Source organism: Janthinobacterium sp. NKUCC08_JDC (assembly GCF_019345575.1).
Classification (GTDB): domain Bacteria; phylum Pseudomonadota; class Gammaproteobacteria; order Burkholderiales; family Burkholderiaceae_D; genus Janthinobacterium; species Janthinobacterium aestuarii.
The window spans coordinates 1-43,257 of sequence record NZ_JAHKQW010000023.1 but is presented as its reverse complement, the minus strand read 5'-3'; the positions used below and the strand labels follow the sequence as shown (position 1 = coordinate 43,257).

Below are 43,257 nucleotides of genomic sequence, written 5' to 3'. Positions count from 1 at the left end.
GATCCATTCGGCTGGCTGCATGATCTGCTCCCTGCGTGGTGAGTATGCAGAGTCAGACAACACAAGCAAGGGAAGATTCCGGCATTTCCCCTATTTGCCGATGACAGAGCCTTTTTTGCCCCGGCGTTTGTCAGTGTTCCCCATTACCGGTAAACCGCCGCACGGCCACCTCCCACTGCTGCATCAGGCTGGCCGCTTGGTCGCGTCCGATGGTGGGCAAGAACGTCCGGTCGGCGCGCCAGTGCGACGCCAGTTCGTCGGTGCCTTGATACAGGCCGATGGCCAGGCCCGCCAGGTAGGCCGCGCCCAATGCCGTCGTTTCGATCACTTGCGGGCGCACGACGGGGATGCCCAGCAAGTCGGCCTGGAATTGCAGCAGCAGGTTGTTGGCGCAGGCGCCGCCGTCCACGCGCAGTTCCGTGATCGGCGCTTGCGCGTCGCGCGTCATGGCGCCCAGCAGGGCGGCGCTCTGGAAGGCGATCGCTTCCAATGCCGCGCGGGCGATGTGGCCCACCGTGCTGCCGCGGCTCAGGCCCAGGATGGCGCCTTTCGCCGACGGCACCCAGTACGGCGCACCGAGTCCCGTAAACGATGGTACGAAGACGACGCCGCCCGAATCGGGCACGGAGGCGGCCAAGCCTTCCGCTTCGCCCGCGTGGCCGATGGCACCGAGGCCGTCGCGCAGCCATTGCACCACGGCGCCGCCGATGAAGACGCTGCCTTCGAGCGCATATGTCGGCTGCGCGCCCACCTGGCAGGCGGCTGTGCTGATCAGGCCATGCTGCGATTGCGCGCACTGTTCGCCGGTATTCAGCAACAGGAAGCAGCCCGTGCCATAGGTATTCTTGGCCATGCCCGGCTTGAAACAGGTCTGGCCGAACAGCGCCGCCTGCTGGTCGCCGGCGATGCCGCCGATGATGACGGGGCTGCCCAGTACGTCCGCATCCGTTTCGCCATATACGTGGCTCGATGGGTGGACGGATGGCAGCAGGCTGGCGGGAATGCCCAGCCAGTCGAGCAGCTGGGCATCCCAGCAGCCTTCATGCAGGTTCCACAGCATGGTGCGCGAAGCGTTGCTGACGTCGCTCACGTGCAGGCGGCCGCCCGTCATTTTCCACGCCAGCCACGTATCGATGGTGCCGAAGGCCAGTTCGCCGCGCATGGCCCGCGCGCGCACGCCGGGTACGGCGTCGAGTATCCAGCGCAGCTTGGTGCCGGAAAAATACGGGTCGAGCACCAGGCCCGTTTTCGCGTGGATGGCGCCGGCCAGGCCGCGCGCGCGCAAATCCTCGCACAGCGCTTCCGTGCGGCGGTCTTGCCAGACGATGGCGTTGTACACGGGTTCGCCCGTGGCGCGGTCCCATACCACCGTCGTTTCGCGCTGGTTGGTGATGCCCAGCGCACCCAGGGCATCGGCCTGCAAGCCTGTCTTGGCCAGCACTTCACGGCAGGTCGCCAACTGGCTATGCCAGATTTCCATCGGGTCGTGTTCGATCCAGCCCGGCTGCGGGAATAACTGGCGAAACTCGCGCTGTGCCACGGCGACGATGGCGCCTGCTTCATCGAACACCATGCTGCGCGAGCTGGAAGTGCCCTGGTCGAGGGCCAGCAAATACGTCATGCCGCCACCTCCTGCGCCAGATGCACCGCCAGCCACTGCTGCAGGCGCGCCACGTCGGCCGGCGTGCAGCGCAATCCCAGCTTGCTGCGCCGCCACAGGATGTCGTCGCTGCTCCTGGCCCATTCCACCTCGATCAGATAGCACGCTTCGGCTTCGTACAGGCCGGGCGCCAGCTGCGCGCCCAGGTCGGCCATCGAGGCGGCGCCCGTCAGCAGGCGCGTGGCGCGGCTGCCGTAGGCGCGCGCATAGCGGCGCGCCAGCGCGGGCGGCAGCCAGGCGTGGTCGCGCTGGAAGCGGGCGAGGAAACCGTCGAAATCATGGCTGTCCACCAGCCGGTTCGGCTGCTCCAGGTCGCCGCCGGGCAGCGGTGCCTCGGCCGTCCATGCCGCGGCGGTATTGTCCAGCAGGGGCGCCAGCAAGCCCAATGCTTCCTCGGCCAGCTTGCGGTAGGTGGTGATCTTGCCGCCCCATATATTGAGCAGCGGCGCGCCCGTCGCGGCCTCGCCGCGCGCCACTTCCAGCAGGTAGTCGCGCGTGACGGCCGACGCGTTCTGCGCGCTGTCGTCGAGCAGCGGGCGCACGCCCGAATACGTCCACACGACATCGGCGGGAGAAATCTCGCGCTTGAAATAGCGGTTCGCGGCCTGGCACAGATAATCGATCTCCGCCTGGCTGATCTTGACCTGGCTGACCTCTCCCTTGTATTCCTCGTCCGTGGTGCCGATCAGGGTGAAGTCATCCTGGTAGGGAATGGCGAAGATGATGCGCTGGTCCGGGTTCTGGAAGATGTAGGCATGCGGATGCTCGAACAGGCGCGGCACGATGATGTGGCTGCCCTTGATCAGCCGCAGCCCCTGCGTCTTGCCGCCGCCGGCCGCACCGGCAAATTGCGCCGTCCACGGTCCCGCCGCGTTGACGATGGCACGCGCGCGCAGGGTCTTGCGCTGGCCATCCTCGGCTTGCAAGGTGGCTTGCCAGTCGCCGCCATCGCGGCGCGCGTCGACGCAAGCCGTGCACGTGAGGATATGCGCGCCGTGTTCCTGCGCATCGAGCGCATTGAGCACCACCAGGCGCGCATCGTCGACCCAGCCGTCGGAGTACACGAAGCCCTTGCGGTAGCCAGCCTTCAGCGGCGCGCCCGCCGCGTGCTTGTCCAGCGCGATGCCTTGCGAGGCGGGCAAAAAGGCCCGTTTGGCCAGGTGGTCGTACAGGAACAGGCCCGCACGTATCATCCAGGCGGGGCGCTGGGCGGCGTCGTGCGGCATGACGAAGCGCATCGGCCACATGATGTGGGGCGCGGCGCGCAGCAGCACTTCGCGTTCCTGCAGCGCCTTGCGCACCAGCTTGAATTCATAGTATTCGAGGTAGCGCAGGCCGCCGTGTATCAGCTTGGTGGAGGCGGACGAGGTGTGCTGCGCCAGGTCGTGCTGTTCGCACAGCACCACGCGCAAGCCGCGGCCGGCCGCGTCACGCGCGATGCCGGCGCCATTGATGCCGCCGCCGACGACCAGCAGGTCGCAGTCGGCGGGCAGGGAGGAAAAGCGGGAAGCGGACATGGAAGACTCGTCTGGTAAAAGTAAAAGAAAATTAAATGCCGTATCAGGCGAGCAGCGACAGCACGGGCGGCAGCACGAGGGCCAGGCCGGCGATCAGCAGCAGCACGAAGACGGCGCGGCGCACGTGTTCGATGGGCAGGCGTGAAGGGTGGCGGCGCGCCAGCCACGTCAAGCCCATCACCAGGGGCAAGGCCTCGAGCGTCAGCCACAGGGCCGTCATGCTGAACTGGCCATGCGTCAGCACGAGGACCAGGCGCAGCACGGCATTCGCGGCGAACAGCACGATCAGCGAATGGCGGATCATGTCGGCCGGCCATGGCTGGCGGTACAGGTGGTACACCATGGGCGGGCCGGCGCTGGCGAACAGGCCGCCCATCACGCCGGACACGCCGCTGAAGAACAGAAACGCGGGCAGGCTTGACTGGCGCGCCCGCGCGCTGGCGCGCAGCACCAGCGTGCACGCGCAGATGACGATGGCGCAGCCGAGCAGGAAGCGCAGCACGCTCACTTGCTGCGCGCTGAACCAGCCCAGCAGGGCCACGCCCGCGCCCACGCCCAGCTGGCTGACGGCCAGCGAGGGGCCGAACACGGGCCAGGCCAGCCGCGGGCGCGTGCGGCCAAACGTGATGGCGGCATTGACCAGCACCAGCACGCTGACCACGTTGGCGACGTCGCCCAGGCTGGCCAGGTGCAGCACGGCCGTCAGGCCCAGCAGGATCAGGCCAAACGCAAAACCCGTCAGGTTCTGCGCGACGCTGGCCAGCGCCACGCAGGCCAGGAACAGCAAGTGCGACGCCACGCTCATGCCAGACTCATTTCGCCAGCGACAGGAAGAAGTCCTGCTGCGCGCAGCCGCGCCGCACGAAGACGGGCGGCTGGCCCAAAGGCGCATCGACTTCCACGCGCTGGCCGCCGTCGAACGCGGCGCCGCTCCACAGGTGGATCCAGGCGTCGCCCTGCGGCAGGTAGGCGCTCCAGCGCGCGGCACCGGCCGCGTGCACGGGCGCCACCAGCAGGTCGGGGCCGAACAGGTACTGGTCCTGGATGGCGTAGGTGGCGCGGTCGTGTTCATAGTGCAGGAACAGCGGGCGTTGCAGCGGCAGGCCGCGCGCCACAGCCTCTTCGGCCAGGGTGCGGATGGTGGGCGCCAGCGCCACGTGCAGCCGCGTCATGCGGGCAAAGTGGCGGAACACGTCTTCATCCTGGTAGAACTGGAAATTCTCGTCCGGGCGGTTGCCTTCGTGCGTGCGCATCATCGACGTGAACACGGCCATCTCGGTCCAGCGCTGGAACAGTTCGGCCGTGCGCAGATTGCCGAACAAGCTTGTATAGCCGCCGATGTCGCTGTGGTGGTAGGCATTTCCCAGGAGGCCCGAGGACAGGGCGCCGCAGATCACCGTCTGCAAACCGTCGTGGCGGCTGAAGTCGACCGACTGGTCGCCCGCCCACAGCAGCGGGCAGTGCGCCTGCACGCCCGTGTAGCCGGCGCGCATGAAGAAGGTGGCGTCGCCCGTCTTGCCGGCCCGTTCGATGGCGCGTGCATTGACTTCGGCCCACAGGGTCGGCCACGCGTTGTGCATCAGGCGCGCGTCGGCGCCATTGTGCAGGCGCAGGTCGATCGGCAGGTATTCGCCGAAATCGGCCATCCAGCCGGACAGGCCGAAATCGAGCATTTCCTGGCGCAGGATGCGTTCCTCGAACCACAGCGCGGCGGCCGGATTGGTGAAGTCGACGACGCCGCAATCGAATTCGCCGAAGTCCACCAGGTAGGCGCCGCCATCGATGGCGGTCGCCAAAAAGCCCTGCTGCAGCGCTTCCTGGTACAAGGTGCCGTCGTTGCACAGGTAGGGATTGACGTAGCCGAGGAAGCGGATGTCCTGCGTGGCCAGGTCGGCGATCCAGTTCTTCAGGTCGGGGTAGCGTTGCGGCTGCCAGCGCCAGTCCCAGAACAAACGCTTGCCGAACGAGGTCTGGCGCAAGCCCACCCAGTCCTCGCACCACAGGGCGCTGACGGGCAAGCCGTGTTCCTGCGCCTGCGCCAGGATGGTGCGTGCGTGCTCTTCGCCGCCTTTCAGGCCCAGCATCGCGCCATTCTGCAGCCAGGCTGGCAGCTGCGGCTGGCGGCCGAAGCGCTGCGAGACGACGCCGATCAGGTCGACGAAGGTGTCGGCCAGCATGAATTCCAGGCGCTCTGGCATGGCCCAGAACTGCAGTTCATGGAAGTCGGGCTGGCGGAAATCGAAGTCCGCATACGCCGTCGTTTCCGCATGCAGGCAATAGCGCTGCGAAGAGATGAAGCTCGGTTGCGGATAATTCGTGTGGTAGTAGTCGCCGCCCGACTTGGACGTCACGTCCGCCTGCCACGTCAAGTGCGTCGACTTGTCGCGGCCCACGCCCGGCTCCGACGTCCACAGGGGGAAGTGGCGTCCGCGCAGGTCGAAGTACGACATCTGCTCGCCGCAGCCCCATACATGCTCGTCCTGTTCCGCGGGCAGGCGCAGCCACAGCCGGTTCCAGCCCGGCGCCGCGTACTGCACCACCAGGTGCACGCCATGCGGCGTCGCTTGCACGGCCAGCACCAGTTGCGGTGCGTCGCCCGCATGGCGCGCAAAGCTCAGCGTGGCGGCGTCGCCATCCTGCGTGACGGCCAGCGCGCGCAGGGCATTGCGCTCCTCGACGTAATCCTCGATCTCGAAGTTACCACGGTACATTTCCATGCTTTCGCGGCCCTGGCCGACGAACACGCATGGCGCATCGGCACTGTGGCGCAGCAGCAAGCGGCCGGCGCAGCGCAGGGCGACGCTGTCATTTTCCTGGTGTAGTGTGTACTGCATGACGATCAACTCCTGTGAAAACCGGCCGCCGCATGGCGGGGCATGCGGGCGGGCCGGCGGTGCATCAACAATTAAGTACTAATTAAAAAACGAGGAACATGCCGGCGGTCAGCTCGACGGGACTGTAGCCGAAGTAGTTATTGTCCCCCCGGAACTGCAATACGCCCAGCTTGGCGTGGCTGTTGTTGGCGATGCGCGTGGCATACGCGTAGAACGACAGGGTAGGCTGGAAGTTGTACAGGTAGCCCAGCGAGTACGCGGTCGACTTCGGCTTGCCCACGCCATCGCCCGTGTTCGCGCCGAACGCGCCCCTGGCGTTGGCGCCGTCATAGCTGATGTGTGCCAGGCTGCCTTCGATGCGGTGCTTGCCAAGGTCATACGCGCCCGACACGCCGAAGGCGTCGGCCGCATAGCCGCCTGCGTTCGACACGCGGTAGGACGTGTAGGAGCCGCCCAAGGTAAAGTCGTTCCACTTGTAGCGCGCGCCGACGATGTCCGTGACTTGGTTGCGCTTGATGAAGTTCGGCGTGCCGGCCGTGCTGATGTCGTTGCTCTGCTGGTAATCCATGTGCGCATAGCCGAGGAACAGATCGCCCTTTTTGTACAGCACGTTGGCGGCCCAGCTGCGGCCATCGTTTTCCAGGTCGGTGGCGGAAGACGCCTGCTGGCCTGCCGAATACGACACCTCGGCCGAGATATTGTTCCAGGTGGGGCTGCGGTAGCGCAGCGCATTGCCGTAGAACAGGGCCGTGCCCGAATTGTTGCCGGCCAAACTCGTCGTCTTGCTGGCGTTGCCCGTCACGGGGTCTTTCAGGTAGCGGCCCAGCGATTCGGGGCGCGTGAGCGAGAACAGGGCGCTGAAGTCATTGGCGCCATAGTTGTGCGCCGAGGCCAGGTCGGCGCCCAGCGAGACCCAGAACGGCGCCATGTACATGGTGCCGCCTTCGATCGAGCCCCAGGTGGTTGAGGCAAAGCCGACGGTGGAACCGCGGTTGAACAGCACGGACGAGGTGGTGTTGTTTTGCGTCCCGCCGCCCGCATTGCCGTTGAACAGGTTCAGACCCGTCTCGACGCCGAAGATGGCCTTGTATTCATCGCTGAAGACCCAGGCGCCCGTGAGGCCCAGGCGGCTGGCCATCTCGCCCTGGTTCAGGCGGTGGTTCGTCAGCTGGCGCCCGCTGGCATCCTTGCCGCGCGAGACCGTGTAGCCGATGTCGCCACGGCCGTACAGCTTCCAGTTGAAGCCGGTGACGGGTTTTATCGGGGCCGCCGCCGATGATGCCGGTGCGGCCGCCATCGCTGCTGCTGGCGCTGCTGGCTGGGCCGCCTTCGCTTCCATCTGCGCTACCCGGTCCTGCAATTGGGCCAGCATGGCTTTCATGTCGCTCAGTTCGTCGGCGCGCGCGTTAGCGCTAACAAATGACGCCGAGAAAAGGGCTCCCGTGATGGCCGCGGCCAATGTGGTCTTGCGTAATGTCGTTTGCATGATCCTGTCTCCTGTGTTTTTATAGGTGTATTGTTGCTGATCCCTGCCTTGCCTACATTAAATAATCAAATCCCTCCCATGCACAAATATTTGATATCGAGGAAGTCGTCCATGCCGTAGTGCGAGCCTTCGCGGCCCATGCCCGAATGCTTGACGCCGCCGAATGGCGCCATTTCATTGGCGATCATGCCCGTGTTGATGCCGACCATGCCCACTTCCAGTTCTTCCGCCACGCGCCAGACTCTGCCCAGGTCGCGGCTGTAGAAATAGCCGGCCAGGCCGAATTGCGTGGCATTGGCCATGGAGACGACTTCGTCTTCGCTGCCGAAGCGGAACAGGGGAGCCAGCGGGGCGAAGGTTTCCTCGGTGGCGACCAGCATGTCGCTGTTCGCTTCCAATACCACGCTGGGCTCGAAAAAGCTGCCGCCCAGCGCGTGGCGCTTGCCGCCGATGGCCAGCTTGCCGCCCTTGGCCAGCGCGTCGGCGATGTGCTGCTCGATCTTGCGCACGGCGTTTTCATCGATCAGCGGACCTTGTGTGACGCCAGCGTCCAGGCCATTGCCCAGTTTCAGCTCGGCTACCTTGGCCACCAGGCGGGCGGCGAAATCGTCGTAGATGCTGTCCTGTACGTAGATGCGGTTGGCGCACACGCAGGTCTGGCCGCTGTTGCGGTATTTCGACATCAGCACGCCTTCGACGGCCGCGTCGATGTCGGCATCGTCGAAGACGATGAAGGGCGCGTTGCCGCCCAGTTCCAGCGACAGCTTCTTGATCGTGCCGGACGCTTCGCGCGACAGCCAGGCGCCCACTTCCGTCGATCCCGTAAACGTGATCTTGCGTACCAGGTCGTTGTGGCACAGTTCCGTGCCGATCGCTTGCGCCGCGCCCGTCACCACATTGAAGACGCCGGGTGGCACGCCGGCGCGCAGCGCCAGTTCGCCCAGGGCCAGGGCCGACAGCGGCGTTTGCGACGCCGGTTTCAAGACCATGGCGCAGCCGGCCGCCAGGGCGGGGCCGGCCTTGCGCGTGATCATGCCGTTCGGGAAATTCCACGGCGTGATGGCCGCGCACACGCCGATCGGCTGCTTGATGACGACGATGCGCTTGTCGTTCGACGGCGGCGCGATGACGTCGCCATACGCGCGCTTGCCTTCCTCGGCAAACCATTCCAGGTAGGCCGCGTTCGAGACGATCTCGCCCTTGGCTTCCGCCAGCGACTTGCCTTGCTCGCTGGTGAGGATCAGCGCCAAGTCGTCCGCGTGCTGCAAAATCAGCGCATGCCAGGCGCGCAGCACCGTGGCGCGCGCCTTCACCGTCTGCTTGCGCCACAACCGGAAGGCCGCATGCGAGGCGGCGATGGCGCGCCGCGTCTCGGCCGCGCCCATGCGCGGCACGGTGGCGATGACTGCGCCCGTGGCCGGGTTGGTCACGGCGATGGTGGCGCCGTCATCGGCGTCGCACCAGACGCCATCGATCAGGCATTGCTGTTTCAATAGGCTTGCGTCTTGCAGGTTCAACATGAGGGTTCTCCTTGGATGGGTGATGCGGCTTAACCCGCTACAGATACTTGCGCGAGGCCGGCGTCGACGATGATGTTCTGGCCCGTGATGCCGTCCGAATCGTCGGCCGCCAGGAACAGGGCCGTGCGCGCCACGTGGCCCGCGTCGAGCCGGTATTTCAGGCATTGCAGTTCGATGAAACGCCGGTCTTCTTCCGGATCGCGCCACAGGGCGGCCTGGCGGTCCGTGGCGATGGCGCCCGGCGCGATGGCGTTGACGCGGATATTCTGTTCGCCCAGTTCGCGCGCCAGGGTGCGCGACAGGCCCGCGATGCCGGCCTTGGAGGTGGTGTAGCCGACCAGGTTGGGGCGCCCGCGCATCCATGAAATGGAGCCGAGGTTGATGATGGAGCCGCCGCCGGCGGCCGCCATGCCGGGCGCCACCTGCTGGATGGCGAACACATGATGCTTGAGGTTCAGGGCGAGGCAGTTGTCCCAGTACTCGGGCGTCAGTTCGGCCAGGCTGTGGCGGTCGTCGCGGCCCGCGTTATTGAGCAGCACGCGGATGGCGCCGAAACGCGCCTCGACGTCGGCCAGGCTGGCCTGGTAGGCGGCGATGTCGCGGATGTCGCTGTACACAAAATAGGGCGCATGGCGCGACAAAGGCGCCAGGCGCGCGGCCAGGGCGGCGCTGGCGTCGCGGTCGATGTCGCAAAAAGCCACTTGCGCGCCTTGCACGGCGAAGTGTTCGACGAGCGCAGCGCCGATGCCGGAGCCGCCGCCGGAGACGAAGACCACGCGGTCCTGCAGGCTGGGGTAGAGAGTGATGTTGGCGTTCATGCTGTCCTCGGGGTGAGATCGGGGTATCAATCCCGGTAAAGGGGTTCGGGCTGGCCGGCCACGTCCAGGCGCACGGCAAAGAGGCCGCCGGCCTGAGGCTGGCGCGCCAGTTCGTCGTCCGCCGCGCCTTCGCGCGCGCTGGTGATGTACAGGGTGCGCAGGTCGGCGCCGCCAAAGGCGATCATGGTGGGGCGCGTGACGGGCACGTGCACGACGCCGATGATTTCGCCCTGCGGCGAAAAGCGCAGCACCCGGCCACCTTCGTATTGCGCGCTCCAGTAGCAGCCTTCGGCGTCCAATGCCGCGCCATCGGGACGGCCGCCATACACGGCTTCTTCTCCTTTGACGGGCAGGCGCGCGAACACCTGGCGCTCGCCGACCTGGCCGCTGGCCGCATCGAACTCAAAACGGTAGATCACGTGATTCGGCGTGTCGGACTGGAACAGGGATTTTGCATCTTCCGCGAAGGCCAGGCCGTTGCTGACCTTGACGCCAAGATCCTGTTGCGGTCCCCAGCCCAGGCGCGTGGCGCCCCGTTCCAGGCAAAACATGGCGGCCAGTTCCGCCGTGCGCGGTTCGTACATGGCGCCGGCCCAGAAACGCCCGGCGCTGTCGCAGCGGCCGTCGTTGAAGCGCATGTCGCGGCTGTCGTACGGTGCATCGGCCAGCTTGTCGAGCAAGCCTTCCTGCGGATAGAAACGGTAGAAACCGTCGCGCAGGGCCGCCACCAGGCCGCCTTTTTCAGCCAGGGCGATGCAGCCCGGCTCGCACGGCACCCACCAGACGCGGTCGAGGTTTGTCGCCGGATCGTAGCGGTGCACACGGCGTCCGGCGATGTCGATCCAATATAAACACTGCTCGGCCACGCTCCACAGCGGGCATTCGCCCAGCTGGGCGCGCGCGTCGAGCACGAGTTCGGCTTGCCATTCACGCATGCTGTTTCTCCTCGATTGCCAGGCGCATGGCGATGTGCAGGCTTTCGCCGGGCGCCAGCAAGCGCATGCCCGTGCCCTGCGCGCCGCGCGCGGCCAGCGCAAACGCGTTATTCGCGTGCGTGACGGGTTCCAGCGCAATGAAGCTGCGCTCGTCGTCGGGCGCGAAGCAGACGAGGTGGCCGCAATTGTCGCTGGCCGACAGGTGCACGGCATAGTCTCCGTAATCGAGGCTGGCGCGGCCCGTCCAGCCGCTGTAGCAATTGTCCGCCTGCCAGCCGGCCACGGGCTGCGGCGTGGCGAATGGCGATGCTTGCGCCACGGGCGCCAGACCGGCCGGCAAGTGGTCGTCGCCCATGCTCCACACGTCATCCCACTGCGTCTGCAGGCGCAGGCCAGGGGCCAGCGGGAAGTAGGGGTGAAAACCCAGGCCGGCGGGCATGGTGCGCGCGTCGTCATTACGCACCGATAATGTCAGGCGCAGGCCGGCTTCGTCGAGCAGCACGGTTTGCTGCACCGTGCAGGCAAATGGCCAGTCCGCGTCGCCGCCATGCACGAGCAGCAGTTCGGCGCTGTGGGCCGTGCGCGCCGCCACATGCCAGACGCGCTGCCAGCCGAAGCCGTGGATGCTGTGCGGCTCGGGCGGGAAGTTGGCGCGCAGCGCATGCGTCTGTTCCGGCGCCTGCAGTACGGCGTTGCCGATGCGGTTCGAATACGGCGCCAGCGGATAGCAGGCCATCTGCCGCACACCGGCGCTGGCCGGCGCGGCGCGCAGGATGTCGCGCCCGCGCCAGCGCAGCGCCGCCAGCGCGCCACCCGTGGCCGGGTGGACGTCGGCGCGGCAGTCGCCATGCGTCAGGGTGAAGGGAGGCTGGTGGTTCATTTTCAGCCTCAGCCCTTCAAGCCGCCCGAGGTCAGGCCGCTGACGACCTTTTCCTGGAAGATCACGATCAGCACGACGATGGGCACGATGGCCACCACCAGCGCCGCCGAAATGATCGGCCACGGGAAGGCGAACTCGCCCTGGTACAGCTGGATGCCGACGGGCAGGGTGCGGTATGCCACGGCCGAATTCATCGACAGCGCCAGCAGGAACTCGTCCCAGGAATTGACGAACGCGAGGATGGCGGCCGTCGCCACGCCAGGCGCGGCCAGCGGCAGCACGATGCGCCACAGGGCGCTCAGGCGGGTGCAGCCGTCGAGCATGGCCGCGTTCTCGATGTCGCGCGGGATATCCTGGAAAAAGCTCACCATCATCAGCGTGCAGATGGGCAGGTTCAGCACCGTGTACGGCAGCACGAGCGCCCAGTAGGAGTTCAGCAAGCCCAGGCTGCGCATGATTTCGAACAGCGGCACCATCAGGGTCACCAGCGGGAACATCGACACGCCGATGATGGCGGTCAGGATCAAGCCACGGAAACGCAGGCGCAAGCGGGCAATCGCATACGCGGCCAGCGCGCTGATGAACAGGCTGAGCAGGGTCGACAGGCCGGCCACGATCAGGCTGTTGGTCAGGAACGTCAGCAGCGGCTGGTCCTGGAAGGCCGAGATGAAATTGCCGATGGTCGGTTCGTGCGGCCAGTAGGTGATCGGCTTTTGCGTCAGTTCGCTCTCGGTCTTCAATGAGGTGAATAAAATCCACAGGGCGGGGAAGACGCCGTTGAGGATGACGATCGCGGCGGCGAACCAGCGCAGGCGCTTCGATGAAAACAGGCCGCTCATTCTTTGTCTCCTCTTACATATTTCAGATACACAAACGTGGTGGCCATCGACAGCAGGAACATGAACACGGCCAGGGTCGAGCCGTAGCCCACGTCCAGGTAGTCGACCGTATTGGACTGGATATACATGGCCAGGGTCTTGGTTTCGTCGCCAGGGCCAGGCATGTTGTACGGAATATCGAAGGACTGGATGGCCGTCAAGGTGCGGAAGATCAGCGCCACCAGCATCGATGGCACCAAGAGCGGCAGGGTCACTTCCGTAAATTGCTTCCACTTGCTGGCGCCGTCCACTTCGGCCGCTTCATACAGCGAGGCGGGGATCGTTTGCAGGCCGGCCAGCAAAATCAGGGCCATGAACGACGAGGTTTTCCAGATGGTCGTGATGCAGATGGCGGCCATCGTCAGCGCGGGCGAGTTGAACCAGATTTGCGGTTCCCAGCCCAGGCCGGGGATCAGCAGGTCGATGCGGCGGATGATGTCGTTCACCAGGCCGTATTCGCTGTGAAAGAACCACGCGAAGATCAGGCCGACGAAGGCCAGCGGCAGCGCCCACGGCAGCAGCAGCGCCAGGCGCACGGGCCAGCGGTATTTGAACGGCATGTTGGCCAGCATGGCCAGGCCCAGGCCCGCCACCAGCGCGCCCGGCACGGTGACGACGGTGATGATGACGGTGTTTTTCAGCGACTTCCAGAACAGGCTGTCTTCCAGCGCCATCTTGTAGTTATCCAGGCCCACGAAACTGGGCAGGCTGCCGCCGGACAGGCGGATGTCGAAAAAGCTGTTGTAGATCAGTTTGCTGACCGGGTAGGCCACGATCAGCAGTAAAAACAGAATCGCCGGCGTCAGCAGGACCCAGGCCAGCGTCGTTTCGCTGGGGTCCGTGATGCGGCTTTTCAGGGTGCGTTGCCTCATGATTTCCTCGTCTGTTGCGGTGTGCGTATGCGTGTGCCGCCCGGGCCGCCGTCGTGGCGGCCCGGGCGCATGCCGGTTAGCGCAGGATGCGCTTGACCCGGTTTTCGATCTCGGCCACGCCGGCCGCCGGCGTTTTCACGCCCGCCATCACGGCATTCGTGTTCACGCGCACGGCTTCGGACACTTCGCTGTAGCGCGGCGTGACGGGGCGCGACCGGGCGCTTTGCACGACCGGCAGCGCATCGGCGAACCAGCCATTGACGGCCAGCACTTCCTTGTCCTGGTAGACGGATGGGTAGACGGGCAGGTTGGAGGCCTTGATGGCCAGCTGCTTCGACACTTCCGGGCTCGACAGCCAACGCACCAGCTTGGCCGACGCTTCCTTGTTCTTCGAGAACGAGGACACGGCCCACTGCCAGCCGCCGATGCACGACGCAGGTTTGCCGCCCGCCATGGCCGGCAGGCTGACGACGCCGACTTTATCCTTCACGCTGCTGTCGGCGCCATCCTGGAAGTGATTCCAGGCATAACCCCAGTTGACGGCAAACAAGACGTTGCCGGCCTGGAATTCCTTTCGCGTATCGTCGGTGGCCACTTCGGCGATGTTCTTTTTTGCCACGCCCTGGTCGACCAGCTTGCGCCACATGGCCAGGCCCGCTTCCGCCTTGGGCTTGTCCAGGGTCAGCTTGCCGTTGGTGACCAGTTCGCCGCCCTGGCTCCAGTACGGCAGCAAGAAGGTGCAAACGGCGCCTTCGATGGCCTTGCCCTGGAAGCTGATGCCTTGCAATTCCGGATTCTTTTCGCCGGCCTGGATGGTGCGCGCCACGGTGGCCAGCTCATCCCAGGTTTTCGGCGCCGCCAGCTTGTACTTGGCCAGCAAGTCCTTGCGGTAGTAGAGGAACATGGCGTCGGCAAAGGCGGGCAGGGCCACGACCTTGTTGTCGACCATATTCGCCTGCTTGTAGGCCGGCAAGTACTGGCCCATGATCTTGTCGCGGTCGGCGCCCAGGTATTTGTCCAGGCTTTCGATCCAGCCGGCCGACGCGTACTGGGCCGGACGGATGATGTCGATCAGGAACACGTCCAGGGTGGTGTCGCCGGCCGACAGCACGGTGTTCAGGTATTTCTGCTGCAATTCCGAGGTGGCGCCGCCCGTTTCCAGGTCGATCTTGACGCCGGGATTGGCGGCCATGAACTTGGCGAACAGTTCGCGCATGACTTCGGGGCGCTCCTGGCCGCCGACAAAGACCTTGACCGTCTGCGCGTGCGCGCCGGTGGCAAGGACGAAGGTGGCGCCGAGCGCCAGGACGAGGGATTTGATACGCATGATGCTTGTCTCCTGTTTTTTGGAATGGGTATGCCGCTTGTGCGCGGCTTATCGGGATGGCAGTACCGCGCCGCCCTGCGGATCGAACAGATGGAATTTCTCCATGTCCAGCTGTACCGTGACTTGCTGCCCTGGCGCCAGCGCAAACGTGGGCGGCAGGCGCGCTGTCAATTCGCCGCCTTCGCACTGGAAGATGACGAGGGTTTCCGCGCCCAGCGGTTCGACCACCACGACGGTGGCGGCCAGGGCGGCGCTGGCGTTGCCGGCCGCTTCCAGGGTGATGTCTTCCGGGCGGATGCCGAATTCCACGGCGCGGCCATCGAGCTTGCCGCAGGCCGTCTGGCGCTCAAGCGGCAGGGCAAGGCGGGCCGCGCCCAGGACAATCTCGGTCTGGCCGGCGCCGTTGCGCGCCACCTTGGCGCCAAGGAAGTTCATCGGCGGCGAGCCCGTGAAGCCCGCGACAAATTTCGACACGGGTTCGTTGTAGATCTGGTCCGGCGTGCCGACCTGCATGATGTTGCCGCCGGACAGCACGACGATGCGTTCGGCCAGGGTCATCGCTTCGACCTGGTCATGCGTGACGTAAATGGTGGTGGCACCGATGCGCTGGTGCAGCTTCTTGATTTCCGTGCGCATTTCCGAGCGCAGCAGGGCGTCCAGGTTCGACAGCGGTTCATCGAACAGGAACAGCTTGGCCTGGCGCACGATGGCGCGGCCCATGGCCACGCGCTGGCGCTGGCCGCCGGACAGGGCGCGCGGCTTGCGGTCGAGCAAGTGGTCGATTTTCAGGATGGTGGCGGCGGCGCGCACGCGCTGTTCGATTTCCGCCTTCGGAAACTTGCGCAGCTTCAAGCCAAAGCCCAGGTTGTCGAACACGGACTTGTGCGGATACAGCGCATAGTCCTGGAACACCATGGCGATGTCGCGCTCGCGCGGCGGCAAGTCGTTGACGACCTGCCCCTCGATGGAGATGGTGCCGCCCGTGATGGATTCGAGCCCAGCGACCATGCGCATCAGGGTGGACTTGCCGCAGCCCGATGGGCCGACGAAGACGACGAACTCGCCTTGCTTGATTTCCAGGTCGATGCCATGAATGACTTCGACGCCGTTGTCGTACTTCTTGACGACCTTTTCCAGTTTTACACCTGACATGCTTGTCTCCAAAAGATGCGAATGACGCGTCTGAGCGCGCTACGTGCGTTGCAACAGAAATAGATTAGTAGGCGCCCGTGTCGAGGGCTTTCGCCAGCGACGGTTTCAGGGCCGTGATAAAGGCGTTGGCCTGGCGCATCATCATGCCCATGTCCGAGGCGATGGCCACATAGTCATAGCCGTAACTAATGAAAGTGTGCACCATTTCCGGCGAGGGGCCGACAATGCCGATCGGTTTGCCGATGGCGCGGGCGCGGCGGGCCGCGTCGGCAATCGCCGCCTGTACTTCGGGGTGGCCGATATTGCCGATGTGGCCCATCGCTGCCGACAGGTCGCCGGGGCCCACGAACAGGGCGTCGACGCCATCGACGGCGGCGATCTCTTCCAGCTGCGCCAGGGCGGCCGGCGTTTCCAGCTGGATGATCGAGAAGACGGCGCCGTTGGCGCGCGTGGCGTAGTCTGGCACGGTGCCGTAGCGGCTGGCGCGGTGCATGGCGGCAAAGCCGCGCGTGCCGGGAATAGCCTGGCCCGGCTGGGGATAACGGGTGGCGGCCACGGCACTGCGTGCTTCAGCGGCGTTTTCCACGAACGGGAACATCAGGGTCTGCGCGCCGATGTCGAGCGCGCGCTTGATTTGCACGAGGTCGTTCCAGGCCAGGCGCACGACGGGGCAGGCCGGTGTGCCGCCCACTGCCTGCAGGATCTGGTAGGCGTCCTGGTAGTCGATGGGCACGTGTTCCATGTCCAGCACCAGCCAGTCGAAGCCGGCGCAGCCCATGGCTTCGGCCGTCACGGGCGTGCCGGCCATCAGCCAGCTGCCCAGCGGTACTGCTTTGTCCGCCAGCAAGGCGCGGAAGCGGTTGTCCAGGATATCCATAGTTGTGCTCTCTCTATATGTGTAGGGAAGACGGCGGCGTCAGAAGATTGGCGGCTCGGGCGTGGCGGCGTTGCCCAGCAAAAAGTCCAGGTCGCAGCCTTGGTCGGCCTGCGTCACGTGCTCCATGTACAGCTTGGTGTAGCCGCGCGCATATTTTTGCGCCGGCACCTGCCATTCGGCGCGGCGGCGCGCCAGTTCCTCGTCCGTCACGTCCATGTTCAGGCTGCGCGCGGCGATGTCGAGTTCGATCATGTCGCCGTTGCGCACCAAAGCCAGCGGGCCGCCGACGGCCGCTTCCGGTGTCACGTGCAATACGCAGGTGCCGTAGTGGGTGCCGCTCATGCGCGCGTCGGAGATGCGCACCATGTCGCGAATGCCTTGCTGCAGCAGCTTTTTCGGCACGGGCAGATTGCCCCATTCCGGCATGCCGGGCGCGCCGATGGGGCCGCCGTTGCGCAGGATCAGGACCGTGTTTTCATCGATGTCCAGGTCGGGCGCGTGGATCTGCGCCAGCATCTCCGCGTTCGAGTCGAACACGAGGGCGCGTCCCCGGTGTTTGGCGAACTTCGGATTGGCGGCCGACGGCTTGATGACGGCGCCGCCAGGACACAGGTTGCCGCGCAGCACGGCCAGCGCCGCGCCGTCGGCCACCGGCTGCGACACCTTGCGGATCACGCTGTCGTCGAGGCAGACGGCGTCGGCGATGTTCTCGCCCAGGCTGCGGCCCGTGACCGTCAAGGCCGTCAAATCCAGCTGCTGCGCGATTTCCTTGAGCAGGGCCGGCATGCCGCCCGCATAGAAGAAATCTTCCATCAGCTTGTCGCCGGACGGGAACAGGTTGGCGATGACCGGCACTTTTTGCGCCATCGCATCCATTTCATCGAGCGACAGGGCCAGGCCGGCGCGCCCGGCGATGGCGACCAGGTGGATGGCCGCATTGGTCGAGCCGCCGAGCGCCATGTAGGCGGCCACGCCATTCGACAGCGCGGCGCGGGTGAAGAAGCGCGACGGCTTCAAGTCTTCCCACACCATGCCGACGATGCGCTCGCCGCATTGCGAGGCCATGCGCACGTGGTTGGCGTCCATGGCGGGAATGCTGGTGGCGCCGGGCAAGGTAAAGCCCATCGCTTCGACGATGGACGTCATGGTGGAAGCCGTGCCCATGGTGTTGCAGGTGCCGGGCGAGCGCGTCATCTTCGCTTCGAGCTTGATCCATTCGGGCTTGGCGATGTCGCCGGCCACGTAATCGTCCCAGAATTTCTTGGTGTGCGTGCCCGCGCCCACGCTCTGGCCGCGGTAGCGGTCGTTGAGCATGGGGCCGGCAGGGCAGAAGATGGCGGGGATATCCATGCTGATGGCGCCCATCAGCATGCCGGGCGTCGTCTTGTCGCAGCCGCCGAGCAGCACGGCGCCGTCGATCGGCAGCGAGCGCAGCAGTTCTTCCGTTTCCATGGCGAGGAAGTTGCGGTAGATCATGGTGGTGGGCTTGACCATCACTTCGCCCAAGGACAGGGCAGGCAGCTCGACGGGGAAGCCGCCGGCCAGCAGGATGCCGCGCTTGACGGCTTCGGCCCGTTCGCGCAGGTGCGAGTGGCACGGCGACAGGTCGCTCCAGGTATTGATGATGGCGATGACGGGGCGGTCGAGGAATTCCTCGCGGCGCAAGCCCATCTGCTGCAGGCGCTGGCGGTGGGCGAACGAGCGCATGTCGTCTGGGGCCAGCCAGCGCTGGCTGCGCAGGGATTCCAGCGTGCGGCGGGAAGTAGCGGAGCTCAATGTGTGTCCTTTTCGGTTGCCTGGCCCGCTGCGGATGGCGTTCCAGTGCTGCTGTCTCGGGTCTTGCTTGCCGCCTTTGTTAGCGCTAACATTGCAAGTACAGCGAAATATAATTTGAATCGCACGGGGCTGTCAACAGATTTAATGCAGGGTGCAGGCGCAAAGCCCTTACACTATCGGCATGATTTCATTGACGCCAATTTCCAGGGTGGAATTTCTGCAGCCCAGCCGGTGAACCGTAGCGCAGCGGCGTTACGCCGGCATCCCCGTGCGGCCGGCCATGGCATGATGCGTGGTGATTACCGATTTTTGAGAAGGCAGTACCCATGAACGACCCAGTACGCAAGCGGCGTGGCCTCGGCCGCAGCACCGTGTTCGATGTGGCCAAATTGGCACAGACCTCGGCCATTTCCGTATCGCGCTATTTCAAGGAACCGGACCGCGTGTCGCAGGAAACGCGCGAGCGCATCAAGCGCGCTATCGACCAGCTCGGCTATATCCGCAACGAGGCGGCCGGTGGCCTGGCCTCGACCCAGGGGCGCATCGTGGGCGCCATCGTGCCCAGCGTGTCGAATTCCATCTTTGCGGAAACCATTCAGGGCTTGTCGACCACCTTGTCGCAGCACAATTACCAGTTGCTGCTGGCCACCCACGATTACTCGATCGAGACGGAAGAGAAGGTCGTGCGCGCGTTTCTCGGCTGGTCGCCGCGCGCGCTCGTGCTGACGGGCGCCGACCATAGCGCCGCCACGGAAACCTTGCTGGCGGGCTTGCAGATTCCCGTCATCGAAACGTGGGATATCCGCCCCGAGCGGCCGTATCCGCAGATCGGTTTTTCGCATATCGCCACGGGGCGCGACATGACCTTGTATTTGCACGGGCAAGGCTACCGGCGCATCGTCTACGTCGACAGCGGCATCGGCAGCGATTTCCGCGCGCGCAAGCGGGCACAGGGGTATGAGGAAACCATGCGGCAGCTGGGCTTGCGTGCGGACATCGTGCAAGCGTCGGTGACGTCGCCGCTCGATGCGGGCGGGCAAGTGTTCAGCGAGCAAATGGCGCGCGCCGAGCGTCCCGACGCCCTGTTTTTTGCCAACGACAACATGGCGGCCGGCGCCATCTATGAAGCGGCGCGCCTCGGCATCCGTATTCCCGAGCAATGCGCGGTGGCGGGCTTCGGCGACTTCCCGTTCTCGGAAAAACTCATGCCGGCGCTGACGACGATACGCGTGCCGCGCTATGACATCGGCCGCCTGGCCGCGCAAGCGATCCTGCAGCGCCTGGGTGAAGTGGACGAGGGCGCCGCGCCGCCGGCATTGGCGCCGCTGGCGTACGAACTGATCGCGCGGGCCAGCGCTTGAGATACCGTGCTTGCCGCAGATATTGATGAATCATATTTCTATCATCACAACATGCAATTGGATAGATATGCTGCGATGCGGCATCATGCACCTGTCTCCTCTACTTCCTCACAGGAATTAGATTCAGCCCGCTCCCGCAGCGGGCTTTTTTTTGCCTGTTTTCATAGCCTTATCTCTTAAGATAAGCTTGTTTAAACATAAACATGCAAGAAGACAAGTTGATGATGCCTTTGTTTCGCGCCGCCGGCACGCTGGCGCTGATGGCGCTCGGCGCCTGTTCGGCGGAGAAGCACCCGTTTGACCGCCATTTGGCCCAATTGCGTCCGGTCACGGTCGCAGCGCTGCCCGATATGGGCTGGCCGCCCGGCACGATGCTGTGCCCGATGGGAATTTATCAGAGCGAACTGAGCGACTCGGCGCCGCATGCAGACCGCGTTAACGCATTCCTGAAGCAAAAGAAATTTCTGGGTGATGAAGGTCTTTGGTCGCTGATCGTCGTCACACCGATGTCCGAAGGGGACGCAGCTATCGAGCAATTGCTTTTCAAGCGCGGCGATTATGACGTGATCAATGATCCGCAACTCATCGCGCGCGATGCGGAAACGGTGCCAGCGGGGTTTGCGCCGCACGCTTGCGTGACCGTAGAGCAAGCCCGCGTGCTGGTGACGCGCGCACAAAGATCACGTCGAAAACTCGTCATTTTGGGAACGAGCTAGGCCCGCTTCCGTCGCGGTTTTTGCCTGCGCCATGCATGATGTGCTACAGCACATTCGCCGCCACGGCCGAACTGTAGTTGCGCGCCAGGGCCGCGATGATGGCGGCCATCGCCTGCGGGTTGTCCGTGCCGCCGAAATGCGCGGCATACAGGCGCTTGGCCGCCTCGACTTGCGCATTCGTCAGTTTCACGGCATAGGCCATGCGCACGGTTTCAGGATTGTTCAGCGTCATTTTTCACCTCGAAGACAGATTTCGCTTGGCTTGCGTCACTTGTACGCGCAAAGGATTGCAACTACAATCGTTGCATTTGCAATCGTATAGGCAATGTCTGCCTTGCGCAAGCATTGTTGCGACAGGAGCTTTCATGCATTCTTCCCCTTTATTCCCTCCACAGCCATTGGACGCTGCGCGCCACGCCGCCCAAGCCTGCTTGGCTGCCTTGGCGGCACCGCCGGCGTTGCCGTTGCGGCAGGTGTCGCCGCGCCGGGCGCTAGGCGCCATGGCGGGCAGCTTGCAGACGGACCCGGGCGCGGAGAATGCCATCCGCGTCGTGCGCGCGGAAGTGACGCAGCGGCCTGACGATGCCTGGAATGTGACGGCGTCCGCGAGTGCCTGGCCGCTGCGCTATGGCGCCGACAAACCGCTGCTGTATCTGTGCCGCCCCACCTCGCTCCAGGCATTGAATGGCGTGCTGGTCGATGCGCGCGAGCGTGGCATCGTTTGCAGCGATGCGGAAACGCAATCTTCTCGCTGGCCGAAAGGCGTGCAGCCCGCGCTGCCCGCCTGGCTGTCCGCGCAGCACAATTGCACGCCGTTCGACCCGGCTACGGGCGAGGAAGTGCGCGCCATCCTGCGCTCGGCACTGGAAACGCTGTATCTGGAACAGCAGACAGGCTATTACTACCTGGCCATACATGATGAAGAGGCGGACGAAGGTGCGGATGAAAATGCGGACGAAGGTGCGGTGGCCACGCCCTTGTCGGACGCCGATGCGGCAGCGGCCAGCCTGGGCATGTACCGCGTGTCGCCGCCGGATCCGGCGCCATGCCGGGTGCGCCTGTGCGGTGCGGGAACGATGCTGGCCGTCGTTGCCGATGCGGCCCGCTTGCTGAAGGACGACTGGGATATCGCCGCGCAAGTGTGGAGTTGCCCCAGCTACACGCGCCTGGCGCGCGATGCGCAGGCGGCGGAGCAGTGGAACCTGCGTCATCCGCGCGCCGTCCCAAGGTTGGCCCATGTGCGGCGCTGCCTCGATGACAGTGCCGCGCCCGTCATTGCCGTCACCGGCTATGGACAGCACATCGCGGGCCAGATCGGCGGCTACGTGCGCGGGCGTTTCATCGCCGTCGGCGCTGACGCCATGATGGAGGTCAGCGCGCCATGGCTGGCCGTCACGGCCTTGAAAGCCCTGGCCGACGACGGCGCGCTGCCCCTGCAGTTCGTCGATTACGCGCTGCGGCGCTACGCCTTGCTCTGAGCTGCGTTGCGTGCCGCCTCGGCGGCGCGCGCGAGGGCGGCGCTGAAGTACTGCTGCTCGCCGCCGTCAAATTGCGTCAGGAACAGGTCGGCCACCGTGGCCTGGTAGACGGCCCACATCTTCTTGCGCAAGACCTTGCCATCTTCCGTGATGGAAACGAAGGCGGCGCGCCCGTCTTCCATCGAGCGTGTGCGCGTCACCAGCCGGTCCGTTTCCAGCTTGTCCACCAGGCGCGTCAGGTTGTAGCGCTCGATGGCCAGAGCGTCGGCCAGTTCATGCATGCGGCGCGAACCGTCCTGTCCGCTTTCGAGTCCCCACAGCACGTCATACCACGCATACACGGGCAGGCCGGCGGCGGCGAGGCGGCGCTCGATTTCGCGGATCATCAAACGGTGCGTGCGCACGAACGAGAACCACAGGTCGGGCACAGTGGCCAGGCCAATTTCAGGCGCAATTTCAGACATCGTATTCCTCCAGATCGATCACAGTTGCAAATGCAATTATAGCGCTATACAATGGCCGCCGTAACGATTGCAAATGCAATGATTGCATCAGCAATTATTCGCATATTGAATTTCCAACTCAGGAGACTGCCATGACCACATCCCTCGCTGTGCCCGATATCGACCCGCAGGAAACCAAAGAATGGCTGGAGGCGATGCAGGCCGTCGTCGCGGTGGAAGGACGCCCGCGCGCCCATTATTTGCTTGACCAACTCGTCGATTCCGATTCCGCGCAGCACGGCGGCATGCATGGCCGCGTCACCACCGCGTATACCAACAGCATCGCCACCGAGCGCCAGGGTGGATATCCGGGCGACCTGGCCATCGAGCGCCGCCTGAACGCGTATATCCGCTGGAATGCGATGGTGATGGTCTTGCGCGCGGCCAAGCATTCGAACGTGGGCGGCCACATCGCCACCTACCAGTCGGCGGCCGTGTTGTACGACGTGGGTTTCGACCACTTTTTCCGTGGCCGCACGGACCAGTTCGCCGGCGACCTGGTCTACATCCAGGGCCATTCCGCGCCCGGCATCTATGGCCGCGCCTATCTGGAAGGGCGCATCACGGAAGCGCAGCTGGACAATTACCGCCGCGAAGCGGGGCGCGAGGGCTTGTCATCGTATCCGCATCCCCGGCTGATGCCCGACTTCTGGCAATTTCCCACCGTCTCCATGGGCCTGGGCCCGCTGACGGCCGCCTACCAGGCCCGTTTCATGCGCTACCTCGAGTACCGCGGCTTGAAGGAACACCAGGGCCGCAAGGTATGGGCCTTCCTCGGCGATGGCGAGATGGACCAGCCCGAATCCCTGGCCGCCATTTCATTGGGCGGACGCGAGCGCCTCGATAACCTGATCTTTGTCGTCAACTGCAACTTGCAGCGCCTCGACGGCCCGGTGCGCGGCAACAGCAAGGTCATCCAGGAGCTGGAGGGCACGTTCCGCGCGGCGGGCTGGCATGTGATCAAGGTCATCTGGGGCAGCGGCTGGGATGCCTTGCTGGCGCGCGATACGAGCGGCTTGTTGCGCCAGCGCATGATGGAATGCGTGGACGGCGATTACCAGACCTTCAAGTCGCAGAATGGCGCCTACGTGCGCGAGCATTTCTTTGGCAAGTATCCGGAACTGCTGGCGCTGGTGGCGCACATGTCGGACGATGACATCTGGAAGCTGACGCGCGGCGGCCACGACCCGGAAAAAGTGCACGCCGCGTATGCCGAGGCCATGCGCACGCCGGGCCGTCCCACCGTGATCCTGGCCAAGACCGTCAAGGGCTTCGGCATGGGCGAGGCGGGCGAAGGGCAGAACATCAACCATCAGCTGAAAAAGATGAGCGCCGACGCCGTGCGCGCGTTTCGCGACCGCTTCGCGCTGCCCGTCAGCGATGCCCAGCTGGAAGAGATGCCGTATCTGAAACCGGCGCCGGACAGCGAGGAAGGCCGCTACTTCGCCGCGCGCCGGGCGCAGCTGGGCGGCTACATTCCCGCCCGCATCAGCAAGGTGGCGCCCTTGCCAATCCCGCCACTGTCCACGTTCGCCACCCAGCTCAAGGATAGCGGCGAGCGGGGCGCGTCCACCACCATGGCCTTCGTGCGCATCCTCGGCACTCTGCTGAAAGATCCCGCTTTGAGCAAGATCATCGTGCCCATCGTGCCGGACGAATCGCGCACGTTTGGCATGGAAGGCCTGTTCCGCCAGATCGGCATCCATTCCTACCTGGGCCAGCTGTACACGCCGCAGGATGCGGGCCAGCTCAGCTATTACAAGGAAGCCAAGGATGGGCAGATATTGCAGGAAGGGATCAACGAATCGGGCGCCATTTCTTCCTGGCTCGCCGCCGGCACGTCGTACAGCAACCATGGCCTGGCTACCATTCCGTTCTACATCTTCTATTCGATGTTCGGCTTGCAGCGTGTGGGCGACCTGGCGTGGGCGGCGGCCGATGCCCGCACGCGCGGCTTTTTGCTGGGCGCCACGTCGGGACGCACGACACTGATGGGGGAAGGCCTTCAGCACGACGATGGCCACAGCCACGTGCTGTCGTCCGTGATTCCCAACTGCATCTCGTACGACCCCACGTTCGCGTATGAGCTGGCCGTGATCATCCATGACGGCATGCGCCGCATGTTTGCCGAGCAAGAGGATATTTTCTATTACATCACCTTGCTCAACGAAAACTATCCGCACCCGGCCATGCCGGCAGGAGCAGAGGCGGGCATCTTGCAGGGCCTGTATCTGCTGCAGGAAAGCCCTGAAGCCCTCACGGCAACCACGCCGCGCGTGCAGCTGATGGGCAGCGGTTCCATCCTGCGCGAGGTGCTGGCCGCCAGCGTGCTGTTGCAGCAGGATTTCTGCGTGGCGGCCGACGTGTGGAGCGCCACCAGCTTGACGCAAGTGCGGCGCGACGGCCTGGCCGTGCAGCGCTGGAACATGCTGCACCCGGACAGCGAACCGCGCGTGCCGTATATCGAGCAATGCCTGGCTGGCCGGCAAGGCCCCGTGGTGGTAGCCACCGACTACATGAAAATCGTCGGCGACCAGGTGCGCCCGTTTGTGCACGACCGGCGCTTCATCACCCTGGGCACGGATGGCTTCGGCCGCTCCGATACGCGCGAATCCTTGCGCACTTTCTTTGAAGTGGACCGCCATTTTATCGTGCTGGCCGCGCTGACGGCGCTGGCCGATGGGGGCCAGCTGCCGCGCAGCAAGATTGGCGTAGCCATCGCCAAATACGGCATCGACGTGGAAAAACTGGATCCCGCGTCCGTGTAACTTTTTTCAAGGAGGGCATCATGAAACTGTATTACGCAACGGGAACGTGTTCTTTGTCGCCGCACATCGTGGCCATCGAGGCGGGCATTGCGCTGGAACTGGAACGTGTCGATATCCGGAAGATCCCGCGCATCACGGAAACTGGCGCCGACTATGCGCGCATCAATCCGAATCTGTACGTGCCGGCGCTGGCGCTGGACGATGGTGCGATCTTGCTGGAAGGCACGGCCATCGTGCAATACCTGGCCGACCTGACACCGGCCAGCGGTCTGGCGCCGCCGGCAGGCACCATGGCGCGCGTACAGCTGCAGTCGTGGCTGGGTTTTATTGCCACCGAGCTGCACAAGGTGTTCAGCCCCTGGCTGTTCCATCCGGAATACGGTGCGCAGGCACAGGACGTGGCCCGCTCGCGCCTGGCCGCACGCCTCGATTATGTGGAGCGGCAACTGGGCGATGGTCGGCAGTACTTGTTGGGGAACACGTTTACGGTGGCCGATGCGTATTTGTATACCGTCCTCAGCTGGTCGGAGGTCGCCAAAGTCGACCTCGGTGCTTTCCCGCAGGTGAGGGCGCTGCTGGCCAGCATAGGCGATAGGCCAGCCGTGCGCGAAGCGATTCGTTGCGAGGCGCAGCGGCAGTCCCAATGAGATATTGATAAATCGAATTTCTATCATCACAACATAGAATTGGATGAATATGCTGCGATGCGGCATCATGCACCTGTCTCCTCTACTTCCTCACAGGAATTAGATTCAGCCCGCTCCCGCAGCGGGCTTTTTTTTGCCCGTTTTTATGGCATAAAGCTGCGCACGCTTGCTTGTCATCATCGCCATCGTGTTGCTTTTGTGCATGCTAAACTGGGCCATCCCCAGACCAAGGTTCCTGATGCTTCAATTATTTCGCCACACGCTGGAGTCCACGCCGATCCTTGCCCTGTTCCTCGTCATCGGCGCCGGTTATGCGCTGGGGCGCATCAGCGTGTTCGGTTTTTCGCTGGGCGTGGGCGGCGTGCTGTTCGCGGGGCTGGCGCTGGGCGCCTTTGCTCCCGGTTCCGTGCCGCCGCCGATGGTCGGCTCCATCGGCTTGCTGCTGTTCCTGTATGGCATTGGCGTGCAGTACGGCGTGCAGTTTTTCGCCGGCTTGCGCGGCGCAGGGCAGAAACATAACCTGATCGCGTTTGCCGCCGTCATGGGCGGCCTGGCCGTGTCCATCTGGGGCGGGCAGTGGATCGATATCTCGCTGCGCATGGCCAGCGGTGTGTTTGCCGGCGCCATGACCAGCACGGCCGCCTTGCAGGCGGCGCTGGAAGCGTCGCACGGCAATGGCGATGCGGCCGTCGGCTATGCCGTCGCGTATCCGTTCGGCGTCGTCGGCCCCATGCTGGGCCTGTACCTGGCCGGGCGCATCTTGAAACCCGTGCTGACGCCGCCGCCGGCGCCCATCGTCGTATCCGAAATCACCATCGATGCAGCCAAACTGGCGGGCGCGGCCCTGTCCGAATTGGCCGATGGCCCGCTGGCTGGCGTGCAAGTGATCGGTGTGCGCCAGGGCCACCAGAATCGCTTGCCTGATCCTGGCCTCGTGCTTGGCGTGGGCGACGCGCTGATGGTGTCGGGCACGGTGGCGGGTGTGGAAGCGGCGCGCACGGCGCTGGGCCATTTGGACCCGGGCCGCTTGATGAAGGACCGCAGCGATTTCGACGGTACGGAAGTGTTCGTGTCGGATGCGGAAATCGTCGGCGTGCCCTTGGGCGAACTGAATCTGGCGAAGGATTTTCCGCTGCAGATCGCCTTCATCCGCCGCGGCGACGCCATGATTTTGCCGCACCCCTTCCTGACCCTGGAATTTGGCGACAGGGTGATGGCCATCGCGCCGGCCAAACATGCGGCCGACGTGCGCAAGCTGTTCGGCAACTCCATCACGGCCACGGCCGAGTTCAGCTATGTCTCGCTGGGCATGGGCATGGTGCTGGGCGTGCTGCTGGGTCTGGTGCCGATTCCGTTGCCGTGGATAGGCTCGTTCAGCCTGGGCCTGGCCGGCGGGCCGCTGGTGATGGCGCTGATTTTGGGGCGCCTGGGCCGAGTCGGCAAGATCAGCTGGCGCTTGCCGCTGTCGGCCAACCTGGTGATGCGCAACTATGGCTTGACGATTTTCCTCGCTTCCGTCGGCATGGCCTCCGGCTTGCCCTTCGTGCAGCAAGTGGGCGCCGACGGCTTGCCCATGCTGGCGCTCGGCGCCGTGACGGTGCTGGTGGTGGTGGCGCTCGTCGTGATCCTGGGCAAGGTCTTCCTGCGCCTGCCGTTTCCTGAACTGCTGGGCATCGCGGCCGGCGCCACGGGCAACCCGGCCGTGCTGGTGTTTGCCAACCGCCTGGCCAAGTCGGACCGCCCGAACCTCGGCTACGCGATGATTTTCCCCAGCATGACCATCGTCAAGATCGTGGCCGTGCAGGTGTTGCTGCACTTGTATGGCTGATGGCGGACACCGTCAATCCCTTGCAGCGCCAGACTGCTTGTTTGCATCAATAAAGCTGATGCCAAACGACAGCAGCAAGGCGGCAGCGGCAAAGCCTGCGGCAAGCCACAGGTTGGCGGAGAGGCCCAGCCTGTCGACGGCTTGGCCACCGGTCCACGCCCCGAGCGCAATGCCGATATTGAAGACGCCCACGTACAGCGCGGCAACGATCTCCACGGCCCCGGGCGCCGCCTTCATCATCAAGGTCATCAGGCCGACCGATACGCCACCGTAGGCCAGTCCCCAGGCCAGCAATACCACGCCGCCGCCGATGCCGGAGCCGCCGACAGCCAGGAACAGCAGCGGCGTGAGCAGCAGGCCGCCCGAGATGGCGATGATGGTGGTCGCCGTGCGCCGCGCCGCAGCGACACCGGCCAGGAAGTTTCCAATGATGCCCGCGAAGCCATAGCAAAACAGCAGTGCGCCCAGCCATTGCGCATCGAACCCCGACACGGACAGCAGTAGCGGGCGCACGAAGGTAAAGGCCATGAAATGGCTGGTCACCAGCAGCAGGGTCAGAAGCAGTCCCGCTTGCAACTGCCTGTTGCGCAGCTGTTTGCCGAATTGGCGCAAGGTCGTCGAAGCGGCAGCGGGCAGGGCGGGAATGACGGCCAGGTGCAGCGCCAGTACCAGGCCGCTGAACAGCGCCATGACGCCGAAGGCCCAGCGCCATCCTGCAAGGTCGCCGATGTGTGCGCCAAGCGGCACGCCCAGCACGGAAGCGGCCGCCACGCCGCCGAAGATGAGCGACGTTGCCAGGCCAACCGAACGGGCAGGAACCAGCCGGGAAGCGAGGCCTCCGGCGATGGCCCAGATGCCGCCCATGCAGAAACCGACGAGAATACGCGCCGCCAGCATCCACGCCATGTTCTGCGCCAGGGCCGAGGCAATGTTCGCGATCACCAGGAGCGTCAGCAAACCACAGAGAATGTTGCGCCTGTCCAGGCTTCCCGATGCGAGCACGACCAGCGGCGCGAACAAGGCCGCCAGCAATGCGGGCAGCGAGATCATCAGGCCGGCCGTTCCCGTGGAGGTACCCAGGGTGTCGGCAATCGGCGTCAACAGGCCGACCGGCAGCATTTCCGTCGTCACGACCGAAAAGGTGGCCATGCCGACAGCGGTGACCGCCAGCCATGGGTGGCGGGCAGAAGTTTCTGCGGCAGCGCAGTAAGACGTACTCATGGTGCATATCCTTATGTGATCAGGCGATAAACGGGTATGCCCCGCTTGCAACGGAAACACGCCGCAGCGATAATACATACATCGCGTATGAATAAGTATATATACATACGCACTGTATGTAAACAATCATGCGCCACGTATGTAAGGAGAAAGTCATGGTTCGCCGCACCCGTGTGGAAATGGAAGAAACCCGCGCCTCGTTGCTGGCCACGGCCCGCAAAGTGTTTAGCGAGCGCGGTTATGCCGACACGTCGATGGACGACCTCACCGCCCAGGCAGGGCTGACGCGGGGTGCGCTGTACCATCACTTCGGCGACAAGAAGGGCTTGCTGCTGGCGGTGGTCGAGCAGATCGACGCGGAAATGGATGGCCGCCTGCAAGCCATCTCCGACGGCGCCGCAGACTTGTGGGAAGGCTTTCGCAGCCGCTGCCGTGCCTATCTGGAGATGGCCCTGGAACCGGAAATTCAGCGCATCGTCTTGCGCGACGCGAGGGCGGTCCTGGGTGGCGCTTCGCCGGATTCGCAGCGCCATTGCCTCGAGTCGATGCAAGGGCTGATCCAGCAGCTGATTCAGCAGGGCATCGTGGCCGATGCTTGCCCACAGGCACTGGCTGCGCTGATCTACGGTAGCCTGGCGGAAGCGGCGTTCTGGATCGCAGACGGCGACGAAGGCAATGCGCGCCTGATAAAAGCTGTGGCGGCATTGGAATTGCTGTTGCGGGGGCTATTAGTTCAAAGGTAATGGCGAAAAGTGGCATGGCTTCGCGATGAACCTTGAGCCTGTGTAAAACCGCTGGTGCCGCTCCCAATCTGTTGTACAATCCTTGAGAACGGTCGTGCTTTTTTGTGCGCTGAGCTTCCTTGCGTGCAGTCATCACGGCAACCGACAAGAACAAGGAGACAGACATGGACCTGCATTACACGGCCGAGGAGATGGCCTTCCGCGACACGGTGCGCGCCTTCCTCGACACCCATTTGCCGGCGGATTTGCAGCGCAAGGTGCGCCAGCATTTGCGCTTGAACCGCGACGATTACGTGCGCTGGCACAAGATTGTCGCGCAGCAGGGCTGGGCCGCGCCAGCCTGGCCCGTCGAATATGGCGGCACGGGCTGGACGTCCGTACAGCGCCACATCTGGGAAGACGAGTGCGCGCGCGCCGCCACGCCGCCGATACTGCCATTCGGCGTGAACATGGTGGCGCCCGTCATCATGGCTTTCGCCAACGCCGAGCAAAAAGCATACTACTTGCCGCGCATTCTGAACTGTGACGACTGGTGGTGCCAGGGCTATTCCGAGCCGGGCGCCGGTTCCGACCTGGCCTCGCTGAAAACCACGGCCGAGCGCGACGGCGACCATTACATCGTCAATGGCCAGAAAACCTGGACGACCCTGGGCCAGCACGCGGACATGATCTTTTGCCTAGTGCGCACGGACAGCACGGTGCGCAAGCAGGAAGGCATCAGTTTCTTGCTGATCGACATGAAAACGCCGGGCATCACCGTGCGCCCCATCATCATGCTCGATGAAGAACATGAAGTGAACGAAGTCTTCTTCGACAATGTGCGCGTACCGGTCAGCAATCTGGTTGGCCAGGAAAACAAGGGCTGGACGTACGCCAAATACCTGTTGGGCCATGAGCGCACGGGCATCGCCGCCGTCGGCCGCTCGAAGCGCGAGCTGACTTTCCTCAAGCAGCTGGCCATGCAGCAAACCAAGCGCGGCGCGCCGCTGCTGCACGATCCCGCTTTTGCCGCCAAGGTGGCCACCCTGGAAATCGAATTGATGGCGCTGGAAATGACGGTCTTGCGCGTCATCAGCGAAGAAGGCAAGGGGCCGGGGCCGCAGGCGTCGATGCTGAAGGTGCGCGGCTCGGAACTGCAGCAGCAGCTGACGGAACTGATGCTTGAAGCCATCGGCCCGCAAGCCTTGCCGTTCGATCCTGACTTCCTCGACGGCAGCGCGCAACACAGTGCTGGCGGCGACGACCTGGCCGCGCCGCTGGCCGCGTACTACTTCAATTACCGCAAGACATCGATCTATGGCGGCTCGAATGAAATCCAGAAAAACATCATCACGCAGATGATCCTGGGCCTGTAAGCCAGAAGGAGACGACATGGACTTCCAATTTAATCAGGAACAGCAACAATTCGCCGACGCACTCAGGCGCTGGGTGGACAAAGATTACCCGTTTGAAACGCGCAAGCAGATCGTCCACTCGGCAACGGGTACGTCTGACGCGGCCTGGGCCACCCTGGCCGAGCTGGGCATGACGGCCTTGCCGCTGCCGGCCGGCGCGGGGGGCTTCGACGGCACGGCCGTCGACATGCTGCTGGTGATGCAGGAACTGGGCCGCGGCCTGGTGGTCGAGCCCTACCTGGCTACCGTGCTGGGCGCGCGCTTCCTGAGCCTGGCCGGCGGCCACGATGCTGTGCTGGAACAGGTCGCCAGCGGCAGCCTGAAGCTCGCTTGCGCGCTGGGCGAGCGGCAGTCGCGCCACGATATGCACGATATCGCCACCACGGCCACCGCCAGCGGCGACGGCTTTGTGCTCGATGGCGAGAAAACCGTCGTCATCCATGGCGCGCAGGCGGGTGCGCTGATCGTCTCGGCGCGCAGCAGCGGCGGCCAGAGCGATACGGACGGCATTTCGCTATTCCTCGTGCCTGTCGACGCGCCCGGCGTCACCGTGCGCGACTACCGCACCATCGACGGCCAGCGCGCTGCCACCGTGACTCTCGTGCAAGTGGTGCTGGGCCATGAGGCCCTGATCGGCCAGGCGGGGCAGGGCTGGCCCGTGCTCGACGCGGCCGTGGATTACGGCGCCGCCTTGCTGTGCGCGGAAGCCGTGGGCGCCATGGACGCCATCTTTGCCGCCACCCTCGAGTACCTGAAGACGCGCCAGCAGTTCGGCGCGCCGATCGGCAAATTCCAGGCCTTGCAGCACCGCATGGCCGACATGTTCATCCACCTGGAGCAGGCGCGTTCGATGGCCATGCTGGCCGCCGCCAAGGCCGACAGCGACGATGCGGTTGAACGGCGCCGTACCGTCTCGGCCGCCAAGGCGAGGGTGGGACTGGCCGCCACTTTTGTCGGCCAGCAAGCCGTGCAATTGCATGGCGGCATGGGAGTCACGGACGAATTGCCTGCCGCCCACCATTTCAAGCGCCTCTCCATGATCGCCCTGACCTTGGGCGACGTGGACCATCATATCGAGCGCTTTATCGCCCAGCCGGGCTTCTTGCCGACGGAGACCGCATGACCGCATCGCCTGCCACCACCCCGAAACACTGGTATTTCGAAGACTTTACGCAAGGCCTGGAAATCGACCTGGGCCAGCGCCATGTGACGGAAAAGGAAATCATCGCCTTCGCCACGGATTTCGATCCGCAGCCATTCCACGTCGACCATGACGCCGCCGAAAAGACCATTTTCAAGGGCGTCATCGCCAGCGGCTGGCATACCTGCGGCATGATGATGCGCCTGGTGGTCGATAACCTGCTCAAGCATTCGTCCAGCATGGGTTCGCCCGGCCTGGACAGCATCCGCTGGCTCAAACCCGTGCGCGCGGGCGACACCTTGCAGCTGACCTACAAGGTCAAGGAAGTGCGCCCGTCCACGTCGAAACCGGACCGCGGCATCGTCATTTCCGTGTGGAGCGTGCGAAACCAGCATGGCGAAGTGGTGACCACCGTCGAAGGCATGGGCATGTTCGGCCGCCGTCCTGCCGGAGAGCAGCATGCGTGATATCGCCGGCATCGCCGGTTTTCAGGCCTTGGCGGGACAGCACGTGGCCGTCTCCGACTGGCTGACCATCACCCAGCAGCGCATCGACACCTTTGCCGACGCCACGGACGACCATCAGTGGATCCACGTCGATACGGAGCGCTGCGCGCGCGAGTCGCCCTATGGCTGCACCGTGGCGCACGGCTTTTTGACGTTATCCCTGCTGCCCGCCATGTTGCAGGGCGCATTGCACATGGCCGGCATCCGCATGGCCATCAACTACGGTTTAAACAAGGTGCGCTTTCCCGCGCCCGTGCCCGTCGGCAGCCGCCTGCGCGCGCGGCTCGACATCCTTTCCGTCGACGACTTGCCGGAAGGCGCGCAAGTGAACTGGGCCGTCACCATGGAGCGCGAAGGCGACACGAAACCCGTGTGCGTGGCGGAATTCCTGATGCGCTGCTATCCCTGAGCGGCAAGCTGAGCCCACATTGTAGGTCGGCGTAGGTCGGCTTAGCCCGCAGGGCGTAAGCCGACGCAGGCAGGCAGGCATGCAGCAGGCGCGCGCCTCCTCCTCACTCCCCCTCCGACGCACAATACCTGTCCCGCCCCGTATGCTTGGCGCGGTACAGCAGGGCGTCGGCGGCGCGGATCAGGGCGCTCGGGTCCATGCCTTCGGTGGGCATGACGCTGGCCATGCCCAGGCTGACGGTGACGTGCGAGCCGACGCTCGATTTGGCGTGGGGAATCTGCAGCGCGCGCACTTCGTCGAGGATGCGCTGGGCCACCACTTCGGCGCCGTCGCGCGTTTCCTGTGGCAGCAGGATGATGAATTCCTCGCCGCCGTAGCGCGCCAGCAGGTCGGGCGGGCGCACGGCGCAGCGGCGCAGGGCGGCGCTCACCTGTTGCAGGCACAGGTCGCCCGCCTGGTGGCCATACGTGTCGTTGTAATCCTTGAAGTGGTCGATATCGGCCATGATGAGGGCCATCGGCACGCCGTCGCGCGCGCAGCGCCGCCATTCGCTGTCCATCGTGTCGTTGAAGCTGCGCCGGTTGGCCACGCCCGTCAGCGAATCCGTCAGCGACAGTTCGCGCATGGCATCGGCTTGCCGCTTGATGGTCAGCTGGCTGCGCACGCGGGCGCGCACGACGGCCGCGTTGAACGGCTTCGTGATGAAATCGACGGCGCCCGCTTCCAGTGCCCGCGTTTCGTCTTCGGGCTGGTTCAGGGCCGTGACGAAGATGACGGGAATGGCGCTGAGGATGGCCGACTCGCGCAACGCATTGCAGACGGCATAGCCATCCATGCCGGGCATGACGGCGTCGAGCAGGATCAGGTCAGGCAGTTGATTGTGCGCAATTTCCAGCGCCTTCTCGCCGCTCAGGGCGAACAGCACGTCGTGTTCCTCGCGCAGCAGCTGGTGCAGGATCTGGATGTTTTCCATGGCGTCATCGACGATGAGGATGCGCCCGTTCATGGCAAGGTTGGTCCAGCTCACTTGTTTTCCTCTCGTTTCAGCTGATCGAGCACGAGTTTTTCCGCAGCGGAAAAATTCAGGGTCTCGATCGCGTTGGCCAGCGCCAGGGCCGCTTCCCGGTCTGATTGTTGTAGGGCGGGGTGCAGGACGTGGAACTGGGCCAGCGCCTTCAGGTTATTGTTGCGGATCAAGACCAGCAGCTCGGCCAGGCCGGCGTGCAGGTCGACCGGTGCGCTGCCGGACGCGGCCTGTGCCGGCTGCCCGCGCCGCAGGGGCGAGGGCAGGGTGCGCGCCGCATCGATGACTTCGGCCATCGCCAATGCCAGCTGTTCCAGCAAGGCGGCCGTGGTGTGCGATTGCCCTGTCTTCAGCGCTTTTTCAGTCTCGGCGGCCAGGCTGGCGACATGGGCTGCGCCCAGGTTGGCGGCCACGCCGCACACGCGGTGCAGCAGCTGCGCCGCCTGCGGCGTCTGGCCGGCGGCCAGCAGGCGCCGTGCTTCCTCGACGGCGTCGCCCTGCGAATTTTCAAAGCGCTTGAGCAGCGCCAGGAAAGCGCCATAGTCGCCGCCGAAGCGGTGCAGGGCCGCCGCCAGGTCGATGCCGGGTATCGAGGCCGGCATTTCCAGCACCTCCGTGGCGGCGCCGCCTGGCTGCGCGGCGCTGCTGCCGCCAGCCTGGTGCGCCGGCACCAGCCGCGTCAGGGTCTCGATCATGTCGTCGACATCGATGGGCTTGGCCACGTGCGCATTCATGCCGCTGGCAATGGCGCGCAGGCGGTCTTCGTCCATGGCATTGGCCGTCATGGCGACGATGGGCAAGTCCGGCAAGCCCAGCGCGCGGATCGCCAGGGTGGCGTCGTAGCCGTTCATGACGGGCATCTGCAAATCCATCAGCACCACGTCCCACGCTTGCGGGCTGTGCGCCAGCATGTCGACGGCCAGCCTGCCGTTGGTGGCCACGGCCACGCGCGCGCCCGAGTGCAGCAGGATGTACTGCGCCACTTCCTGGTTGATTTCATTGTCTTCCACCAGCAGCACGCGCATGCCTTCCAGCAAGCCCGACAGGGGCGAGGACACGGGCAGCATGGATGGCGCGCTGCGGGCATTGCGTCCATCCCGCACGGCGGTGACGGCCGCCAGCAGGCGCGCTGGCGTCGCCGGTTTCGAGACGATGCCGGCCAGCATCAGGCTGTCGGCCAGCCGTTCGAGGTTTTCGCTGTCCTGGTCGGCCACCAGCATGATCAAGGGCGGCAGCGCCAGGTGTTCGTCGGTGCGCGCCTCGGTGAGCATGGAAATGCCATCCATGCCCGGCATGGCCGCGTCCAGCAGCACAAGATCGGCCGCCGCTTCGCCGCTGGCCTGGGCGCGCAGCAGGGCCAGGCCGGCCGCGCCGCTGTCGGCGCTGCGGCTGCGCCAGCCCTGCGCCGCGCACCAGTCTTCCAGCATGGCGCGCACGCTGGCGTTGTCGTCGATGATCAGCAGCGACAGCGCCCTGGACGCGCCCTTGCCGTGCGGCTCGGGCGGCGGCGCCACCTTGTCGAAGCGGCAGCGGAAGCGGAAGTCGGAACCCTGGCCCAGCGTGCTTTTCACGCTGAGTTGGCCGCCCATCAATTCCACCATGCGCCGGCAGATGGCCAGCCCCAGCCCCGTGCCGCCGTATTTGCGGCTGGTGCCGCTGTCGCCCTGGGAAAACGCGTCGAAGATGTGTTCCTGCTCGGCCGCGCCGATGCCGATGCCCGTGTCGCGCACGGAAAACTCGAGGGTGGCGCTGGCCGCATCCTCGGCCACCATGGCGATGGCCAGCACCACTTCGCCATGCGAGGTGAACTTGACGGCGTTGCCCATCAGGTTGATCAGGATCTGTTCCACGCGCAGGGCGTCGCCGATCAGTTCGTCCGGCACGCCCGGATCGAGCACGAACACGGGCTCCACGCCGCGCGCCCAGGCGCTGCTGGCCAGCAGTACGCCGACGCTGCCCAGCATGCGTTCGAGCTGGAAGCGGCGCTGTTCCAGCACCATTTGTCCCGCCTCGATCTTGGAAAAATCGAGCACGTCGTTGACGATATGGAGCAGCGACTGCGTGGCCATCTGGATCTTGCCGACATAGCTGCGCTCGCGCCGCTCCAGCGGCGACTCTTCCAGCAGGCGCGCCAGGCCGATGATGGCGTTCATCGGCGTGCGGATTTCATGGCTCATGTTGGCGACGAATTCGCTCTTCGCCGTGCTGGCCGCCTCGGCCTTGTCGCGCGCGCGTACCATTTGCTCGTTGAGTTCGTGCAGGCGCAATTCCGTGCGCTTGAGTTCGGATACGTCCGAGGCCAGCACGAAGAAGCCGCGCACGCCGCCGCCGTCGTCGAGGTCGGGAATGTAATTGGTCCACGTATGGCACACCTGGCCCGTGGGGTCGAGCAGGTCGCGCTCGAAGCTTTGCGGCCGGCCCGCCAGCACGCCCTCGACGTGGGGCGCGTACACGTCGAACAGTTCCTGCCCCAGCAGTTCGCTCATGTGGATGCCGGCCATCTCGGCGCTGCTGCGGCCAAACCATTCATTATAGAAATTATTGGCGAAGCGGCAGCGCAGATCGGCGCCCCAGTACGACACCATGCCGGGCAGGTTGTCCGTGACGGTGCGGATGAAGCGCTCGCTCTGTTCCAGGCGCAAGGTGGTGGCGTGCAGCACCTCGGTGGCGCGCTTGCGTTCAGTGATATCGATCGACACCCCCAGCACATGGCTGGCGCGCCCCGCATCGTCGCGCAACACCACCTTGCGCGTGGTGAAGTGGCGCGTCGTGCCGTCGGCCGTGTTGATCGCTTCCTGTTCGATTTCCACCATCTGCCCCGTGGCCAGCAGCTTGCGGTCGGCGCTGACGAAGGCGGACGCCTGCTGCGGCGGGAAGAAATCGTGGTCGGTCTTGCCCAGCAATTGCTCGCGCGAGCGTCCCAGGGTCAGTTCCGCGTGGCGGTTGATCATTTCAAAGCTCAGCTTGTCGGCGCGCTTGACGAAGACCATGGCCGGGATGTTTTCGATGATGGTGCCGAACAGGTGTTTCGAACGGCGAAACTCCGCTTCGCTGCGCTTGCGCTCGCTAATGTCCAGCCACAGGCCCGATACGCCCAGCAATTGCTGCTCTGGGCCGAAGATCGGGTGATACGAGACGATCCAGTGACTGAGCTGTTCGCGCTGCCGCCCGCCATGGCCTTGCAATTCGAGGTCGACGATGGGCGTTCCTGTTTCAATCACCTGGCGCACGCAGCGCTCCACCTCCATGCGCACGGCGTCGTCGAACTGCATGGCGCCCACGGGCTGGCCCAGATGCTGCGCCACGCTGGCTCCGCTGATGGCGGCCAGATAGTGGTTGATCATGACGATGCGCAAGTCCAGGCCCACGAACAGCATGCCGATGGGCGCCGTCGCGTACACGGTTTCCAGCAGGCGCGTGGATTTTTCCAGGGCCAGCGTGCGTTCGGCCACCAGGCTTTCGAGCTGCGTGCGGTGGCGCCGCAAGTCGCGTTCCAGCGCGCCCAGGGCGCCTGCCATGTCGGCCGATTCGCGGTCCGCATGGCGGTTCGAGAGCAGGGGCTTGCCCTGCGCCAGCGCGTGGATCTGCTGTGTCAGTTCCTGCAGGGTGCGGGCCAGGCGGCCGCCCACGCGCCAGGCCAGGGCAAAGCCGGCACCGAGCAGCAGGGCCAGGATGAGGGAACCAGTGACCACGGAACCCAGCAGGGCTTCGGCCACCGTGCTCGTGCGCATGGTAACGGCCACCGTCCAGGCGTCGTCGGGCGCGCGGCGAAAGCCCGTATACACGTCGAGGCCTTCCAGGGTGGTATGGCGCAGCACGCCTTCGCGCGCCTGGCGTATCTGCTCGAGCAGGGACGCCGAGCTGCGCTGGCCCACATAGCGCTGCGGCGCCAGGGTGCGCGCCACGTTGATGCCGTCGGCATTGACGATCGCCGCGCCCAAGTAGGCGGGCAGGTGCAGCTCGCGCAGCAGCAAGGGCAGGTAGTCGGGCGGGTATAGGGCCGTCAGCACATAGGCGGGCCCCTTGTCACGCGGCAAGGGCAGGTTCAGGGCCAGACGCGGCACCTCGTCCGGCGCCATCAGCAAATTGGTCAGCCGGGGCTTGCCGGAGTCGCGCGTGCGCTCCATGCTGGCGGCCCATTTCTGCGGCAAGGGGGGCGGCACCTGGCTGGCGGGCAAGGCTGTATTGACCAGCTGGCGCCCCTTGGTGTCGGAGACGATGAAGGCGCTGACGGCCAGGCCCGGCTGAAGCAGGCTGCCGGCCAGGGCGCGCAGGGCGCCGATGTCGTCGTTTTGCAGGGCGGGCGAGGCGGCCAAAATGCGCGCGGCTATCTGCGCGCCGCTCAAGTCGCGTTCGACGGCGGCCGTGACGGCGCGCGCCGCCTGCGCCGTTTCGCTGACGACATGGTCGCGTTCGCGCGTGTAGCTTTGCGCCACGAGCAGGAGAAACACGAGGGCCGTCGGAATGACCCAGGCAAGCACCAGCCATGAAATTCTTGAGCGTATCGAAGGCAAATCTTGCACCCGGAAAGCTCCCAGAATGGATGAGTCGACAGGCAGGCTCACGCTGGCGCTGGCTGACCTTGAATGAAAAGATGCTAGACGAAATTGATTGTTCTGACAAGCCTAGTTTCCGGAATGGAAAAAAGGTTGCGCAAGGCATACAGAGGAGGGTGACGCCCATCCCGCCGTGGCGGCGGGATGGCAAGGAAACTTACGGGACGACGGTCAGCACGTCGACGTCGATTTCCGGGCTTTCCATGAAATCTTTTTCCACTTCGCCACGGATTTCCACGCGGGTCCTGGCGTCGATCTTGCGGTTCATGAAGACCTTGTCGTCGATGTCCACGCGGATTTCCGCCGTGCCGTCGGAGAAGGTATATTTCTCGTTGCCCACTTTGCGCAGCAGATTGCCGCGCAGTACGACGGCCTGGTCGTCGACGGGATTTTTCAGGATGGCGGCCACACTGGCGGGCGCGGCCGGGCCGGCCGTCGGTCCCACGTATTGGGCTTGCGCGCTGCCTGCCAGCGCGGCGCAGGCGGCCAGGGAGACGATGAGTGTGCGGTGCAGTGGCATGGTATTCCTTTGATAGTGACTGGTGGCTCAGAAAAATACGGCGGTGCGGGGAATGATAGCACCGGCATTGCCATAGGGCATGTTCGCCCGGACGCTGCCCGTGCTGGCCACGCCATCGTCGAGTTTGCTGTCGATCTGCTCCGCGTAGCTCTCGGGCAGGTTGTCGAAACGGATGCCGTTGCCGGCCCGGCCGCCCACTTCGTCGTTGTACAGGTAGACGGCGCCGCCCTGGGCGCTGGTCATGAATTGCGAGGTGCCGTTGAACGAGCCGGTGATGAAGCCGCCCAGCGCCAGGTGCTGCGGCGCCAGGGTGAATTCGCGCGGCTGGCCGTCGCCGATCTGGCCATCGCCATTGCCGTTGCCGGCCGAATTGGGCACATGCACGGTGCCCTGGATATCGTCGCCGGGCAGGGCGCGGAACTTGTCCTGATAGGCGTTGACGGCGGCCGTCAGCGCATTCGACTGCTGGATGATGTTTTTCACCTTGGCGCTGTCGATCAAGCCTTGTCCCTTGAGCACGCCACCGAGCAGCAAGCCGATGATGACCAGGACGATGGCGATTTCTACGAGCGTAAAGCCGTGCTGGCGGCGTGGGAGCATGGGATTTCCTTGGAAAAAAGTGCTGGTGCCTGGTGTGGCGTCTTCAGAATGGCAGTTTACTGCAAATGGCGCCGCGCGCGCATGGCCTGGCTTTCTTTTTGGCCAGTTCATCGAGCTTGCGCGCAAGGAAAGCGAGCTCGTGCGGGTCGCTGATCTGGCCGCTGGCGATCAGCCCGCCGATCACGAGGCGGGCGCTGTCGAGCTGGTCCATGTCTTCCAGGATGAACGCTTCCATTTCGCGCACCCACGGCGGCACGTGCGGCCCCGTTGCCAGCTGGCGCAGCGCACGCGCATAGCCGAGCGCCAGCGGCAGGTCGTGCAGCTGGTGCTTCGCCACCAGCACCGCCTGCGCCATCGCGGGCCAGCGCTGCTGCGGGTCGGCCGCGAAGCTGGCGGCGACAAAGGCCAGCATGCGCCGCGCGCGCTGCGGATCGGCCACGCCCGCGTAGACTTCGCTGGCGGCCACCAGCGCGTAGCGGCTGCGCGGGTCGAGCGTTTGCGCCGTTTCCAGCCAGCCGGCCAGGCGGTCATAGTCGAGCGCGCGCCACGGCAGGCTGACGCCGGGCTGGTCCTCGAACGACTGCAGGTACAGCAGCATGGCCTTCGACATGGCCAGCGGTTCGCCCAGGCTGGCCAGGCGCGCCACGCCAGGTGGCGGCGCGGCGGGCAGGGGCCGCGCCTGTGCGGGGGCGTGCTGCTGCGCCAGGCGCCAGCCCAGCTGCAGCAGCAGGCAGGCCGCCAGCAGCCAGCACAGGGGGCGCGGCACGCTGCTCCAGGGACGCTGGGCGGCGGCCATCAGATGTTCCTGCGGTAAAAGTCGCACAGCGCGCAACTGGCCAGCAAGGCCACATAGATGGCCGTTTGCGCCGCCACGCCGGCCAGGGCTTGCCAGTCGCCGGTCGCGTACAGCAGCCACTCCGTGCGCGTAAAGGCGTCGAGGCGGGGCAGCAGCAAGGCCAGCATGTCGATGGCGCCGGCGGTGGCCCGCTGCGGCCAGGAGTCGCCCGCCTGCGGGCCGTGCGCCAGCAGTTGCAGGCTGCCCAGCATGCGCGCCAGCACATAGAAGCCGCCCGTGGCGGCCAGCGCCGGCAGGGCCTGCTGCAGGCTGGCCGCGCACAGCAGGCTGAAGGCGGCGACGATCCACAGTTCGCCCAGCAGGGACAGCGCCCACAGCGCGCTTTGCGCGGGCGCGGCGAACAGCGCCATCAACAGGCCGAACAGCACGGCGGGCACGGCCGCCAGCGCCCCGTAGCCCAGCAGTTTGCCCAGCAGGTAGGCCGCGCGCGGCATGGGTAGCGCCAGCAGCAACTCGAGACCCCGGTCGGCCGCTTCACGCGCCATGCTGGTGATGATGAACGTGGCCAGCAGGAAGACGCTGGCCAGGCGCAGGGCGGCCGCCAGCAGGGACGTTTGCACGGCGCCGCTTTCCGTCAGCGCCAGTTGCTGCAGGAAGCCGGCCAGGCCGGCGCAAGCGCAGGCCACCAGCACGAACAGCCACGGCAGGCGGCTGCGCAGCGCTTCGAGCAGCGTATAGCGGGCGATGGTGAACGAGGGCAAGAGCATGCGCATCAGCGGGGCAGCCTTTGCGCCGCCACCATGCGGTTGAACAGGATGTTGGGCGACAGCCAGACGATGATATCGTCGAACTCGCCGCCCGGCTGCTGCGGGCCGCTGGCGGCGCGGCTGATGAAGGTGGTGGCGTTCGATGCATTGTTGCGCTCGTCGACATTGTTGCCGAAAGGCACAGCCTGGCGCTGGCCCTGCACGCCCGTGGCGCCAAAGCCGTTTTTCCCGTGCGACATGATCATGGCGGGGATGTCCCTCAAGGCCGTCGCCTGCAGCAGCGCGCCGCCGTTGCGCGTGACGATGCTGATGTCGCGCGGCGTGCCCAGGTTGAACTGCTGTTCGCTGTCGCTGAAGGCCGGTGTGACGCTGTAGCGGAACAGATTGTTCCAGCTGTCGCCTTGGCGCAGCCCCAGGGTGGCCCATGGCAGGAAGCCGGCGCGTTTTTCGCCCGTGCAGCGCGTGCCGCGCCGGTCTTCCAGGCCATTGCCGGCGGAAATGGCGGGACACGGCAGGTAGCCGTAGCGCAGCGCGTAGCCCGTCAGCGCTTCCTTCGCTTCATTGAGCGCCTGTTGCGTCTCGGCCACCTTGCGCTGTTCCAGCTGCACCGTCAACGGCGTGACCAGGCCGCCTATCATCAAGCCGACGATGACGAGCACGATGGCGATCTCGATCAGGGAAAAGCCTCGCTGGCGGCGCGGATGGCGGGCGCTCATGGCAGGTTGCGCGCGGCGCGCATGCGTTGATACAGGGTAGGCAAGGTAATCCAGGTGAGCATGTCGTCAAAGGCGCCGCCGGGCAGCGCGGCAAGGTCGGTGGCGGGGCGGGTGATGAAGCTGCGGCTGGCGCTGTCGTTGGCCGCTTCGTCGATATTGCCGCGCGCCGTATTGATCTGCGGCACGCCGCTGGCGGCCGTGCCATAGTGATCCTTGCCTTGCGAGAACAGCACGACGGGCAGGCATTGGGCGCTGACGTCGCACTGCTCCTGTCCCGCCACGAAGGCGAAGGTGCCGCGGCCGTCGCGCGTGAGCACGACTCTGTTGGCGACGGCGGAAAACGAGACGATGGGCGCGCGCGCCATTTCCGGTGTGACGCTGTAGCGCAGCAGCTTGCCCCAGGCATCCACGCCGTCCACGCCCAGCGCGACCCACGGCAAAAAGCCGCTGCACTCGGTATCGTTGGCGCAGTCGGCGGCCCGTTCGCGCCCGTCGAGAGCGGACGCGGCCGGACGGGGCAGGCGGCCATTGGTCGCCGCAAAGCCCAGCAAGGCGTCGCGCGCCTGCGCCAGGGTGGCCAGGGTGCGCTGCTGGCGTTCGGCTTCGCCCGTGTTGCGCCCGAAGGCGCTGATCAGCAGGCTGGCCGTGCCCAGGCCCAGCACGGCCACCAGCAGCAACAGGGCGGCGCCGCGCTGGCGACGAAGTTGACGATGCGCTTGGCGCGGCGTCATGGCGGCGCCTCGGTGACCGTGCCGCTGGCCGGATCGTAGCGCTGGCCGGGTTTGAGCAGCAGCACCTGGCCGTTCGACAGGCGCAAGGTCAGCGTGCCTGGCTGGCCACGCGCGAGATGGTTGTGCGGCTCGTTCTGCGCTTCCTGGTTCAGCCAGACGGTGGTGCGGCCGCTGCTGCGCTGTACCACGCCATTCAATTCCACGGGCGGTGCGGGCGGCGGTGGCGGCGGCGGGGACGGCGGTGCCGCCAGGGCCGGATCGGGCGCCGGCGGGCCGTAGCGCTGCGCGTCGAGCTGGGCG

37 protein-coding genes and 1 pseudogene are annotated in these 43,257 nt (G+C 65.2%); 11 read left to right on the top strand and 27 right to left on the bottom strand.

Features of this window, described 5'->3' with window-relative positions; translation table 11 throughout:
* Window positions 1-130: 130 nt before the first annotated feature.
* The 15 genes from glpK to araD form a co-directional block, all read right to left on the bottom strand.
* On the bottom strand, window positions 131-1,621 hold the full coding sequence (gene glpK / locus KO538_RS28310) for a glycerol kinase GlpK (protein ID WP_219330365.1): 1,491 nt from the start codon (window positions 1,619-1,621) through the stop codon (window positions 131-133).
* On the bottom strand, window positions 1,618-3,177 hold the full coding sequence (glpD, locus tag KO538_RS28305) for a glycerol-3-phosphate dehydrogenase (protein WP_219330364.1): 1,560 nt from the start codon (window positions 3,175-3,177) through the stop codon (window positions 1,618-1,620). The genes glpK and glpD overlap by 4 nt, the downstream gene beginning before the upstream one ends.
* A gap of 43 nt (window positions 3,178-3,220) precedes the next feature.
* On the bottom strand, window positions 3,221-3,982 hold the full coding sequence (locus tag KO538_RS28300; RefSeq protein ID WP_219330363.1) for a TSUP family transporter: 762 nt from the start codon (window positions 3,980-3,982) through the stop codon (window positions 3,221-3,223).
* A 7-nt stretch (window positions 3,983-3,989) separates the two neighbouring features.
* Entirely contained in the window at window positions 3,990-6,011 is a 2,022-nt protein-coding gene (locus KO538_RS28295) for an alpha-glucosidase (RefSeq protein ID WP_219330362.1), read from the bottom strand.
* Window positions 6,012-6,093: 82 nt separating this feature from the next.
* On the bottom strand, window positions 6,094-7,497 hold the full coding sequence (locus KO538_RS28290) for a porin (protein ID WP_219330361.1): 1,404 nt from the start codon (window positions 7,495-7,497) through the stop codon (window positions 6,094-6,096).
* 65 nt (window positions 7,498-7,562) lie between these two features.
* Window positions 7,563-9,017, bottom strand: coding sequence for an NAD-dependent succinate-semialdehyde dehydrogenase (locus tag KO538_RS28285; RefSeq protein WP_219330360.1), 1,455 nt, complete (start codon window positions 9,015-9,017; stop codon window positions 7,563-7,565).
* A 29-nt stretch (window positions 9,018-9,046) separates the two neighbouring features.
* Window positions 9,047-9,835: an SDR family NAD(P)-dependent oxidoreductase gene (locus KO538_RS28280; protein WP_072453249.1), complete on the bottom strand. Its 789-nt coding sequence runs from the start codon at window positions 9,833-9,835 to the stop codon at window positions 9,047-9,049.
* 26 nt (window positions 9,836-9,861) lie between these two features.
* The gene (locus tag KO538_RS28275; protein ID WP_219330358.1) at window positions 9,862-10,770 is read right to left on the bottom strand and encodes an SMP-30/gluconolactonase/LRE family protein; all 909 of its coding nucleotides are present in this window, start codon (window positions 10,768-10,770) and stop codon (window positions 9,862-9,864) included.
* Window positions 10,763-11,650 (bottom strand): aldose 1-epimerase, encoded by an 888-nt coding sequence (locus KO538_RS28270; protein ID WP_219330357.1) that lies wholly within the window; start codon window positions 11,648-11,650, stop codon window positions 10,763-10,765. Before KO538_RS28270 ends, KO538_RS28275 begins: the two co-directional genes overlap by 8 nt.
* Before the next feature lie 8 nt (window positions 11,651-11,658).
* A complete protein-coding gene (locus tag KO538_RS28265) occupies window positions 11,659-12,489 on the bottom strand; it encodes a carbohydrate ABC transporter permease (protein WP_034755232.1) in 831 nt (276 codons plus the stop codon).
* A complete protein-coding gene (locus KO538_RS28260; RefSeq protein WP_034755235.1) occupies window positions 12,486-13,400 on the bottom strand; it encodes a carbohydrate ABC transporter permease in 915 nt (304 codons plus the stop codon). Before KO538_RS28260 ends, KO538_RS28265 begins: the two co-directional genes overlap by 4 nt.
* Before the next feature lie 76 nt (window positions 13,401-13,476).
* Window positions 13,477-14,727 (bottom strand): ABC transporter substrate-binding protein, encoded by a 1,251-nt coding sequence (locus KO538_RS28255; protein ID WP_058049978.1) that lies wholly within the window; start codon window positions 14,725-14,727, stop codon window positions 13,477-13,479.
* A 48-nt stretch (window positions 14,728-14,775) separates the two neighbouring features.
* Entirely contained in the window at window positions 14,776-15,879 is a 1,104-nt protein-coding gene (locus KO538_RS28250; RefSeq protein ID WP_219330356.1) for an ABC transporter ATP-binding protein, read from the bottom strand.
* Window positions 15,880-15,943: 64 nt separating this feature from the next.
* On the bottom strand, window positions 15,944-16,756 hold the full coding sequence (locus KO538_RS28245) for an HpcH/HpaI aldolase/citrate lyase family protein (protein WP_072453254.1): 813 nt from the start codon (window positions 16,754-16,756) through the stop codon (window positions 15,944-15,946).
* 39 nt (window positions 16,757-16,795) lie between these two features.
* The gene (gene araD, locus KO538_RS28240; RefSeq protein WP_374106898.1) at window positions 16,796-18,463 is read right to left on the bottom strand and encodes an L-arabinonate dehydratase; all 1,668 of its coding nucleotides are present in this window, start codon (window positions 18,461-18,463) and stop codon (window positions 16,796-16,798) included.
* A gap of 395 nt (window positions 18,464-18,858) precedes the next feature.
* Here araD and KO538_RS28235 point away from each other — a divergent pair, with 395 nt between their 5' ends.
* Together KO538_RS28235 and KO538_RS28230 are read left to right on the top strand one after the other, a co-directional pair.
* A complete protein-coding gene (locus KO538_RS28235) occupies window positions 18,859-19,893 on the top strand; it encodes a LacI family DNA-binding transcriptional regulator (RefSeq protein ID WP_219330354.1) in 1,035 nt (344 codons plus the stop codon).
* Between the two features lie 203 nt (window positions 19,894-20,096).
* Complete coding sequence (locus tag KO538_RS28230; RefSeq protein ID WP_257620638.1) at window positions 20,097-20,609, top strand: hypothetical protein; 513 nt, start codon at window positions 20,097-20,099, stop codon at window positions 20,607-20,609.
* A gap of 43 nt (window positions 20,610-20,652) precedes the next feature.
* Here the strand turns inward: KO538_RS28230 and KO538_RS28225 are convergent, their stop codons facing one another.
* Window positions 20,653-20,841: a hypothetical protein gene (locus tag KO538_RS28225; protein ID WP_046684175.1), complete on the bottom strand. Its 189-nt coding sequence runs from the start codon at window positions 20,839-20,841 to the stop codon at window positions 20,653-20,655.
* A 268-nt stretch (window positions 20,842-21,109) separates the two neighbouring features.
* On the opposite strand from KO538_RS28225, the gene KO538_RS28220 reads away from it, so the two are divergent.
* The gene (locus tag KO538_RS28220; protein WP_219330352.1) at window positions 21,110-22,087 is read left to right on the top strand and encodes a pyruvate dehydrogenase; all 978 of its coding nucleotides are present in this window, start codon (window positions 21,110-21,112) and stop codon (window positions 22,085-22,087) included.
* On the opposite strand, the gene KO538_RS28215 is transcribed toward KO538_RS28220, so the two are convergent.
* Window positions 22,072-22,551, bottom strand: coding sequence for a MarR family winged helix-turn-helix transcriptional regulator (locus tag KO538_RS28215; RefSeq protein WP_219330351.1), 480 nt, complete (start codon window positions 22,549-22,551; stop codon window positions 22,072-22,074). The genes KO538_RS28220 and KO538_RS28215 overlap by 16 nt on opposite strands.
* Window positions 22,552-22,682: 131 nt before the next feature.
* On the opposite strand from KO538_RS28215, the gene aceE reads away from it, so the two are divergent.
* From aceE to KO538_RS28200, 3 genes are all read left to right on the top strand, one after another.
* On the top strand, window positions 22,683-25,358 hold the full coding sequence (gene aceE / locus KO538_RS28210; RefSeq protein WP_219330349.1) for a pyruvate dehydrogenase (acetyl-transferring), homodimeric type: 2,676 nt from the start codon (window positions 22,683-22,685) through the stop codon (window positions 25,356-25,358).
* 20 nt (window positions 25,359-25,378) lie between these two features.
* On the top strand, window positions 25,379-26,005 hold the full coding sequence (gstA, locus tag KO538_RS28205; RefSeq protein ID WP_219330347.1) for a glutathione transferase GstA: 627 nt from the start codon (window positions 25,379-25,381) through the stop codon (window positions 26,003-26,005).
* Between the two features lie 238 nt (window positions 26,006-26,243).
* On the top strand, window positions 26,244-27,833 hold the full coding sequence (locus tag KO538_RS28200; protein ID WP_219330346.1) for an aspartate:alanine exchanger family transporter: 1,590 nt from the start codon (window positions 26,244-26,246) through the stop codon (window positions 27,831-27,833).
* A 12-nt stretch (window positions 27,834-27,845) separates the two neighbouring features.
* Here the strand turns inward: KO538_RS28200 and KO538_RS28195 are convergent, their stop codons facing one another.
* On the bottom strand, window positions 27,846-29,054 hold the full coding sequence (locus KO538_RS28195) for an MFS transporter (protein ID WP_219330345.1): 1,209 nt from the start codon (window positions 29,052-29,054) through the stop codon (window positions 27,846-27,848).
* 155 nt (window positions 29,055-29,209) lie between these two features.
* Here KO538_RS28195 and KO538_RS28190 point away from each other — a divergent pair, with 155 nt between their 5' ends.
* The 5 genes from KO538_RS28190 (at window position 29,210) to KO538_RS28170 (ending at window position 33,247) form a co-directional block, all read left to right on the top strand.
* Window positions 29,210-29,797 (top strand): TetR/AcrR family transcriptional regulator, encoded by a 588-nt coding sequence (locus KO538_RS28190; RefSeq protein ID WP_219330344.1) that lies wholly within the window; start codon window positions 29,210-29,212, stop codon window positions 29,795-29,797.
* A 164-nt stretch (window positions 29,798-29,961) separates the two neighbouring features.
* On the top strand, window positions 29,962-31,152 hold the full coding sequence (locus KO538_RS28185) for an acyl-CoA dehydrogenase family protein (RefSeq protein WP_219330342.1): 1,191 nt from the start codon (window positions 29,962-29,964) through the stop codon (window positions 31,150-31,152).
* A gap of 16 nt (window positions 31,153-31,168) precedes the next feature.
* The gene (locus tag KO538_RS28180; protein ID WP_219330341.1) at window positions 31,169-32,314 is read left to right on the top strand and encodes an acyl-CoA dehydrogenase family protein; all 1,146 of its coding nucleotides are present in this window, start codon (window positions 31,169-31,171) and stop codon (window positions 32,312-32,314) included.
* Window positions 32,311-32,799, top strand: coding sequence for a MaoC family dehydratase (locus KO538_RS28175; RefSeq protein WP_034755281.1), 489 nt, complete (start codon window positions 32,311-32,313; stop codon window positions 32,797-32,799). Before KO538_RS28180 ends, KO538_RS28175 begins: the two co-directional genes overlap by 4 nt.
* Window positions 32,792-33,247, top strand: a complete 456-nt coding sequence (locus KO538_RS28170) for a MaoC family dehydratase (RefSeq protein WP_034755282.1) — start codon at window positions 32,792-32,794, stop codon at window positions 33,245-33,247. Before KO538_RS28175 ends, KO538_RS28170 begins: the two co-directional genes overlap by 8 nt.
* 103 nt (window positions 33,248-33,350) lie before the next feature.
* On the opposite strand, the gene KO538_RS28165 is transcribed toward KO538_RS28170, so the two are convergent.
* The 9 genes and pseudogenes from KO538_RS28165 to KO538_RS29570 all read right to left on the bottom strand — a co-directional run.
* Window positions 33,351-34,274, bottom strand: a complete 924-nt coding sequence (locus KO538_RS28165) for a diguanylate cyclase domain-containing protein (RefSeq protein ID WP_219330340.1) — start codon at window positions 34,272-34,274, stop codon at window positions 33,351-33,353.
* Window positions 34,271-38,752 (bottom strand): PAS domain-containing protein, encoded by a 4,482-nt coding sequence (locus tag KO538_RS28160; protein WP_374106897.1) that lies wholly within the window; start codon window positions 38,750-38,752, stop codon window positions 34,271-34,273. The genes KO538_RS28165 and KO538_RS28160 overlap by 4 nt, the downstream gene beginning before the upstream one ends.
* A 232-nt stretch (window positions 38,753-38,984) precedes the next feature.
* Window positions 38,985-39,347 carry a YgiW/YdeI family stress tolerance OB fold protein gene (locus KO538_RS28155; protein ID WP_219330338.1) on the bottom strand — a complete coding sequence of 121 codons (363 nt, stop codon included), beginning with the start codon at window positions 39,345-39,347 and terminating at the stop codon, window positions 38,985-38,987.
* Window positions 39,348-39,374: 27 nt separating this feature from the next.
* Entirely contained in the window at window positions 39,375-39,947 is a 573-nt protein-coding gene (locus tag KO538_RS28150) for a prepilin-type N-terminal cleavage/methylation domain-containing protein (RefSeq protein ID WP_034755294.1), read from the bottom strand.
* Window positions 39,948-39,990: 43 nt separating this feature from the next.
* The gene (locus tag KO538_RS28145; RefSeq protein WP_219330337.1) at window positions 39,991-40,743 is read right to left on the bottom strand and encodes a hypothetical protein; all 753 of its coding nucleotides are present in this window, start codon (window positions 40,741-40,743) and stop codon (window positions 39,991-39,993) included.
* Window positions 40,743-41,516, bottom strand: coding sequence for an ABC transporter permease (locus KO538_RS28140; RefSeq protein WP_034755297.1), 774 nt, complete (start codon window positions 41,514-41,516; stop codon window positions 40,743-40,745). The genes KO538_RS28145 and KO538_RS28140 overlap by 1 nt, the downstream gene beginning before the upstream one ends.
* Window positions 41,516-42,226, bottom strand: a complete 711-nt coding sequence (locus KO538_RS28135) for a type II secretion system protein (RefSeq protein ID WP_219330336.1) — start codon at window positions 42,224-42,226, stop codon at window positions 41,516-41,518. The genes KO538_RS28140 and KO538_RS28135 overlap by 1 nt, the downstream gene beginning before the upstream one ends.
* Entirely contained in the window at window positions 42,223-42,957 is a 735-nt protein-coding gene (locus tag KO538_RS28130) for a hypothetical protein (RefSeq protein ID WP_219330335.1), read from the bottom strand. The genes KO538_RS28135 and KO538_RS28130 overlap by 4 nt, the downstream gene beginning before the upstream one ends.
* Window positions 42,954-43,257, bottom strand: a pseudogene (locus KO538_RS29570) (hypothetical protein); the annotation flags it as partial. The gene KO538_RS28130 and the pseudogene KO538_RS29570, both read right to left, overlap by 4 nt.

What these genes read in the sequence shown, in the direction of transcription:
- glpK (WP_219330365.1), bottom strand. Translation starts at nt 1,621, where the DNA reads ATGACGTATTTGCTGGCCCTCGACCAGGGCACTTCCAGCTCGCGCAGC.
- glpD (WP_219330364.1), bottom strand. Translation starts at nt 3,177, where the DNA reads ATGTCCGCTTCCCGCTTTTCCTCCCTGCCCGCCGACTGCGACCTGCTG.
- KO538_RS28300 (WP_219330363.1), bottom strand. Translation starts at nt 3,982, where the DNA reads ATGAGCGTGGCGTCGCACTTGCTGTTCCTGGCCTGCGTGGCGCTGGCC.
- KO538_RS28295 (WP_219330362.1), bottom strand. Translation starts at nt 6,011, where the DNA reads ATGCAGTACACACTACACCAGGAAAATGACAGCGTCGCCCTGCGCTGC.
- KO538_RS28290 (WP_219330361.1), bottom strand. Translation starts at nt 7,497, where the DNA reads ATGCAAACGACATTACGCAAGACCACATTGGCCGCGGCCATCACGGGA.
- KO538_RS28285 (WP_219330360.1), bottom strand. Translation starts at nt 9,017, where the DNA reads ATGTTGAACCTGCAAGACGCAAGCCTATTGAAACAGCAATGCCTGATC.
- KO538_RS28280 (WP_072453249.1), bottom strand. Translation starts at nt 9,835, where the DNA reads ATGAACGCCAACATCACTCTCTACCCCAGCCTGCAGGACCGCGTGGTC.
- KO538_RS28275 (WP_219330358.1), bottom strand. Translation starts at nt 10,770, where the DNA reads ATGCGTGAATGGCAAGCCGAACTCGTGCTCGACGCGCGCGCCCAGCTG.
- KO538_RS28270 (WP_219330357.1), bottom strand. Translation starts at nt 11,650, where the DNA reads ATGAACCACCAGCCTCCCTTCACCCTGACGCATGGCGACTGCCGCGCC.
- KO538_RS28265 (WP_034755232.1), bottom strand. Translation starts at nt 12,489, where the DNA reads ATGAGCGGCCTGTTTTCATCGAAGCGCCTGCGCTGGTTCGCCGCCGCG.
- KO538_RS28260 (WP_034755235.1), bottom strand. Translation starts at nt 13,400, where the DNA reads ATGAGGCAACGCACCCTGAAAAGCCGCATCACGGACCCCAGCGAAACG.
- KO538_RS28255 (WP_058049978.1), bottom strand. Translation starts at nt 14,727, where the DNA reads ATGCGTATCAAATCCCTCGTCCTGGCGCTCGGCGCCACCTTCGTCCTT.
- KO538_RS28250 (WP_219330356.1), bottom strand. Translation starts at nt 15,879, where the DNA reads ATGTCAGGTGTAAAACTGGAAAAGGTCGTCAAGAAGTACGACAACGGC.
- KO538_RS28245 (WP_072453254.1), bottom strand. Translation starts at nt 16,756, where the DNA reads ATGGATATCCTGGACAACCGCTTCCGCGCCTTGCTGGCGGACAAAGCA.
- araD (WP_374106898.1), bottom strand. Translation starts at nt 18,463, where the DNA reads ATGCGCTCGTTCGCCCACCGCCAGCGCCTGCAGCAGATGGGCTTGCGC.
- KO538_RS28235 (WP_219330354.1), top strand. Translation starts at nt 18,859, where the DNA reads ATGAACGACCCAGTACGCAAGCGGCGTGGCCTCGGCCGCAGCACCGTG.
- KO538_RS28230 (WP_257620638.1), top strand. Translation starts at nt 20,097, where the DNA reads ATGCAAGAAGACAAGTTGATGATGCCTTTGTTTCGCGCCGCCGGCACG.
- KO538_RS28225 (WP_046684175.1), bottom strand. Translation starts at nt 20,841, where the DNA reads ATGACGCTGAACAATCCTGAAACCGTGCGCATGGCCTATGCCGTGAAA.
- KO538_RS28220 (WP_219330352.1), top strand. Translation starts at nt 21,110, where the DNA reads ATGGCGGGCAGCTTGCAGACGGACCCGGGCGCGGAGAATGCCATCCGC.
- KO538_RS28215 (WP_219330351.1), bottom strand. Translation starts at nt 22,551, where the DNA reads ATGTCTGAAATTGCGCCTGAAATTGGCCTGGCCACTGTGCCCGACCTG.
- aceE (WP_219330349.1), top strand. Translation starts at nt 22,683, where the DNA reads ATGACCACATCCCTCGCTGTGCCCGATATCGACCCGCAGGAAACCAAA.
- gstA (WP_219330347.1), top strand. Translation starts at nt 25,379, where the DNA reads ATGAAACTGTATTACGCAACGGGAACGTGTTCTTTGTCGCCGCACATC.
- KO538_RS28200 (WP_219330346.1), top strand. Translation starts at nt 26,244, where the DNA reads ATGCTTCAATTATTTCGCCACACGCTGGAGTCCACGCCGATCCTTGCC.
- KO538_RS28195 (WP_219330345.1), bottom strand. Translation starts at nt 29,054, where the DNA reads ATGAGTACGTCTTACTGCGCTGCCGCAGAAACTTCTGCCCGCCACCCA.
- KO538_RS28190 (WP_219330344.1), top strand. Translation starts at nt 29,210, where the DNA reads ATGGTTCGCCGCACCCGTGTGGAAATGGAAGAAACCCGCGCCTCGTTG.
- KO538_RS28185 (WP_219330342.1), top strand. Translation starts at nt 29,962, where the DNA reads ATGGACCTGCATTACACGGCCGAGGAGATGGCCTTCCGCGACACGGTG.
- KO538_RS28180 (WP_219330341.1), top strand. Translation starts at nt 31,169, where the DNA reads ATGGACTTCCAATTTAATCAGGAACAGCAACAATTCGCCGACGCACTC.
- KO538_RS28175 (WP_034755281.1), top strand. Translation starts at nt 32,311, where the DNA reads ATGACCGCATCGCCTGCCACCACCCCGAAACACTGGTATTTCGAAGAC.
- KO538_RS28170 (WP_034755282.1), top strand. Translation starts at nt 32,792, where the DNA reads ATGCGTGATATCGCCGGCATCGCCGGTTTTCAGGCCTTGGCGGGACAG.
- KO538_RS28155 (WP_219330338.1), bottom strand. Translation starts at nt 39,347, where the DNA reads ATGCCACTGCACCGCACACTCATCGTCTCCCTGGCCGCCTGCGCCGCG.
- KO538_RS28150 (WP_034755294.1), bottom strand. Translation starts at nt 39,947, where the DNA reads ATGCTCCCACGCCGCCAGCACGGCTTTACGCTCGTAGAAATCGCCATC.
- KO538_RS28145 (WP_219330337.1), bottom strand. Translation starts at nt 40,743, where the DNA reads ATGGCCGCCGCCCAGCGTCCCTGGAGCAGCGTGCCGCGCCCCCTGTGC.
- KO538_RS28140 (WP_034755297.1), bottom strand. Translation starts at nt 41,516, where the DNA reads ATGCGCATGCTCTTGCCCTCGTTCACCATCGCCCGCTATACGCTGCTC.
- KO538_RS28135 (WP_219330336.1), bottom strand. Translation starts at nt 42,226, where the DNA reads ATGAGCGCCCGCCATCCGCGCCGCCAGCGAGGCTTTTCCCTGATCGAG.
- KO538_RS28130 (WP_219330335.1), bottom strand. Translation starts at nt 42,957, where the DNA reads ATGACGCCGCGCCAAGCGCATCGTCAACTTCGTCGCCAGCGCGGCGCC.